General features: G+C 74.1%; 51 protein-coding genes and 4 pseudogenes (2 of these 55 cut by a window edge). 35 read left to right on the top strand and 20 right to left on the bottom strand.

From position 1 onward, the window contains the following. On the bottom strand, window positions 1–219 hold the beginning of the coding sequence (locus ACZ6D7_RS23295; RefSeq protein WP_469493768.1) for a helix-turn-helix transcriptional regulator. It extends 2,046 nt beyond the left edge of the window; only the first 219 of its 2,265 coding nucleotides appear in the window; its start codon is at window positions 217–219; its stop codon lies off the left edge, out of view. Between the two features lie 115 nt (window positions 220–334). On the opposite strand from ACZ6D7_RS23295, the gene ACZ6D7_RS23290 reads away from it, so the two are divergent. Then, window positions 335–1,021 (top strand): esterase/lipase family protein, encoded by a 687-nt coding sequence (locus tag ACZ6D7_RS23290; RefSeq protein ID WP_469493765.1) that lies wholly within the window; start codon window positions 335–337, stop codon window positions 1,019–1,021. Window positions 1,022–1,142: 121 nt separating this feature from the next. Next, window positions 1,143–1,820 carry a class I SAM-dependent methyltransferase gene (locus ACZ6D7_RS23285; RefSeq protein WP_469493762.1) on the top strand — a complete coding sequence of 226 codons (678 nt, stop codon included), beginning with the start codon at window positions 1,143–1,145 and terminating at the stop codon, window positions 1,818–1,820. Here the strand turns inward: ACZ6D7_RS23285 and ACZ6D7_RS23280 are convergent. Next, window positions 1,815–2,189 (bottom strand): fic family toxin-antitoxin system, toxin component, encoded by a 375-nt coding sequence (locus ACZ6D7_RS23280; RefSeq protein WP_469493759.1) that lies wholly within the window; start codon window positions 2,187–2,189, stop codon window positions 1,815–1,817. The two genes, ACZ6D7_RS23285 and ACZ6D7_RS23280, sit on opposite strands and share 6 nt — an antisense overlap. A gap of 4 nt (window positions 2,190–2,193) precedes the next feature. Then, window positions 2,194–2,478 carry a toxin-antitoxin system HicB family antitoxin gene (locus ACZ6D7_RS23275; protein ID WP_469493756.1) on the bottom strand — a complete coding sequence of 95 codons (285 nt, stop codon included), beginning with the start codon at window positions 2,476–2,478 and terminating at the stop codon, window positions 2,194–2,196. A 148-nt stretch (window positions 2,479–2,626) separates the two neighbouring features. Between ACZ6D7_RS23275 and ACZ6D7_RS23270 the strand changes: the two genes are divergently transcribed. The 9 genes from ACZ6D7_RS23270 to mug all read left to right on the top strand — a co-directional run bounded on the left by ACZ6D7_RS23270 (window position 2,627) and on the right by mug (window position 13,006). After that, window positions 2,627–3,460, top strand: a complete 834-nt coding sequence (locus ACZ6D7_RS23270; RefSeq protein WP_469493754.1) for an ABC transporter ATP-binding protein — start codon at window positions 2,627–2,629, stop codon at window positions 3,458–3,460. Between the two features lie 4 nt (window positions 3,461–3,464). Then, a complete protein-coding gene (locus ACZ6D7_RS23265) occupies window positions 3,465–6,032 on the top strand; it encodes an ABC transporter permease (RefSeq protein ID WP_469493751.1) in 2,568 nt (855 codons plus the stop codon). A gap of 46 nt (window positions 6,033–6,078) precedes the next feature. Further along, window positions 6,079–6,969 (top strand): LLM class F420-dependent oxidoreductase, encoded by an 891-nt coding sequence (locus tag ACZ6D7_RS23260; RefSeq protein WP_469493748.1) that lies wholly within the window; start codon window positions 6,079–6,081, stop codon window positions 6,967–6,969. Between the two features lie 103 nt (window positions 6,970–7,072). Next, window positions 7,073–7,498 carry a GNAT family N-acetyltransferase gene (locus ACZ6D7_RS23255; RefSeq protein ID WP_469493745.1) on the top strand — a complete coding sequence of 142 codons (426 nt, stop codon included), beginning with the start codon at window positions 7,073–7,075 and terminating at the stop codon, window positions 7,496–7,498. A 225-nt stretch (window positions 7,499–7,723) separates the two neighbouring features. Beyond that, window positions 7,724–9,058: a hemolysin family protein gene (locus tag ACZ6D7_RS23250; protein WP_469493740.1), complete on the top strand. Its 1,335-nt coding sequence runs from the start codon at window positions 7,724–7,726 to the stop codon at window positions 9,056–9,058. Then, window positions 9,055–10,068, top strand: a complete 1,014-nt coding sequence (locus tag ACZ6D7_RS23245) for a hemolysin family protein (RefSeq protein ID WP_469493737.1) — start codon at window positions 9,055–9,057, stop codon at window positions 10,066–10,068. Before ACZ6D7_RS23250 ends, ACZ6D7_RS23245 begins: the two co-directional genes overlap by 4 nt. Window positions 10,069–10,162: 94 nt before the next feature. Further along, window positions 10,163–10,954 carry an SGNH/GDSL hydrolase family protein gene (locus tag ACZ6D7_RS23240; protein WP_469493734.1) on the top strand — a complete coding sequence of 264 codons (792 nt, stop codon included), beginning with the start codon at window positions 10,163–10,165 and terminating at the stop codon, window positions 10,952–10,954. A gap of 58 nt (window positions 10,955–11,012) precedes the next feature. Then, complete coding sequence (gene purB / locus ACZ6D7_RS23235) at window positions 11,013–12,455, top strand: adenylosuccinate lyase (protein WP_469493731.1); 1,443 nt, start codon at window positions 11,013–11,015, stop codon at window positions 12,453–12,455. Continuing rightward, window positions 12,452–13,006, top strand: coding sequence for a G/U mismatch-specific DNA glycosylase (mug, locus tag ACZ6D7_RS23230; RefSeq protein ID WP_469494126.1), 555 nt, complete (start codon window positions 12,452–12,454; stop codon window positions 13,004–13,006). The genes purB and mug overlap by 4 nt, the downstream gene beginning before the upstream one ends. A gap of 6 nt (window positions 13,007–13,012) precedes the next feature. Here the strand turns inward: mug and ACZ6D7_RS23225 are convergent, their stop codons facing one another. The 3 genes from ACZ6D7_RS23225 to ACZ6D7_RS23215 form a co-directional block, all read right to left on the bottom strand. Beyond that, the gene (locus ACZ6D7_RS23225) at window positions 13,013–13,399 is read right to left on the bottom strand and encodes a hypothetical protein (protein ID WP_469493729.1); all 387 of its coding nucleotides are present in this window, start codon (window positions 13,397–13,399) and stop codon (window positions 13,013–13,015) included. A gap of 174 nt (window positions 13,400–13,573) precedes the next feature. Then, entirely contained in the window at window positions 13,574–14,299 is a 726-nt protein-coding gene (locus ACZ6D7_RS23220; protein ID WP_469493726.1) for an ABC transporter permease, read from the bottom strand. A 1-nt stretch (window position 14,300) separates the two neighbouring features. After that, on the bottom strand, window positions 14,301–15,221 hold the full coding sequence (locus ACZ6D7_RS23215) for an ABC transporter ATP-binding protein (RefSeq protein WP_469493724.1): 921 nt from the start codon (window positions 15,219–15,221) through the stop codon (window positions 14,301–14,303). A gap of 107 nt (window positions 15,222–15,328) precedes the next feature. On the opposite strand from ACZ6D7_RS23215, the gene ACZ6D7_RS23210 reads away from it, so the two are divergent. The 3 genes from ACZ6D7_RS23210 (at window position 15,329) to ACZ6D7_RS23200 (ending at window position 18,437) form a co-directional block, all read left to right on the top strand. Next, window positions 15,329–16,492 (top strand): sensor histidine kinase, encoded by a 1,164-nt coding sequence (locus tag ACZ6D7_RS23210; protein ID WP_469493721.1) that lies wholly within the window; start codon window positions 15,329–15,331, stop codon window positions 16,490–16,492. Window positions 16,493–16,506: 14 nt separating this feature from the next. After that, window positions 16,507–17,169: a response regulator gene (locus tag ACZ6D7_RS23205; protein WP_469493717.1), complete on the top strand. Its 663-nt coding sequence runs from the start codon at window positions 16,507–16,509 to the stop codon at window positions 17,167–17,169. A 95-nt stretch (window positions 17,170–17,264) separates the two neighbouring features. Then, a complete protein-coding gene (locus ACZ6D7_RS23200) occupies window positions 17,265–18,437 on the top strand; it encodes an ROK family protein (protein WP_469493714.1) in 1,173 nt (390 codons plus the stop codon). A 72-nt stretch (window positions 18,438–18,509) separates the two neighbouring features. Here ACZ6D7_RS23200 and ACZ6D7_RS23195 read toward each other — a convergent pair whose 3' ends face one another. After that, window positions 18,510–19,271 (bottom strand): GntR family transcriptional regulator, encoded by a 762-nt coding sequence (locus ACZ6D7_RS23195; protein WP_469493711.1) that lies wholly within the window; start codon window positions 19,269–19,271, stop codon window positions 18,510–18,512. 314 nt (window positions 19,272–19,585) lie between these two features. Between ACZ6D7_RS23195 and ACZ6D7_RS23190 the strand changes: the two genes are divergently transcribed. After that, complete coding sequence (locus ACZ6D7_RS23190) at window positions 19,586–20,416, top strand: alpha/beta fold hydrolase (protein ID WP_469493707.1); 831 nt, start codon at window positions 19,586–19,588, stop codon at window positions 20,414–20,416. A gap of 186 nt (window positions 20,417–20,602) precedes the next feature. On the opposite strand, the pseudogene ACZ6D7_RS23185 reads toward ACZ6D7_RS23190, so the two are convergent. Then, a pseudogene (locus ACZ6D7_RS23185) lies at window positions 20,603–21,388 on the bottom strand (DMT family transporter); the annotation flags it as partial. 47 nt (window positions 21,389–21,435) lie between these two features. Between ACZ6D7_RS23185 and pdxR the strand changes: the two are divergent. The 3 genes from pdxR to ACZ6D7_RS23170 all read left to right on the top strand — a co-directional run bounded on the left by pdxR (window position 21,436) and on the right by ACZ6D7_RS23170 (window position 26,278). Next, window positions 21,436–22,917 carry a MocR-like pyridoxine biosynthesis transcription factor PdxR gene (gene pdxR / locus ACZ6D7_RS23180; RefSeq protein WP_469493704.1) on the top strand — a complete coding sequence of 494 codons (1,482 nt, stop codon included), beginning with the start codon at window positions 21,436–21,438 and terminating at the stop codon, window positions 22,915–22,917. 123 nt (window positions 22,918–23,040) lie between these two features. Further along, window positions 23,041–24,615, top strand: a complete 1,575-nt coding sequence (locus ACZ6D7_RS23175) for an alkaline phosphatase D family protein (protein WP_469493701.1) — start codon at window positions 23,041–23,043, stop codon at window positions 24,613–24,615. A gap of 238 nt (window positions 24,616–24,853) precedes the next feature. Further along, the gene (locus ACZ6D7_RS23170) at window positions 24,854–26,278 is read left to right on the top strand and encodes a GNAT family N-acetyltransferase (RefSeq protein ID WP_469494123.1); all 1,425 of its coding nucleotides are present in this window, start codon (window positions 24,854–24,856) and stop codon (window positions 26,276–26,278) included. A gap of 65 nt (window positions 26,279–26,343) precedes the next feature. On the opposite strand, the gene ACZ6D7_RS23165 is transcribed toward ACZ6D7_RS23170, so the two are convergent. Continuing rightward, window positions 26,344–27,531, bottom strand: a complete 1,188-nt coding sequence (locus ACZ6D7_RS23165; RefSeq protein ID WP_469493697.1) for a trans-sulfuration enzyme family protein — start codon at window positions 27,529–27,531, stop codon at window positions 26,344–26,346. A 60-nt stretch (window positions 27,532–27,591) separates the two neighbouring features. Between ACZ6D7_RS23165 and ACZ6D7_RS23160 the strand changes: the two genes are divergently transcribed. After that, a complete protein-coding gene (locus ACZ6D7_RS23160; protein WP_469493694.1) occupies window positions 27,592–28,083 on the top strand; it encodes an Lrp/AsnC family transcriptional regulator in 492 nt (163 codons plus the stop codon). A 33-nt stretch (window positions 28,084–28,116) separates the two neighbouring features. Next, on the top strand, window positions 28,117–29,808 hold the full coding sequence (locus ACZ6D7_RS23155) for a DUF885 domain-containing protein (RefSeq protein ID WP_469493691.1): 1,692 nt from the start codon (window positions 28,117–28,119) through the stop codon (window positions 29,806–29,808). A 50-nt stretch (window positions 29,809–29,858) separates the two neighbouring features. On the opposite strand, the gene ACZ6D7_RS23150 is transcribed toward ACZ6D7_RS23155, so the two are convergent. Continuing rightward, window positions 29,859–30,338 carry a rhodanese-like domain-containing protein gene (locus ACZ6D7_RS23150; RefSeq protein WP_469493688.1) on the bottom strand — a complete coding sequence of 160 codons (480 nt, stop codon included), beginning with the start codon at window positions 30,336–30,338 and terminating at the stop codon, window positions 29,859–29,861. A 122-nt stretch (window positions 30,339–30,460) separates the two neighbouring features. Between ACZ6D7_RS23150 and ACZ6D7_RS23145 the strand changes: the two genes are divergently transcribed. Further along, complete coding sequence (locus ACZ6D7_RS23145) at window positions 30,461–30,907, top strand: Lrp/AsnC family transcriptional regulator (protein ID WP_469493684.1); 447 nt, start codon at window positions 30,461–30,463, stop codon at window positions 30,905–30,907. Between the two features lie 247 nt (window positions 30,908–31,154). Here ACZ6D7_RS23145 and ACZ6D7_RS23140 read toward each other — a convergent pair whose 3' ends face one another. Then, the gene (locus tag ACZ6D7_RS23140; RefSeq protein ID WP_469493681.1) at window positions 31,155–34,148 is read right to left on the bottom strand and encodes an AAA family ATPase; all 2,994 of its coding nucleotides are present in this window, start codon (window positions 34,146–34,148) and stop codon (window positions 31,155–31,157) included. Window positions 34,149–34,245: 97 nt separating this feature from the next. Further along, window positions 34,246–35,409, bottom strand: coding sequence for an exonuclease SbcCD subunit D (locus ACZ6D7_RS23135; RefSeq protein ID WP_469493678.1), 1,164 nt, complete (start codon window positions 35,407–35,409; stop codon window positions 34,246–34,248). A 328-nt stretch (window positions 35,410–35,737) separates the two neighbouring features. Here ACZ6D7_RS23135 and ACZ6D7_RS23130 point away from each other — a divergent pair, with 328 nt between their 5' ends. The 8 genes from ACZ6D7_RS23130 (at window position 35,738) to ACZ6D7_RS23095 (ending at window position 45,825) form a co-directional block, all read left to right on the top strand. Next, window positions 35,738–36,130 carry a hypothetical protein gene (locus ACZ6D7_RS23130; protein ID WP_469493675.1) on the top strand — a complete coding sequence of 131 codons (393 nt, stop codon included), beginning with the start codon at window positions 35,738–35,740 and terminating at the stop codon, window positions 36,128–36,130. 198 nt (window positions 36,131–36,328) lie between these two features. Continuing rightward, on the top strand, window positions 36,329–38,746 hold the full coding sequence (locus ACZ6D7_RS23125; RefSeq protein ID WP_469493672.1) for an nSTAND3 domain-containing NTPase: 2,418 nt from the start codon (window positions 36,329–36,331) through the stop codon (window positions 38,744–38,746). Window positions 38,747–38,824: 78 nt separating this feature from the next. Then, window positions 38,825–40,498: a hypothetical protein gene (locus ACZ6D7_RS23120; RefSeq protein WP_469493669.1), complete on the top strand. Its 1,674-nt coding sequence runs from the start codon at window positions 38,825–38,827 to the stop codon at window positions 40,496–40,498. Then, window positions 40,495–41,958 (top strand): serine/threonine protein phosphatase, encoded by a 1,464-nt coding sequence (locus tag ACZ6D7_RS23115; RefSeq protein ID WP_469493665.1) that lies wholly within the window; start codon window positions 40,495–40,497, stop codon window positions 41,956–41,958. Before ACZ6D7_RS23120 ends, ACZ6D7_RS23115 begins: the two co-directional genes overlap by 4 nt. Further along, window positions 41,955–43,271, top strand: a complete 1,317-nt coding sequence (locus ACZ6D7_RS23110) for a protein kinase domain-containing protein (protein WP_469493661.1) — start codon at window positions 41,955–41,957, stop codon at window positions 43,269–43,271. The genes ACZ6D7_RS23115 and ACZ6D7_RS23110 overlap by 4 nt, the downstream gene beginning before the upstream one ends. A 97-nt stretch (window positions 43,272–43,368) precedes the next feature. Next, window positions 43,369–44,076, top strand: coding sequence for a vWA domain-containing protein (locus tag ACZ6D7_RS23105; protein WP_469493659.1), 708 nt, complete (start codon window positions 43,369–43,371; stop codon window positions 44,074–44,076). After that, complete coding sequence (locus ACZ6D7_RS23100; RefSeq protein ID WP_469493656.1) at window positions 44,073–44,498, top strand: hypothetical protein; 426 nt, start codon at window positions 44,073–44,075, stop codon at window positions 44,496–44,498. The genes ACZ6D7_RS23105 and ACZ6D7_RS23100 overlap by 4 nt, the downstream gene beginning before the upstream one ends. Window positions 44,499–44,535: 37 nt before the next feature. Continuing rightward, the gene (locus tag ACZ6D7_RS23095; protein ID WP_469493654.1) at window positions 44,536–45,825 is read left to right on the top strand and encodes a zinc finger protein; all 1,290 of its coding nucleotides are present in this window, start codon (window positions 44,536–44,538) and stop codon (window positions 45,823–45,825) included. Window positions 45,826–45,880: 55 nt separating this feature from the next. Here ACZ6D7_RS23095 and ACZ6D7_RS23090 read toward each other — a convergent pair whose 3' ends face one another. Continuing rightward, entirely contained in the window at window positions 45,881–46,507 is a 627-nt protein-coding gene (locus ACZ6D7_RS23090; RefSeq protein WP_469493651.1) for a YigZ family protein, read from the bottom strand. Between the two features lie 209 nt (window positions 46,508–46,716). Here ACZ6D7_RS23090 and ACZ6D7_RS23085 point away from each other — a divergent pair. After that, window positions 46,717–47,197, top strand: a pseudogene (locus tag ACZ6D7_RS23085) (amino acid transporter); the annotation flags it as partial. A 13-nt stretch (window positions 47,198–47,210) separates the two neighbouring features. Here the strand turns inward: ACZ6D7_RS23085 and ACZ6D7_RS23080 are convergent. Beyond that, window positions 47,211–47,750, bottom strand: coding sequence for a SixA phosphatase family protein (locus ACZ6D7_RS23080; protein WP_469493648.1), 540 nt, complete (start codon window positions 47,748–47,750; stop codon window positions 47,211–47,213). Then, window positions 47,747–48,460 (bottom strand): hypothetical protein, encoded by a 714-nt coding sequence (locus ACZ6D7_RS23075; protein WP_469493645.1) that lies wholly within the window; start codon window positions 48,458–48,460, stop codon window positions 47,747–47,749. Before ACZ6D7_RS23075 ends, ACZ6D7_RS23080 begins: the two co-directional genes overlap by 4 nt. A gap of 113 nt (window positions 48,461–48,573) precedes the next feature. On the opposite strand from ACZ6D7_RS23075, the gene ACZ6D7_RS23070 reads away from it, so the two are divergent. Further along, window positions 48,574–48,981 carry a CoA-binding protein gene (locus ACZ6D7_RS23070; RefSeq protein ID WP_469493643.1) on the top strand — a complete coding sequence of 136 codons (408 nt, stop codon included), beginning with the start codon at window positions 48,574–48,576 and terminating at the stop codon, window positions 48,979–48,981. A 198-nt stretch (window positions 48,982–49,179) separates the two neighbouring features. Continuing rightward, window positions 49,180–49,641: pseudogene (locus ACZ6D7_RS23065) on the top strand (SUMF1/EgtB/PvdO family nonheme iron enzyme); the annotation flags it as partial. Window positions 49,642–49,692: 51 nt separating this feature from the next. Here ACZ6D7_RS23065 and ACZ6D7_RS23060 read toward each other — a convergent pair. Beyond that, window positions 49,693–50,052, bottom strand: a complete 360-nt coding sequence (locus tag ACZ6D7_RS23060) for an ArsR/SmtB family transcription factor (protein ID WP_469493640.1) — start codon at window positions 50,050–50,052, stop codon at window positions 49,693–49,695. A gap of 61 nt (window positions 50,053–50,113) precedes the next feature. Here ACZ6D7_RS23060 and ACZ6D7_RS23055 point away from each other — a divergent pair, with 61 nt between their 5' ends. Then, a complete protein-coding gene (locus tag ACZ6D7_RS23055) occupies window positions 50,114–51,178 on the top strand; it encodes a cation diffusion facilitator family transporter (RefSeq protein WP_469493637.1) in 1,065 nt (354 codons plus the stop codon). Between the two features lie 30 nt (window positions 51,179–51,208). On the opposite strand, the gene ACZ6D7_RS23050 is transcribed toward ACZ6D7_RS23055, so the two are convergent. After that, window positions 51,209–51,763, bottom strand: coding sequence for a YbaK/EbsC family protein (locus ACZ6D7_RS23050; protein ID WP_469493635.1), 555 nt, complete (start codon window positions 51,761–51,763; stop codon window positions 51,209–51,211). A gap of 43 nt (window positions 51,764–51,806) precedes the next feature. Beyond that, window positions 51,807–52,379, bottom strand: a complete 573-nt coding sequence (locus tag ACZ6D7_RS23045) for a helix-turn-helix domain-containing protein (RefSeq protein WP_469493632.1) — start codon at window positions 52,377–52,379, stop codon at window positions 51,807–51,809. Window positions 52,380–52,526: 147 nt separating this feature from the next. On the opposite strand from ACZ6D7_RS23045, the pseudogene ACZ6D7_RS23040 reads away from it, so the two are divergent. Next, window positions 52,527–53,385 (top strand): annotated as a pseudogene (locus ACZ6D7_RS23040) (EamA family transporter). 34 nt (window positions 53,386–53,419) lie between these two features. Here the strand turns inward: ACZ6D7_RS23040 and ACZ6D7_RS23035 are convergent. Then, the gene (locus tag ACZ6D7_RS23035) at window positions 53,420–54,412 is read right to left on the bottom strand and encodes an aldo/keto reductase (protein WP_469493630.1); all 993 of its coding nucleotides are present in this window, start codon (window positions 54,410–54,412) and stop codon (window positions 53,420–53,422) included. Window positions 54,413–54,422: 10 nt separating this feature from the next. Then, the gene (locus tag ACZ6D7_RS23030; RefSeq protein ID WP_469493627.1) at window positions 54,423–54,938 is read right to left on the bottom strand and encodes a hypothetical protein; all 516 of its coding nucleotides are present in this window, start codon (window positions 54,936–54,938) and stop codon (window positions 54,423–54,425) included. Window positions 54,939–55,008: 70 nt separating this feature from the next. Here ACZ6D7_RS23030 and ACZ6D7_RS23025 point away from each other — a divergent pair, with 70 nt between their 5' ends. Beyond that, window positions 55,009–55,339: the 5' portion of a YciI family protein gene (locus ACZ6D7_RS23025; protein WP_469493625.1), read on the top strand. It continues 218 nt past the right edge of the window; only the first 331 of its 549 coding nucleotides appear in the window; its start codon is at window positions 55,009–55,011; its stop codon lies off the right edge, out of view.

Below are 55,339 nucleotides of genomic sequence, written 5' to 3'. Positions count from 1 at the left end.
CAGTTCCGCGGGGTCGGTCGGCAGCGGGTCGAGGCCGGCCGCCTGGCGTTCGGTGAGGCGTCCGGCGAGTTCGGCGGCGGCGCGCGGATCGCCGTGCACGAGGCGCAGCACGCGCAGCCGTACTCCCTCGGGGAGTACGGAAACCGGACGCGGCCCCGCGGCCGTGAGCGGCGGTGGCGAAGTGCGGTCGAGGGGTGGGGGGTTCACCGGAGTCACCACCCAACTGACGTTACTGGCGAGTTTCTTGAACAGTAAAGACCGGCGATTTCACCGATGCGGCGCGCGTAGACCCGCCCGGACACTCCTGGCAACCCCACCTGTTTCAGGAGGCATCATGCAGGGCCGCATGCGTCGCATCACCACAGCCGCTTCGGCCGTGGTCTCTTCTCTCCTTCTGTCACTGTCGGTCTCCGCCCCCACGGCACACGCGGCGACCCACGACCCCATCGTCTTCGTCCACGGCATCAGCAGCTCGTCGAGCAGCTGGGACGAGTGGGTGGACGCCTTCGAGGCCGACGGCTACACGGCCGCCGAGCTGGACGCCTGGTCGTACAGCTGGTCCCAGTCGAACGTCACGACCGCCTCGAAGCTGGCCACCGAGATCAAGAACGTGCTGGCCCGCACCGGTGCGAGCAAGGTCGACGTGGTCGTCCACTCCATGGGCACGCTCAGCTCCCGCTACTACCTGAAGAACCTCGGCGGTACGGCGTACGTGGACGACTTCGTCTCCGTCGCCGGCACCAACCACGGGACCTCGACCGCCTCGCTGTGCAGCTGGTTGTATACGTCCTGCGCCGAGATGACGACCGGGAGTTCCTTCCTCACGGCGCTCAACTCCGGTGACGAGACGCCGGGCAGCGTGTCGTACGCGACCTACTGGTCGAACTGCGACGAGGCGATCAACCCGGACTCCTCGGCGCTGCTGAGCGGGGCAACGAACGTCGGCGTCGGGTGTGTCTCGCACACCGACATGAACAACGACCTGGGCATCTACGAGCAGGTGCGCGCCTTCGTCCAGTAGTGCGCGCGTTCGTCCATTCAGTGCGCGCGTTCGTCCAGTAGCGCGCGTGCGGACAGCGGGGGTGCGGCGGGACGGCACGGGGGAGAATCCGGGTAGGCCCGTTCCTGCCCGGGAGGTCGCCATGCCGATACGGTCCGCCGGCTCCGGCCGGGTGTCCGGTGATCCCGTCCACCACCCGTTGTTCGCCCGCTGCTACGCCCGGTTCAGCACCGCCGCGGAGACCCGCGGGGGCCTGTCCGCCGTACGGGACCGGCTGCTGGCCGGGATCTCCGGCCGAGTCATCGAGATCGGCGCGGGCAACGGGCTGAACTTCGCGCACTACCCGGCGGCCGTCTCCGAGGTCGTCGCGATCGAGCCGGAGGGCCGGCTGCGGCAGCTGGCCCGGGAGGCGGCCCTGCGCGCCGGGGTGCCCGTCGACGTCGTCCCGGGCGTCGCGGAGGCGCTGCCGGTCAAGAGCGAGGCCTTCGACGCGGCGGTGGTCTCGCTGGTGCTGTGCAGCGTGCGGGACGTGCCGCGGGCGCTCGGCGAGCTGCGGCGGGTGCTGCGGCCCGGGGGCGAGCTGCGGTTCCTGGAGCACGGGCCGGGCGGCGGCCGGGTGATGCGCCTCACCCAGCGCGCGCTGGACCGCACGGTGTGGCCCCCGCTCGTCGGCGGCTGTCACCTCACCCGCGACACGGTGTCCGCGCTGCGGGACGCCGGCTTCGAACTCGGGCCCTACCGGCGGCTGACGCTGCCCGAGAACGGGCCGAGGCTGCCGTACTCCTTCTGTGTGCTCGGCAGCGCCGTGCGGCCCTCATAGGCTCCAGCGGCGCAGTTCGCGTGCGATGTCGTGGACGGTCACCTCGCCGCTCTTGACCAATCGGGCCAGGTCTCGGACCTGTTCGGGCGAGGTGGCCATCTTCAGGCCGCTGGCGACGAGGTAGGCGTACGCGACGGCGCAGGCGAACAGCGCGTTCGACCGCTCCAGCGCCGGCACGTGGATGAGGAGTTGGAGCAGGGCGGCCGCGCGGGCGGGGGCGTCGTCGTAGACGGGGACGTCGAAGATCTCGGCCTGGTGGCGGGCGACCGCCGCGACCAGGGCGCCCCAGTCGGTGACCTGGGGGTCCCCGGGGGTCTTCTGTTCGGCGAGCATGAGGAGCCAGGCGAGGTCGATCCGGAGGTCGCTCAAGGGATCAGCGGCGACCTTCGCGCGCGCCGCCCTCGGACGTCTCGGCCGCGTGGGCCCCGTCACGTGCCCCGCCCTCGCGGTCCGCGCCGAACTCCTCCGCGAAGACGCCCTCGTACTGCTTCATGAAGTCGGCCGCGGCCTCCACGAAGGTGTGCCCGACTTCTCCGGCGTCCCGTCTGACCAGCTCCTCGATGTAGCGGTTGACGCTCATGCCGCGGGCCGTGGCCCGCTCCCGGGCGGCCTGGGCCGTGCCCTCGTCGACGCGTACGTTCAGCTGGGTCTTCGCCATACCTCGACGCTAGCGCCGGTTCGCTAGCAGCGGCAAGGGCGCACTGGAAGCGAAAAGTGATACCGGGTGTGGGCCGGGTCACACTACCCTCGGCCGGACAGAGTGGAAGAAACAAGCCGATCCAGTCCGCGTGAGCGAGGAGGCAGTCTTGTCCACACCTGCTGCGGGGCCCGCCCCCGGCCCGGCCTCGGCCGACGGCACCGCGGCCCGCGCCCGCGGGCTGACGAAGGCGTACGGCTCGGGCGAGACCGCGGTGCTCGCCCTGGACTCGGTGGACGTGGCCATCGCGCGCGGCCGGTTCACCGCGGTCATGGGGCCCTCGGGTTCCGGGAAGTCCACGCTGATGCACTGTCTGGCGGGTCTGGACACCGTCTCGGCCGGTGAGGTGTGGATCGGCGACACCGAGATCACCGGGCTGAAGGAGCGGGAGCTGACCCGGCTGCGGCGTGACCGGATCGGGTTCATGTTCCAGTCGTTCAACCTGATCCCGACGCTGAACGCGGCGGAGAACATCACGCTGCCGATGGACATCGCCGGGCAGAAGCCCGACCAGGAGTGGCTGGACCGGATCATCGGCACGCTGGGGCTGCGCGACCGGCTGAAGCACCGGCCGTCGCAGCTCTCCGGCGGCCAGCAGCAGCGGGTGGCCTGCGCCCGGGCACTCGCCTCCCGCCCCGAGCTGATCTTCGCCGACGAGCCGACCGGCAACCTGGACTCACGGGCCGGTCTGGAGGTGCTGGGCATCCTGCGCGAGGCCGTCGACACCCTGGGCCAGACGGTCGTCATGGTCACCCACGACCCGAACGCCGCCGCCCACTCCGACCTGGTGCTCTTCCTGGCGGACGGCCGGATAGTGGACGAGATGGCCGAGCCCACGGCACAGGCGGTGCTGGAACGGATGCGCCTGTTCTCCACGGGCGGCGCCCAGGTCCTCGGGGGCGGCACCGAGGCCACCCCCGCCACCTCCGCCGAGGAGGAGTGAGCAGGTGCTGAAGGCGACGCTCAGGAGTTTCCTCGCGCACAAGGGACGGCTGCTGCTGTCGGCCCTCGCCGTCGTGCTGTCCGTGGCGTTCGTCGCGGGCAGTCTGATCTTCTCGGACACGGTGACCCGTACCTTCGACCGGCTCTTCGCGTCCACGGCGGCGGACGTCACGATCGAGCCGAAGGACGACCTCGACGCCTCCGTGCCGACCGGCGCGGTGCAGACCCTGCCCGCCTCCCTCGCCGCCCGAGCGGCCCGCGTCCAGGGCGTCGAGTCGGCCCACCCGGACGTGGGCGTGGAGAACATCACGGTCGTCGACAGCGAGAACGAGTCCGTCGGACCGACCACCGGCGCGCCCACCATCGCCGTCGACTGGAACGTCACCGACCGCAGCCCGGTGAAGCTCACCTCCGGGCATGCCCCGCGCGGGGCCGGACAGGCGCTGCTGGACGCGGACACGGCAGACAAGAAGCACGTGGACATCGGCGACACGCTCACCGTGATGGCCCAGCCCGGCTCCTTCCGGGTCGAGGTGGTGGGCATCGCCACCTTCACCACCACCAACCCGGGCGCGGCGCTGGTCTACCTCGACCCGAAGGTCGCCGCGGCCGAGCTGCTGGGCTCCGCCGACCTGGCCACCAGCATCTCCGTCGACGCGGCACCGGGTGTGACCGACGCCGAGCTGAAGCGCCGGGTGACGGCCGCGCTCGGCTCCGGTCCGTACGACGTACGGACCGCCGACGAGCAGGCGAAGTCCTCGGCGGAGTCCCTGGGCGGGTTCCTCGACGTCATCAAGTACGTGATGCTCGGCTTCGCCGGGGTCGCGGTGCTGGTCGGCGTGTTCCTGATCGTCAACACCTTCTCGATGCTGATCGCCCAACGGACCCGCGAGCTGGGCCTGCTGCGCGCGCTGGGCGCCGACCGCCGTCAGGTACGGCGGTCCGTGCTCACCGAGGCGGTGCTGCTCGGGCTGGTCGGCTCGACGCTGGGCCTGGCGGCCGGCATCGGGCTCGCCGCCGGGCTGATCAAGCTGATGAGCGTGTTCGGCATGAACCTGAAGACCACGGAGATGGCCGTCGGCTGGGCGACCCCGGTGTCGGCGTACGTCGTCGGCGTCGGCGTCACCTTCGTGGCGGCCTACCTCCCGGCCCGGCGCGCCGGCTCCGTCTCGCCGATGGCGGCCCTCGCGGACGCCGATGTCGCCGGAGTGGGCCGGCCGCTGAAGGTGCGCGCGGTGATCGGCTCGGTCGTCGGGGCGCTCGGCGCGGCCGCGCTGGTGGGCTGTGTGGCCTCATCCGAGACGGCGTCCGCGGCCTCCCTGCTGGGGCTGGGTGTGGTCCTGACGCTGATCGCGACCGTCATCGCGGGCCCGCTGCTGGTCCGTCCCGTGATCCGGGTGCTGGGCGGGGCCTTCCCCGCCCTGTTCGGCCCGGTCGGGCGGATGAGCCAGCGCAACGCACTGCGCAACCCGCGCCGCACCGGCGCCACGGCGGCCGCGCTCATGGTCGGCCTGGCCCTGGTGGGCGGCATGTCGGTGGCGAGCGCCTCGATGTCCAAGTCCTTCGACCAGCAGATCGACGAGACGCTCGGCGCCGACTTCGTGATCCAGAACGCCAACTTCACCCCGTTCTCCCAGGAGGTCACCGACGCGGTGCGCGGCACCGACGGCGTCGGGCTCGTCGTACGCCAGCGGTTCGCGCCGGTCGCCGTACGGCTGCCGGACGGGGACCGGGTCGAGACGACGGCCGCCGGGTACGACGACCGGGTCGACGACGTCGCCCATGTCACCTACGCCCAGGGCGACACGGCGGCCGCGCTGGCCGACGGCGCCATCGGCATGGACGTCGACTTCGCCAGGGACCACGGCGTGCGCGTCGGCAGTGTGCTGCCCGTCGAGTTCCCCGGCGACCGCACGACCTCGCTGAAGGTGGGTGCGCTCACCGACCAGGACTCCGCCGACGGGTTCGGGATGCGGGGCGGGCTGTTCTTCGGGATCGCGACCGTCGAGAAGTACGTGCCGGGCGGCCAGGACTCCGCGCTGTACGTGAACGCGGCCCCCGGGACGAGCGCCGACCAGCTGCGGCCCCGGCTGGAGCGGACCCTCGACGCGTATCCGCAGGTGCAGGCTCGCGACCAGGCCGACTACAAGGAGCTGGTGCACGACCAGATCGCCGTCCTGCTGTACCTGGTGTACGCGCTGCTCGGGCTGGCGATCGTCATCGCGGTGCTCGGCGTGGTCAACACCCTGGCGCTGTCGGTGGTGGAGCGGACCCGGGAGATCGGGCTGCTGCGCGCCATCGGTCTGGGCCGTCGGCAGCTGCGCCGGATGATCCGGCTGGAGTCGGTGGTGATCGCGGTCTTCGGCGCGGTCCTGGGGCTCGCACTGGGCCTGGTGTGGGGTGTGTGCATACAGCAGGTACTGGCGCTCCAGGGCATGAAAGCGCTGGCCATCCCGTGGGGCACTGTGGTCGCGGTGGTGATCGGCTCGGGGCTCGTTGGAGTCGTGGCAGCGTTGCTCCCGGCGATGCGTGCATCCCGCATGAACGTGCTGGCGGCGATCGCCCACGAGTGATGGAATCGCGACGAATGCTCAAGTCGGTTGTTGCTGAGGAGAGTTCATGTCGCGTCCGTTCCGTTTCGGGGTCAACCTGGTCGAGCCCTCGCCCGCCGCCGAGTGGCGCGCCAAATGCCGCCGGGCCGAGGCGCTGGGTTACGACGTGCTGCTGGTCCCCGACCATCTGGGGATGCCCGCGCCGTTCCCCGCGCTGATCGCGGCCGCCGAGGCGACCGAGCGGCCCCGGCTCGGCACCTCCGTGCTCAACGCGGGGTTCTGGAACCCGGCGTTGCTCGCCCGGGAGGTGGCCACCACGGACGCGCTGACCGGCGGCCGGCTCGAACTCGGGCTCGGCACCGGGTACGTACGGGCGGAGCACGACGCGGCGGGGCTGCCGTGGGGGTCGCCGGGCGAGCGGGTGGACCGGCTGCGGCGGACGGTGGAGGAGCTGGACCGGCTGCTCGGCTCGGACGACTTCCGGCCGCGGCCGGTGCAGGAGCCGCGGGTGCCGGTCCTGATCGGCGCCAACGGCGACCGCATGCTGCGGCTGACCGCCGAGCACGCCGACATCGCCTCGTTCACCGGCCGGTACCTGGTGCCGGGGAGCACCTCGGGGCAGCTCGCCCCGATCTCGGCCGAGCGGTTGGACGAGCGGGTGGCGCGGTACCGGGAGCTGGCCCGGGGGCGCAAGGAGGAGGCGGAGCTGAACCTCCTCGTCCACTGGGTGATCGTCACCGACGACCGGGAGGCCGCCGTCCACGGCCTCATGGACCGGATCCCGGACCTCACCCTGAAGCAGGCGATGGAGCTGCCCATCCTGCTGGTGGGCACCGAGGAGGAGATCGTCGCGCAGGTGCTGGCGCAGCGGGAGCGGTACGGGTTCTCGTACCTGACCGTGCTGGAGCCGTTCATGGAGGCCTTCGCGCCGGTCGTGGCGGCGCTGCGGGGGCGTTGAGCGCGGCCGGCCCCGCCCGCCGTCTCCGGACGGGTCGGCTCACGGCGGCGTCCGGATGCTGGAATTGCGCGCCCGCGCGGGGCTCGCGTGATGGGATCGCCGCATGTCTGATCTGCGGATACGGGCCGCGACGCCCGAGGACCTGGACACCGTGCTGGCCTTCTGGAAGGCCGCCGCCGAGGGGACGAGCATCAGCGACGACCGGGCCGGTGTGGAGCGGCTGGTCGCGCGCGACCCGCAGGCGCTGCTCCTCGCCGAGCTGGAGGGCGAGCTGGTCGGCACGGTGATCGCCGGGTTCGACGGCTGGCGGTGTCATCTGTACCGGCTGGCGGTGCACCCTGAGCGCCGCCGTCGCGGCATCGGGTCGGCGCTGCTCGCCGCCGCCGAGGAGCGGTTCGTCCGGCTGGGCGGGCGCCGCGGGGACGCGATGGTGCTCACCCGCAACGAGAACGCCCATCATGCCTGGCGCGCGGCGGGGTACACGCCCGAGGAGCGGTGGCGGCGCTGGACGAAGCCGCTCACCGGCTGATCGCCGACCGGTGGCCGGCCGAGCACCGGCCGGCCACCGACGGGCCACCGACCGGCCATGACGCTTTGCCGATCCTTTACCATGAGGGGACCGTACGCTCCGTACGGTCCCCTCTCCACGTCATGAAAGGTGTGAGCGTCCGCCCATGGGCGAGCCTCCCAGTAGCCGTGCGCGACATCGCGCGATCCTCCCCGCCCTGCCCGATCATGGGACGGAGGTGACCCGATGACGGAAGTGCTCCTGCTGCTGGTGGCGATCCTGCTGTCGTTCGCCTGCGGTGCCTTCGTCGCCGCCGAGTTCTCGCTGACCACGGTCGAGCGCAGCGAACTGGAGCGGGCGGTGGAGCGCGGCGAGCGCGGCGCGGCCGGAGCCCTCAAGGCCGTACGCACCCTCACCTTCCAGCTCTCCGGCGCCCAGCTCGGCATCACCGTGACCAACCTGGTCGTCGGCATGCTGGCCGAGCCGTCGATCTCCCGGCTGATCGCCGGGCCGCTGGAGTCGCTGGGGCTGTCGAGCAGCGCGTCGAGTTCGGTGGCGCTGGTGCTGGGCACGGCCCTGTCGACGGTGTTCCTGATGGTCGTCGGCGAGCTGGTGCCCAAGAACTGGGCGATCTCCTCGCCGCTGAAGGTCGCCAAGGGAGTGGGCAACGCGCAGCGCGTGTTCAGCGCCGCGTTCCGGCCCTTCATCAGCCACCTCAACAACACAGCGAACCGCATCGTGCGCCGCCTCGGCGTGGAGCCCACCGAGGAGCTGGCCGCCGCGCGCGGCCCCCAGGAACTGGCGGCCCTGGCCCGGCACTCCGCCCGGGAGGGCGCCCTGGAGGCCGACACCGCCGAACTGTTCGTGCGCACCCTGAACCTGGCCGACCTGACCGCGGAGAACGTGATGACCCCGCGCGTCCAGGTCGTCGCCCTCGACGCCCAGGCGACCTGCGAGGACGTGGCGAACGCGACCCGCGCGACCGGGCTGTCCCGCTTCCCCGTCTACCGGGGCACCCTGGACGCGGTCGTCGGCACCGCGCACATCAAGGACGCGCTGGCGGTCGCCGCCGGGCGCCGCCCCCGGATGCCCGTCTCGGAGATCATGCGCGAGCCGCTGCTGGTCCCCGAGTCGCTGACCGTGGACCGGCTGCTCGACCGGCTGTCCGGCAAGCGCACCATGGCGGTCGTCATCGACGAGTACGGCGGTACGGCGGGCGTGGCCACGCTGGAGGACATCGTCGAGGAGGTCGTCGGCGAGGTCCGCGACGAGCACGACCCGCACGAGACGCCCGACCTGGCCCCCGCGGGCACGGACGACACCGGCCGCGCCCTGTTCTCGGCCGACGGCGCCGCCCGGATCGACCAGCTCGCGCGCGTGGGCCTCGCGGCGCCCGAGGGGCCGTACGAGACGCTCGCCGGTCTGGTCGCCACCGAGCTGGGCCGGATACCGGCCGCCGGCGACACCGTCGAGGTCGCCGGCTGGCGCATGGACGTGGTGGACGCGTCCGGCCGGCGGGCCGCGCGCGTGCTGATGCACGCGCCGCTGGACGGCAACCACGTGGAAGGGGCGGACCGATGACCGCGGTACAGCTGCTGATCGCACTGGCGACCCTGGTCGTCAACGCCTTCTTCGTCGGCGCGGAGTTCGCGCTGATCTCCGTACGCCGGGACCAGATCGAGCCGTACGCCGAGCGGGGCGACCGGCGCGCCAAGAGTGTGCTGTGGGGCCTCCAGCACGTGTCGGCGCTGATGGCGGCCGCACAGCTCGGCATCACGCTGTGCACGCTGGTCCTCGGTGTGGTCGCCGAGCCGGCGATCGCGCATCTGCTGGAGCCGGCGTTCCACGCGATGGGCGTGCCCGAGGGCGCGGGCCATGCGGTGTCCTTCGTGATCGCGCTGGCGGTCGCCACCTATCTGCACATGCTGCTCGGCGAGATGGTGCCGAAGAACATCGCGCTCGCCGAGCCGGTGCGCAGCGCGCTGCTGCTGGGTCCGCCGCTGGTCACCCTGGCCCGGGCGCTGCGCCCGGTGATCTTCGCGATCAACGCGTTCGCGAACGCCCTGCTGAAGCTGATGCGCGTCGAGACGAAGAACGAGGTCGCCGCGGCCTTCTCCGACGCCCAGCTGGCCCAGATCGTCAGGGACGCGGGCGAGGCGGGTCTCATCGACGACCGCGCGCAGGAGCGGCTGCACGACGCCCTGCAGCTGGGCCGCCGACCGGTGCGGGACGTCGTCCTGCCACTGGAGCGGGTCGTGTACGCGCGTGTGGGTGTCACTCCGGAGGAGCTGGAGCGACTGGCGGCCGAGTCCGGGTTCTCCCGCTTCCCGGTGGTGGACGAGGGGCGCCGGATCGTCGGCTATCTGCATGTGAAGGACGCGCTGGACGCCTCGCCGCGGGACGAGCCGTTCCGGCTGCGGGACATGCGGCCCATCGCGCGCGTGCGGGAAGCGACACCGCTGGACGACGTGCTGACCGCGATGCGGGGCAGCCGTACGCACCTGGCGGCCGTGCTGGGCTCGGACGGGCGGCTGGCCGGGGTGGTGACCATGGAGGACGTGCTGCGGGAGCTGTTCGGGCAGCGGGCGTAGGGCACCCGGGACGGCATCCGGGACCGCGTCCCGGACGGGGAGACCGGGGAGACCGACCGAAGGGTATGGGCCTCGGGCTACCATCTATGTCGCCATGCAGACGAATCCCACACACAGCAGCCTGGTCGCGGTCGGCGACTCCTTCACCGAGGGCATGTCGGACGTGCTGCCCGACGGCTCGTACCGGGGCTGGGCGGACCTCCTCGCCTCACGGATGGCCGCCCGGACCCCCGGCTTCCGGTACGCCAACCTGGCGGTGCGCGGCAAGCTGATCGGGCAGATCGTCGCGGAGCAGGTGGAGGTGGCGGCCGCGATGAACGCGGACGTGATCACCCTGGTCGGCGGTCTCAACGACACCCTGCGCCCCAAGTGCGACATGGTCCGGGTCACGGACCTGCTGACGGAGGCCGTGGAGCGCCTGGCCCCCGCCTGCAAGCAGCTGGTGCTCATGCGCAGCCCGGGGCGCCAGGGACCCGTCCTGGCGCGGTTCCGGCCGCGCATGGAGGAGCTGTTCGCCTGTGTCGACGACCTCGCCGCCCGGCACGGCGCGCTGGTCGTCGACCTGTACGGCGCCCCCTCGCTCGGAGATCCGCGCCTGTGGGACGTCGACCGGCTGCATCTGACGCCCGAGGGGCACCGCCGGGTCGCCGAGGCGGTCTGGCAGTCCCTCGGCTACGACCCCGAGGACACGGAGTGGCGCACGCCGATGCCGGCGAGCCCCCCGCCCGGCTGGACGGCCCGCCGCGTCGAGGACGCCCGCTTCGCCCGGCAGTACCTGCTCCCGTGGATCGGCCGCCGGCTGACCGGCCGCTCCTCCGGCGACGGCCGACCCGCCAAGCGACCGGAGCTGCTGCCGTACGAGGAGCCGGCCGAGGGGGTCTCGTAGCTTCCTCCGAACGGCCCCCGGCGTCGACCTGCACGATTCGCCAGTAGAATCCGGTCACGTGACTTCTGCGCCCGCCAAGCCCCGCATCCCCAACGTCCTCGCCGGACGCTACGCCTCCACCGAGCTCGCCACGCTCTGGTCCCCCGAGCAGAAGGTGAAGCTGGAGCGTCAGCTCTGGCTCGCCGTGCTGCGGGCCCAGAAGGACCTCGGGATCGAGGTGCCGGACGCGGCGATCGCCGACTACGAGCGTGTCCTGGACACCGTCGACCTGGCCTCCATCGCCGAGCGCGAGAAGGTCACCCGGCACGACGTGAAGGCGCGGATCGAGGAGTTCAACGACCTCGCCGGGCACGAGCAGGTCCACAAGGGCATGACGTCCCGGGACCTCACGGAGAACGTCGAACAGCTCCAGATCCGGCTCTCGCTGGAGCTGGTCCGCGACCGCACGGTGGCGGTGCTGGCGCGCCTGGGCAAGCTGGCCGGCGAGTACGGCGAGCTGGTCATGGCCGGCCGCTCGCACAACGTGGCCGCGCAGGCCACCACCCTCGGCAAGCGGTTCGCGACCGCCGCCGACGAGCTGCTCGTGGCGTACGGCCGGGTCGAGGAGCTGCTCGGCCGCTACCCGCTGCGGGGCATCAAGGGCCCGGTCGGCACGGCGCAGGACATGCTCGACCTGCTGGGCGGCGACGCGGACAAGCTGGCCTCCCTGGAGCAGCGGATCGCCGACCACCTGGGCTTCTCGCAGGCGTTCACCTCGGTGGGCCAGGTCTATCCGCGCTCGCTGGACTACGAGGTCGTCACCGCGCTGGTGCAGCTGGCGGCGGCGCCGTCCTCGCTGGCGAAGACGATCCGGCTGATGGCCGGGCACGAGCTGGTGACCGAGGGCTTCAAGCCGGGCCAGGTCGGTTCGTCCGCGATGCCGCACAAGATGAACACCCGCTCCTGCGAGCGCGTCAACGGCCTGATGGTCATCCTGCGCGGGTACGCGTCGATGACCGGCGAGCTGGCGGGCGACCAGTGGAACGAGGGTGACGTGTCCTGCTCGGTGGTGCGCCGGGTCGCGCTGCCGGACGCGTTCTTCGCCCTGGACGGCCTGCTGGAGACGTTCCTGACGGTGCTCGACGAGTTCGGTGCCTTCCCGGCCGTCGTCGCCCGTGAGCTGGACCGCTACCTGCCGTTCCTCGCCACCACCAAGGTGCTGATGGGCGCGGTGCGCGCGGGCGTGGGCCGTGAGGTGGCGCACGAGGCGATCAAGGAGAACGCGGTGGCCTCCGCGCTGGCGATGCGCGAGCAGGGCGCCGAGCGCAACGAGCTGCTGGACAAGCTGGCCGCCGACGAGCGTCTGCCGCTCGACCGGGCTCAGCTGGACGCGCTGATGGCCGACAAGCTGTCCTTCACGGGCGCCGCGTCCGCGCAGGTCGCCCTGGTCGTCGCCCGGATCGAGGAGATCGTGAAGCAGCGTCCGGAGGCCGCCGGCTACACCCCCGGAGCGATCCTCTGACACGCTCGCCCCGCTTCACCCAGGCGGAGCTGGAGGCCGCCCGCGACCGTCTCGTACCGGACGTCGTCGCGGGCGGTCTGCGTGTGCTGTTCTGCGGGATCAACCCGGGGCTGATGACGGCGGCCACCGGCCATCACTTCGCCCGCCCGGGCAACCGCTTCTGGCCGGTGCTGCACCTCTCCGGTTTCACGCCGAGGCTGCTGAAGCCGGAGGAACAGCGCGAACTGCTGTCGTACGGGCTCGGCATCACGAACGTGGTGGCGCGGGCGACCGCGCGGGCCGACGAGCTGGGCGCCGAGGAGTACCGGGAGGGCGGCCGGCTGCTGGCGGAGAAGGTGCGGGAGCTGCGGCCCGCCTGGCTGGCGGTGGTGGGGGTGACCGCCTACCGGGCCGCTTTCGAGGAGCGGAAGGCCGGGGTGGGTCCGCAGGAGCGCCTCATCGGGGACACGCGCGTGTGGGTGCTGCCGAACCCCAGCGGGCTGAACGCGCACTGGACGGCGGCGACGATGGCGGAGGAGTTCGGGCGGCTGCGGGTGGCGGCGCGGGGCTGACGCCGGTCAGGGCGGGTCGGTCTCCGTGACGAACGCGAGGAGTTCGAAGGGCAGTTCCTTGTCCCACTGGGAGATGCCCAGGGCGAGCCGGCGTGCCGTGCCGAGGTGCTGCCACAGGTGGACGTCCGGTACGTGCCGGCTGAGCCAGGCCCAGGGCCGGGGTATGTCCTCGCCGTCCATCGAGCGCTCCAGGATGCTCGCGAGGCTGATCGCGTGCGGCGGGCCCCAGCGGTCGGTGAGCCGCTCCGTCAGGCCGTCCCGGTCGGCCTCGTACTGTTCCTCCGTCTCCTCCCGCAGCGTGCCGTCGTCCTCCCAGAAGTCGCCGCTGGTCTGTAAGGCGGCGACGACATGGCCGGGGCCTTCCGGGCCCACGTCCGTCCTGCCGTGCTCCACGGGGAACTCCCGGGTGCACAGCAGGTCGACGGTGGCGAGGCAGCGCGCGATGTCATGCGTTCCAGTAAACCCGCCGCCACTGACAATTGGCGTGGTGTCGGACGCCCCCGGGGCGGGCACCCCGGCGCCGGCTCAGGCGTCCCCGCTCAGGCGTCCCCGCTCAGGCGTCCCCGCTCAGGCGTCCCGGCTCCGCAGGCGCCACGCGCCCGCGAGGAGCACGGCCGCCGTCCACGCCGCGGTCACCGCCAGTCCCGACCAGGGTCCCAGGGGCCCGTCGTGGGTCTCGTACAGCACCACCTGGCCGGCCCGGTCGGGAAGGTAGTCGGTGGCTCCGCCGGCGGTGTCGCCGATCACGAACGACACGACGAGGATGAACGGGATCAGCAGGGAGAGCGCGCCCACCCCGCTGCGCAGCAGGGCCGCGAGGCCGGCCGCGAGCAGCGCCATCAGCGTGAGGTAGATCCCGCAGCCCACGACCCCGCGTACCTGCTCGCCCGGGGTGAGGCCGTCCGCCGCGTCGCCGAGGCCCGCCCGGGCGACGACGAGGGCGGCGAGGGCGGTGACCAGCCCGACGGCCAGCACGGGCACGGCGATGGCGGTCAGCTTGGCCGCGAACCACCGGCCGCGGCGCGGCACCGCGGCGAGCGAGAGCCGCAGCGCGCCCGCGTGGAACTCCGTGGACACGGCCATGGCGCCGAAGGAGATCGCGGCGATCTGGCCCGGTGTGACACCGGAGAGGGCCATGAAGAGGGGGTCGAACTCGGGGTCGGAGGTCTCGGAGCCGCCCGCGAGCGCGGAGAACGCCGTCGTCGCCGCGAACAGCGCGAGCAGCGTCCCGAGGAGGGAGCGGAGGGTGCGGATCTTCAGCCACTCGGAGTGGAGAACGGGTACGAACGACATGTCAGGCCTCCTGCGGCTGTGCGGTGAACTCGGCTTCCGTGGCTGTCAGATCGAGATAGGCCTGCTCCAGCGTGGCCTCCTCCGAGGCCAGTTCGAGGACGGGCACGCCCGCGGCGGACACCAGGCGTCCGATGTCGTCCACGCGCGCGTGCTCCACGGTCCAGTGCCCCGCCTCGTGCTCCACGGCGTCGTGGCCGTCCCGCGCGAGGGCGTTCTTCAGCGCGGCGGGGTCCGTGGTGCGGATCCGGACGCGGGGCCGCACACGCGTGTGGATGAACTCCCGCATCGGGGTGTCTGCCAGGAGGCGTCCCCGGCCCAGGACCACGAGGTGGTCGGCGAAGGACGCGGTCTCGTTCATGAGGTGGCTGGAGACCAGGACCGTGCGCCCCTCCCCGGCGAGCCGGCGCAGCAGCTCCCGGATCCAGATGATGCCTTCGGGGTCGAGCCCGTTGGAGGGCTCGTCCAGCATGATCACCCCGGGGTCGCCGAGCAGGGCGGCCGCGATGCCGAGCCGCTGGCGCATGCCCAGCGAGTACGTCTTCACCCGGCGGCGCGCGACGGCGGCGAGGCCGGTCTCCGCCAGCACCTCGTCGACCCGGCGGTGCGCGATGCCGTTGCTCGTGGCCAGCGTCCGCAGATGGTCGCGGGCGGTGCGGGAGCCGTGCGCGGCCTGCGCGTCGAGCAGGGCGCCCACGTGCCGCAGGGGTTCGCGGAGGGTGGCGTAGGCACGGCCGCCGAGGGTCGCGGTGCCGGAGGTCGGCCGGTCGAGGCCGAGCACCAGCCGCATGGTGGTGGACTTCCCGGCGCCGTTGGGGCCGAGGAAACCGGTGACACGGCCGGGGAGGACGTCGAAGGTGAGGTCGTCCACGGCTCGCCGGGTGCCGTACTCCTTGGTGAGGTCGCGGACTTCGATGCTGGTCATGGCAGCAGCCTGGCGGCCGGCGCGCCGCCGTTCCTCCCCCGCGCGTGGAGATCGTCTCCCCCGTGCGGGGGAGGTCCGCTGTCAGTGTGAGCTGGCACGATGACCCCATGGTCCGCATGCTTCGTCCGTTCGTACGGGCGGTGACGTACACCCGGTGGCTGCACCTCTTCATGGCCTGCGTCTGGCCTGCCGTGTGGTACCTCATCGACAGCACCCGGATGTACCTGGCGGCCGTGCTGCTGGCCGTGGCCGGGCTCGTGCCCGCGATGCGGGTCGTGGAGGGCCTCCAGGCCCGGCTGCTGCTGACCGGGCAGCGGCACGACGGGCCGGACACGGAGATCGTGGTGACGCCGGCGGTCACCTGGGGCGACCGCGGCCGGACCGTCCTGTGGCTCCAGGTCCGGCTGTTCCTGGGCGGTGCGGTCTCCTTCCTCACCATCCATCTCCCCATGCTCACCGACGACCTGGTGCGCACGGCCCGGGGCGGCACTCCCGACCCCTCCACGTTCCTCCAGGTTCCGGGCCACCACTGGTGGTACGCCCTCCTCGCGCCCCTTCCCCTGGTCGCGCTGGCCGCCGTCGTGGTCGCCGCCGGGCAGCTGATCACCGTCGTCGCCCGGCACCTGCTGGGCCCCTCCCCCGCGGAGCGGCTCACAGCGCTGGAGGAGCGCACCGAGCAACTCCTGGAGCGGACGCGCATCGCCCGCGAACTGCACGACTCGATCGGCCACGCGCTGACCGTCGCGGTGGTGCAGGCGGGGGCCGCGCGGGCGGCGGGTGACCCCGCCTTCACGGACCGGGCCCTGGACGCCATCGAGGAGACCGGCCGAGCCGCCCTGGAAGACCTGGAACGCGTCCTCGGCATCCTGCGCGAGTCGGAGCGGCCCGTGAGCAGCCGGCCGACGCTGACGGACGCCGACCGGCTGCTGGAGTCCGCGCGCGCCTCCGGAGCCAAGGTCGAGGCCGAGGTGACGGGCCCTCTGGACACGGTGCCAGGGCCGGTCTCCCGCGAGGGCTACCGCATCCTCCAGGAGTCGCTCACGAACGTGCTGCGGCACGCGGGTGCCGTCCCCGTCCGGGTGCGGGTCGAGGTCGGCGACGGATCGCTCGGTCTGGAGGTCCGCAATCCGCTGACCGCCGACATACCCGGGCCCGGCCGGGGCAGCGGTCTGCGCGGGATACGCGAGCGCGCGGCGCTGCTCGGCGGGCACGCGCACACGGGACCGCACGAAGGGGACTGGCAGGTGCGGGTGGAGCTGCCGCTGCGCTGATCTACGCTGGCCGAATGCCGGTCACCGTACTGCTCGTCGACGACGAACCCCTGGTCCGCGCGGGGCTGCGGGCCGTGCTGGAGGCACAGCCCGACATCGAGGTCGTCGGGGAGGCGGCGGACGGGGCGGCGGTGATCCCGCTGGTGCGCCGGCTGCGTCCCGACGTGGTCGCCATGGACGTACGCATGCCGCTGATGGACGGGATCGAGGCCACGCGCGCGGTGCTGCGGACGGTGGACGGGCCGCCGAAGATCGTCGTCGTGACGACCTTCGAGAACGACGAGTACGTCTACGAGGCGCTGCGCGCGGGCGCGGACGGGTTCCTGCTGAAACGGGCCCGGCCCGCGGAGATCGTGCACGCGATTCGGCTGGTCGCGGAGGGCGAGTCGCTGCTGTTCCCGGCGTCGGTGCGACGGCTGGCGGCCGAGTACGGCGACAAGGGCGGCAACCGCGCGGCCCGGGACACGCTGGAGCGGGCCCGGCTGACCGAACGGGAGGCCGAGGTGCTGCGGCTGATGGCGCGCGGGCTGTCCAACGCGGAGATCGCGGCGCGGCTCGTCGTGGGCACGGAGACGGTCAAGTCGCATGTGAGCGCGGTGTTGGCGAAGCTCGGGGCACGGGACCGCACCCAGGCGGTGATCACGGCGTACGAGTCGGGATTCGTCGCGCCGGGCTGAGCCGTGCCGCCGCGGCTGTGGGATTCCGCACTCGCCGGGGTGCGCCGCGCCGAGTACGATCCGCCCAACACGCGCACAAGCTGGAAGGACGGACGTTGGGGCGGCTGACCGGCGGGGATCCCTCGCTGCTGCGAAGGATCAACTCCGCGGTGGTGCTGCACGCGCTGCGTGCCACGGACTGCGCGACGCTGACGGAGATCACCGGGGTGACGGGCCTGTCCCGGCCGACCGTCGAGGGCGTGGTCGAGGACCTGATAACGGCCGGACTCGTCGTCGAGAAGGCGGCCGACGAGAGTGTCGCCCGGCGGCAGGGGCGGCCCGCGCGGCGGTTCCGGTTCCGGGCCGAGGCGGGTCATCTGCTGGGCCTGGAGATCGGCCCGCACCGGGTGGCCGCGCTCCTCGCCGACCTGGACGGCCGGGTGCTCGGCGCGCAGGCCAAGGACGTCGCCGAGACGGCCCCGGCGGACGAGCGGCTGGAGCGGCTGCGCACGGCGGTCGCCGAGCTGCTGCGCCGGGCGGGCGTCCCGCGCAGCTCCCTGCGCGCCGTGGGGGTCGCCACCCCGGGCATCGTCGAGGCGGACGGGACCATACGGCTGGGCACGGCGCTGCCGGAGTGGACGGGGCTGCGTCTGGGCGAGCGGCTGAGCCGTTCCTTCAAGTGCCCGGTGCTGGTGGAGAACGACGCCAACGCGGCGGCCGTGGCCGAGCACTGGAAGGGCTGCGCCACCGAGTCCGACGACGTGGTGTTCGTGCTGGCCGGGCTGAGTCCGGGGGCCGGTTCGCTGATCGGCGGGCGGCTGCACCGGGGGTACGGCGGGGCGGCCGGGGAGATCGGCGCGCTGCACCTGCTGGGCCGGGAGGTGACCCCGGAGACGCTGCTGTCCACCACGGACGAGCCGCTGCACCCGCTGGACGAGCAGGCGGTCGCCGAGGTGTTCACCCAGGCCCGCGAGGGCGACCAGCGGGCGCGGGCGGCCGTGGACCGCTTCCTCCAGCGGCTCGTCCACGACGTGGCCGCGCTGGTGCTGGCCCTGGATCCGGAACTGGTCGTCGTCGGCGGCTGGGCGGCCGGGCTGGACGGCGTACTGGAGCCGCTGCGGCGGGAGTTGGCGCGGTACTGTCTGCGGCCGCCGAAGGTGGCGCTGTCGCTGCTCGGTGAGGCGGCGGTGGCGACGGGTGCGCTGCGGCTGGCCCTCGACCATGTCGAGGAGCAGTTGTTCGCGGTGGAGGGGACGGTGACGGGCCGCTCCGCGGTGGGCCACCCGTGAGACGCGTCGCGCCCCGGAGGGTTCCGGGGCGCGGTTCACGGCGTCGAGGTGGCCCGGTGGGCCGAGGGTCCGTCAGGACGCCCGGCGTTCCGGCCCGTGGTGTATCTCCACCCCGCCGGACGCGCCGAACGTCAGGCGGCACGTGTCAGCGCGATAGGTCGCCACCGAGAGCGCGGCCGTGCGGCCGCCCGCGAAGAAGCGGGTGGTGACGACGAGGACGGGCGCGCCGGGCAGCCGGTCGAGTTCCTTGGCGTCGTCCGCGCGGGCCGAGCCCAGCTCCACGGCGCGGTCCTGGCCGTCGAGTTCCAGGCGCTGGAGTTCACGCAGCACCGCACGCGCGCGTGCGGCCGGGGACGGGGCGTCGATCGCGGACAGGTCGGGCACCGAGGCGTGCGGCACGTAGAGCAGTTCGGCGGCGACCGGCTGACCGTGCGAGACCCGGGAGCGGCGCACGGTGTGCACGGTCTGCTCGCGCGCGATCTCCAGAGCGGTGGCGACGGCGGCGGGCGGGGCCGCGACCGTGCTGTCGACGGCCTGCCAGGCGTCGTCGCCCGCGCCCGGCCAGGCCTGCCGGCCGGTGCCGACGGCGACACCCATGCGGGGCGGCGCGACGGTCGTGCCGACACCGCGGCGGCGCTGGAGCCGGCCTTCCAGTTCGAGCTGCTCCAGGGCCTGACGGAGCGTGGCGCGGGCGACGCCGAAGCGGGCGGCCAGCTCACGCTCGTTCGGCAGGATCTCGCCGACCGTGAACTCGGAGTCGAGTGCCTCGCTGAGCACCGTCTTGAGATGCCAGTACTTCGGTTCCGGTACCGATTCCAGTTGCGTGGTCCCCACCCTGTCCTCCGCAATCGCCGTGGTCCGGCGGCGTTTTCGCGCCCTTGTTTATTAAAGGTTGTTGTACTTCTCTGCGACCATAGGACGGCCCCCACCCTTGGTCAAGACCAATCCTCGATCCCCGTGGCGGCCTGTGGGTGCATGGGAGGAGAGGTTTCACGGGGCGTTCGTAAAGGCCCGGTTCCGTGACGTCGCGGCAAACCTCCCGTCGCGAAAAGAGAAGGCCGGGTGACCCCATGGGGCTACCCGGCAGTAGCAATCGCTGACAAGCTGTTCCCGGCGTCCGTCCGCCAGTCCAGTCGAGGAGCTTTCGCATGTCCGCCACCGTCTCCTTCCCGGTGCCCACCCCCAGCGGCCCGCAGACCGTCACGGTCTCGTACGCGCGCGTGGGCACGGGTGAACCGCTGCTCCTGCTGCACGGCATCGGTCACCACCGGCAGGCCTGGGACCCGGTGGTGGACATCCTGGCCGCCGAGCGCGACGTGATCGCCGTGGACCTGCCCGGCTTCGGCGTCTCCCCGGCCCTCCCGGACGGGCTGACCTACGACCTGCCGACGACGACCGCCGTGTTCGGCGCGTTCTGCGAGGCGCTGGAGCTGGACCGCCCGCATGTGGCGGGCAATTCCCTGGGCGGCCTGCTCGCCCTGGAACTGGGCCGCGGGAAGCGCGTACGGTCCGTCACCGCGCTCTCCCCGGCCGGGTTCTGGTCCGAGGCCGAGCGGCGCTACGCCTTCGGCGTCCTGCTGACCATGCGGCAGATCTCCCGGCGGATGCCGCTGCCGCTGGTCGAGCGGCTGGCGCGCTCGGCGGCCGGCCGTACGGCCCTCACCAGCACCATCTACGCCCGCCCGGCCCGCCGTTCACCCGAGGCCGTGGTCGCCGAGACGCTGGCGCTGGCCCAGGCCACCGGGTTCGACCAGACCCTGCGGGCCGGCGGCTCCGTGCTGTTCACCGAGGACGTCCCGGGGATCCCGGTCACCGTCGGCTGGGGCACCCGGGACTGGCTGCTCGTGCGCCGCCAGGGCATCCGCGCCAAGCGGATCATCCCCCGCGCCCGCCTGGTACGGCTGCCCGGCTGCGGCCACTGCCCGATGAACGACGACCCGGCCCTCGTCGCCCGCGTCATCCTGGACGGAAGCCGCTGAGGGACTGCCGGGGGTGACTGCCGTGCGAGTGCGGCCAGGTGCCGTAGGCGAACCCCCCGGCACCGCCGAAGCCCCCTTGGCCCCGCCGCCTCTCCTGCCGCTCCTGCCTCCCGTCAGTGCCCCCCACACCACCCCCGCCCCCACCAGCGCGCTGCCCGTTGCCTGGGCGGGGCCGTAGGAGCCTGTGCCGACCAGGGGGGCCGTGCAGGCGGCGGCGACGGGGATCAGGCCGGAGAAGAGCGTGGCGCGTTCCGCGCCGATGCGTTGCATGCCCATGTACCAGCACACGAAGCCCACGACGGTGACCACCGCCGCCTGCCACAGCAGCGCGGCGGTCTCCGCCGCGTCCGGCCGCCGCAGCCACGCGCCGCCGTCGGCCAGCAGCCCCACCACGGCGGACTCGGCGGCGGCCAGGCCGCACACCGTGGCGGACAGCAGCCGCGGCCCCAGGGGCCGCAGGACGGGCACGGCGAGCACCGCGAAGCCGACCTCACCGGCCAGCGCGCACCCCGAGTAGGCGAGGCCCGCGCCGTCGGTCCGCCCCCACCCCTGCACCGTGAAGGCGCCCACCGCGACGAGCGACGCCCCGTACAGGACCGTGCGCCGGGGCCGCCGTCCCTCCAGCAGGGGGACCACGACCGCCACGACGATCGGCGCGCAGCCCACGAAGACCCCGGGCACCGCCGGTTCCGCGGAGCGTTCGGCGGCCAGGACGGCCAGGTTGAAGCCGACCATCCCGACCGCCGCGAGCAGCGCGAGCCGTACCCACTGGCGGGGTGTGAGCGCGCGCAGCCGGTCCGGGGCCCCGGCCCCGGCCAGCGGGACGAGGAGCAGACAGGCGAGGGCGTAGCGCAGAAACTGGCCGCCCGCGTACGGGTAGGCGCCGAGGACGCTGTTGGCGGTGAAGGACGCGCCGACGAGGACGCAGGCGAGTGCGGCGAGCAGGCACCCGCGTGTGGTGGTGGCGTTCATGACGACGACGCTAGGAACCGCGGCGGTCCGGTTTAAGGTCCACTTCCATGACGTCATCGGGGACCAATCCGGACGGGCGGGCCACTCCCTCCGCCGCGTGGGAGGTGCTGCTGCCGGCCGTCTCCGCGCCGGCCCGCGCGCGGGGGCGGGCGTTGCAGACCGCGCTGCGGGAGGCGGTGCGGTCGGGGCGGCTCGCGCCGGACACCCGGCTGCCGTCCAGCCGGGATCTCGCCGCCGACCTCGGGGTGTCACGCGGGCTGGTCACGGAGGCGTACGAGCAGCTGACGGCCGAGGGCTATCTGCGCAGCGGCCGGGGTGCCGGGACCTGGGTGGGCGGTGCGGTGCGGGCGGCACCGCCGCGCGCGCGTGACCTCGCCCCGCGTCCGCCGGGCGCGCGGGTCGACTTCGTGCCGGGCACCCCGGACCTGGCGCTGTTCCCGCGCGCCGCCTGGGCCGCCGCGCAGCGGGGCGTGCTGGCCGAGCTGCCCCACGCCGAGCTGGGCTATCCCGACCCGCGCGGGCTGCCCCGGCTGCGCACCGCGCTCGCCGGGCTGCTCGCCCGCCGCCGGGGTGTGGTCGCCGACCCGGAGCGGCTGGTGATCGTCTCCGGGGTCGCCCAGGCGACGGCGCTGCTCGGGCTCGCGCTCCGCGCGCGCGGGTGGGACACGGTCGGCGTCGAGGACCCGGGGAGCCCGCAGCACAGCGCGCTGTACGCGGCGGCGGGCGTCCGCGCCGTACCCCTGCCGCTCGACGGGGAGGGGCTGGCGACGGGGCCGTTGCGGGGGTCCGGGGTGCGGGCGCTGGTGGTGACTCCGGCGCACCAGTTCCCGACCGGGATCGCCTACTCGGCCCGGCGGCGCACCGAACTGCTGGACTGGGCGCGGTCGGTGGACGGGTTCGTGCTGGAGGACGACTACGACGGCGACTTCCGCTACGACCGGGCTCCGGTGGGCGCGCTCCAGGGCCTGGACCCGGAGCGGGTCGCCTACACGGGGTCGGTCAGCAAGTCGCTGGCGCCGGGGCTGCGGCTCGGCTGGCTGCTGGTCCCCGAGGCGCTGGCGGAGGAGGTCGTGGAGCGCAAGCGGACGACGGACCTCGGCCATCCCACGCTGGACCAGGCGCTGTTCGCGCGGTTCGTGGAACGCGGGGACTACGACCGTCAGCTGCGCCGCTGCCAGCGGGCGTACCGGGAGCGGCGGGACACGCTCGTGGACGCGCTGGAGGAGCACTTCCCGGGGTCGCGGGTGTCGGGGATCGCGGCGGGGCTGCACGTCATCGCGGAGCTTCCGGCACGGTACGGGCCACTGGAGGATTTCCTGGCGCGCACGGCGTCGGCCGGGGTGCGGGTGCGGGCGCTGACGGAGTACGCACACGCGCGTACCGGCGAGGGCGAGCACGACGGCGAGGACCACGGCGGGGGCGGGGGCGGATTGCGGCTGGTCCTCGGGTACGCGCACGTGCCGCCCGCGCGGATCCGGGACGGCGTACGGGTGATGGCCGAAGCGGCCCGCGCGGCCCGGGCGGGGTGACGCGCGGCGTACTCCCCCTGTGTCCGCGGGGAGTTGTTCACTTGTGGTTCGCGTGTGCGCCGTGGCGCACCAGTAGGTCTGACGGTGCACACCGGCCGGTTCTCGTCCCAGGAGGCCTCTCCCATGTCACACCGTCCGTTCCCCGGTCGCCGCAGCGTGCTGCGCGGCTCGCTGGCCGCGTCCGCGGCCCTGACCCTGCCCGCGGCCGTCGGCGCGGCTCCCGCCCTCGCCCTGTCCGGGCGGCCCGGGGCCGGCTGGGGCGTACAGACCGGGGACGTGACCACGGACTCCGGTCTGGTGTGGGTGCGCTCCGACCGTCCGGCCCGGATGATCGTCGAGGCCTCGGCGACGGAGTCGTTCCGCGGCGCCCGCCGCTTCCACGGTCCGCTGCTCGGCGCGGGCACCGACTTCACCGGCACGACCCGGCTGCACGGCCTGCCGGCGGGCGAGCAGATCCACTACCGCGTGCTGCTGGCCGACCCGGACGACCCGCGCCGCACCGGTGAGCCGGTGACCGGCACCTTCCGCACGGCGTCCCTCAAACGCCGTGACGGGGTGCGGTTCGTGTGGTCCGGCGACCTGGCCGGGCAGGGCTGGGGCATCAACCCGGAGCTGGGCGGCTACCACATCTACGACGCGATGGCCGGGCTCGACCCGGACTTCTTCCTGTGCAGCGGCGACAACATCTATGCCGACGGCCCGCTCACCGGGTCCGTCGCGCTGCCCGACGGGCGGACCTGGCGGAACATCACCACCGAGGAGAAGGCGAAGGTCGCCGAGACCCTCGCGGAGTTCCGCGGCAACTTCCGCTACAACCTGCTGGACGAGAACCTGAAGGCGTTCAACGCCCAGGTCCCCTCGATCATCCAGTGGGACGACCACGAGGTCACCAACAACTGGTTCCCGGGCGAGATCTTCGCGGACACCCGGTACACCGAGAAGAACATCGACGTCCTCGCGGCCCGCGCCCGGCAGGCGTTCTCGGAGTACTTCCCGATCTCCACGCTGCGCCGCCCCGACGGCCGGGTCTACCGGACGGTCCACCACGGTCCGCTGCTGGACGTGTTCGTCCTGGACATGCGCACCTACCGCGACGCGAACTCGCCGGACGACCAGAGCGTGAACCGGCAGGGCATCCTCGGCCGTGAGCAGCTGGAGTGGCTCAAGCGCGAGCTGGCGCGCTCCCGGGCGGTGTGGAAGGTGATCGCCGCCGACATGCCGATCGGCCTGGTCGTGCCGGACGGCACGGACGGTCCGCCGAACATCGAGGCGGTCGCGCAGGGCGACCCGGGCGCGCCGCTCGGCCGTGAGCTCCAGATCGCCGAGCTGCTGCGGTTCGTCAAGCACCGCCGGATCACCGGCACGGTGTGGCTGACGGCCGACGTCCACCACACCTCGGCCCAGCACTACGACCCGTCGCGGGCCGCGTTCAAGGACTTCGCGCCGTTCTGGGAGTTCGTCTCCGGGCCGCTCAACGCGGGCGCGTTCCCGGCGAACGCGCTGGACGGCACCTTCGGCCCGGACCGGGTCTTCGTCAAGGCGCCCACGACGGCCAACGTGTCCCCTGCGGGCGGCTACCAGTTCTTCGGCGAGGTCGACATCGACGGCCACAGCGGGGAGTTGACGGTCCGTCTGCGCGAACAGGACGGCACGGTGCTGTTCACCCAGGTGCTCCAGCCGGGGCGGGTCGGCCAGTAACTCCCGTTACCCTTTTGGGTGTACCGCGCATCGGCGTCATCCCCCGGTGCGCGGTGCCTCCGAGGGGGGCATGGCCGGCTCGCGGTGGACCGCAGTCGTGGAAGAATTAACAATACGGACATATGTATCCTTTACCCGTCAGTCACAAACCGTTCGTGATCACGCAACACCATTCCTCCACAGTGGCTGCATGACTCGAGACATGACTGATGTGACGCGCGCGAAACACGGGCGCCCCGTGCACCACTGGCGGCGGGACCTCGTGGAACTGGCCGCCCTCTTCACGGCCGTCGCGGTGGCCGACGTGGTGGCGAACCTGGTGGGGCACGGCCCCGACGGCCCCGAGCTGCTGGCGCTGTCCGCGGCCGCCCTGCTCGCCACGGCCGGCTTCCACACCTGGTGGTCACGCCGCCACGGGCACGCACCGCCGACGAGCGATACCGGTGCCCGGCCGCCCTCCCCCGAGGCGCAGGCCGGGCCGTCCGCACTTCCCGGCGGGGTCGCCACCGAGAGCACCCTGTGGCGGATGCGGACCACGGTGAAGGACGAACCCGGAGCGCTGGCCGCGCTGTGCACGGCGCTGGCCGGCCACCGGGTGGACATCCTCAGCCTCCAGACGCACCCGCTGGGCGAGGACACGGTGGACGAGTTCCTGCTGCGTGCCCCGGGCGCGCTCGGGGCCGCCGAGATCACCCGCGCCGTGGCGCTGGCCGGCGGGGCGAGCACCTGGATCGAGCGGGCCGACGCCCACGACCTGGTGGACGCCCCCACCCGGGTGCTGGGCCTGGCCACCCGTACCGCCCTGGACGCGGCCGAACTGCCGCTGGCCCTGCGCCAGTTGCTGGGCCGGTGCACGATCCGTTCGCTGCCCGCCGCACCGGCCGGCGGCGGCCGGGGGCCGGCCGGGGTGCCCGTGGAAGGCGTGCTGGAGGACACCGTGATGCGCCTGCGGGCGCCGGAAGGCGGAGTGATCACCGTGGAGCGGCCGTATCTGCCGTTCACCCCGACCGAGTTCGCACGCGCGCGTGCCCTGGTGGAGCTGGACGCCCGGCTCGGCCCCCGCGTCCCGCTCGGCCAGGACGTGCTGACGCTGCCCGAGGGCAACGACATCACCGTGCGCCGGGCCGACACCGGCGATCTGGAGGCGGCCAGGGAGATGCACGAGCGGTGCTCGCCGCGCACCCTCGGCATGCGCTACCACGGGCCCGTCGGGGACGCCGACCGCTACCTCAAGCACCTGCTCAGCCCCCGCTTCGGCCGCACCCTCGCCGTGCAGACGACGTCCGGCCGCATCGTCGGCCTCGGCCATCTGCTGTGGGACGGCGACGAGACGGAGGTCGCGCTGCTCGTCGAGGACCAGTGGCAGCGGCGCGGCATCGGCGCCGAACTCCTCGGCCGGCTGGTCGCGATGGCCGTCGAGGCGGGCTGCGAGAGCGTGTACGCCGTGACGCAGTCCTCCAACACCGGCATGGTCGCCGCCATGCGCGGCCTGGGGCTGCCGCTCGACTACCAGATCGAGGAGGGCACCCTCGTGATCACCGCCCGGCTGGAGCGGACGGCGGCGCGGGCCGAGTCCGGGGCGTCCGGGGCCCACGGAGCCCACGGGACCCACGAAGTCCACGGAGTTCGCGGCGTCCAGGGGGAACGGATCGCGCGCGACTGAGGCGCGCGGCCGTGACGGACGCAGAACGGCCGTGAGGGCCCGGCGGTGCGACCGCCGGGCCCTTCTCACACCCCGACGACCGCGCCGAGCGCCCCCGTCAGATCCCGCCAGAGGTCCTCGACGTCCTCCAGCCCCACCGACAGCCGCAGCAGCCGGTCGCTGACCCCTGCGCCCCGGCGCTCCTCGGCGTCCACGATGCGGTGGCTGATGGACGCCGGGTGCTGGATGAGGGTGTCGACGCTGCCGAGGCTCACCGCCGGGGTGATCAGCCGGACGCCCGCGATCACCTCGTGCGGGTCGCCGTACACCTCGAAGGCGACCATCGCGCCGCCGACGCGCGGATAGTGGACGCGGGCCACACGCGGATCGGCGGCCAGCCGCCGGGCCAGTTCGGCGGCGTTCGCGGAGGCGGCCCGGACCCGCACCGGGAGCGTGGCGAGACCGCGCAGCAGCAGATAGCCGGCGAGCGGGTGCAGCACCCCGCCGGTGGCGAACCGCACCTGCCGCAGCCGCCCGGCGAACTCCTCGTCGCAGGCCACCACGCCCGCCAGGACGTCCCCGTGCCCGCCGAGGTACTTGGTGGCGCTGTGCAGCACCAGCCGCGCCCCCGTCTCGGCGGGCCGCTGGAGCACCGGGGTGGCGAAGGTGTTGTCGACGAGCAGCGGCACGGAGCCGCAGGCGTGGGCGACGGCCCGCAGGTCGACCTCGGCGAGGGTCGGGTTCGCCGGGGACTCGACCAGCACCAGACCGGTGTCGGGGCGCAGCGCGTCCGTGATCCCGGCCGGGTCGGTCCAGGTGACCTCCGAGCCGAGCAGCCCGGCCGTCAGCAGGTGGTCGCTGCAGCCGTACAGGGGCCGTACCGCCACGACGTGCCTGAGGCCCGTCGAGGCGCGCGCCAGGAGGACCGCGCTCAGCGCCGCCATCCCGCTGGCGAAGGCGACCGCGCTCTCGGTGCCCTCCAGCCGGGCGAGGGCCGTCTCGAAGCGGGCGACCGTCGGGTTGCCCAGCCGGCCGTAGACGGGCGGCCCGTCCGGTGCGGCGCCGGTCGCGGCGAACGCGTCGATCCGGGCGGCCTCGGCGCGGCTGTCGTAGGAGGGGTAGGTGGTGGACAGGTCGATCGGCGGGGCGTGCAGGCCCTGCCGGGCCAGGTCGTCCCGTCCGGCGTGCACGGCCTCGGTGGCCAGTGCGCGGGACGGCGGGACGGACGGACGTACCTCGTCGTACGTGCGGGTGCTCGCTGCGGCTGAGTCCATGGACGGCAGAGTGAACACCGAGCGGGTCACATTAATCGAACACCGTGCTACGTTCGGCCGATGGCCGAATCTGTCGTACTGGACCCGGTGGACCTCCAGCTGCTGCGGCTGCTGCAGAACGACGCCCGGACGACCTACCGCGATCTGGCGGCGCAGGTCGGCGTCGCGCCGTCCACCTGTCTGGACCGCGTGACGCGGCTGCGCCGCTCGGGGGTGATCCTCGGGCATCAGCTGCGACTGGATCCGGCCAAGCTCGGGCGCGGCCTCCAGGCGCTGCTGTCGGTGCAGGTCAGGCCGCATCGGCGGGAGCTGGTGGGGCCGTTCGTGGAGCGGATCCGGGCGATGCCGGAGGCACTGTCCGTCTTCCATCTCACCGGGCCGGACGACTATCTGGTGCATGTCGCGGTCACGGGCATGGCGGATCTGCAACGGCTGGTGCTCGACGAGTTCACGGCCCGGCGCGAGGTGGCCCGGGTGGAGACCCGGCTGATCTTCCAGCAGTGGGAGTGCGGCCCGCTGCTGCCACCCGCGCCTTCCGGACAAACGCCGTGACGCGCGCCGTCGCGTCGTACGAGGATGGTGGGCATGTCACAGACCAACAGCCCGCTGCCCCGCGAGGTCGCCGACGCCTTCGTCGACGACCTCATCGCCCTCGACCCGGTGACCGGTACCTTCCTCGGCGTGCCGGAGAGTTCGAGCCGGCTGCCCGACTACTCGCCCGCGGGCCGGGAGGCGCTCGCGGTACTCGCGCGCAACACCCTGGCCGAGCTGGCCGAGGCCGAGCGGCGGCCCGGCGCGGAGAGTGACATCGAGCGCCGGTGCGCGCGCCTGCTGCGCGAGCGCCTCACCGCGGAACTCGCCGTGCACGACGCCGACGAGGGGCTGCGCTCGGTCGGCAACATGTCCACACCGGCGCACCATGTGCGTGAGGTGTTCACCGTGACGCCCACGCGGACCGACGCGGACTGGGCGGCGATCGCCGAGCGGCTACGCGCGGTGCCGGCGGCGCTGGCGGGCTACCGGGAGTCGCTGGCCCTCGGCCTGGAGCGCAAGCTCTACGCGGCGCCCCGCCCGACCGCCACCTTCGTCGGACAGCTCACCGAGTGGTCGGACACCGACGGCGCGGGCCGCGGCTGGTTCGAGGACTTCGTCGCCACGGGCCCGGACGCGCTGCGCGCCGAACTGGACGAGGCGGCCCGCGCGGCGACCGCCGCCGTGGTGGAGCTGCGGGACTGGGTGCGCGACGTGTACGCGCCGACCGTCCAGGACGCGCCGCAGACCGTCGGCCGGGAGCGGTACGCCCGCTGGTCGCGCTACTTCAACGGCACCGATCTCGACCTGGACGAGGCGTACGCGTACGGCTGGGCGGAGTACCACCGGCTGCTCGGCGAGATGCGCGCGGAGGCCGAGAAGGTCCTGCCGGGCGCGGCCACGCCCTGGACCGCGCTCGCGCACCTCGACGAGCACGGCCGGCACATCGAGGGCGTCGACGAGGTCCGCGACTGGCTCCAGGGCCTGATGGACCAGGCGATCGAGGCGCTCGACGGCACCCACTTCGAGCTCGCCGAGCGGGTCCGGAAGGTGGAGTCGCGGATCGCCCCGGCCGGCAGCGCGGCGGCCCCCTACTACACGCCCCCGTCGGAGGACTTCTCCCGGCCGGGCCGCACCTGGCTGCCGACCATGGGGCAGACCCGCTTCCCGGTCTACGACCTCGTCTCGACCTGGTACCACGAGGGCGTCCCCGGCCACCACCTCCAGCTCGCGCAGTGGGCGCACGTCGCCGGGAACCTCTCCCGCTACCAGGCCTCCGTCGGCATGGTCAGCGCCAACTGCGAGGGCTGGGCCCTGTACGCGGAGCGCCTGATGGACGAGCTGGGCTTCCTCACGGACCCGGAGCAGCGGCTCGGGTACCTGGACGCGCAGATGATGCGCGCGGCCCGGGTCATCGTCGACATCGGCATGCACCTCGAGCTGGAGATCCCGGCCGACTCGCCGTTCCACCCCGGCGAGCGCTGGACGCCGGAGCTGGCGCAGGAGTTCTTCGGCGCGCACAGCAGCCGGCCGGCGGACTTCGTGGAGAGCGAGCTGACCCGCTATCTGAGCATTCCCGGCCAGGCGATCGGCTACAAGCTCGGTGAGCGGGCCTGGCTGCAGGGCCGGGAGCGGGCCCGCGAGCGGCACGGCGACGCCTTCGACCTCAAGGCCTGGCACATGGCGGCCCTTTCGCAGGGCTCCCTGGGCCTGGACGACCTGGTGGACGAGCTGGCACAGCTCTAGCGGCACCCGGCCGGGAAAGCAGCCGCAGCCGGCCGCGTCCACGGGCGCGGTCAGCAGCCGCAGTCGGCCGCGTCGACAGGCGCGGTCAGCGGGTCGGCGGCGCGTCGCTCGCCGCCCTCCCAGGTCTCGTACGCGAAGCCCTCGCGCACCCAGTACTCGAAGCCGCCGAGCATCTCCTTGACCCGGTAGCCGAGTTCGGCCAGCGCGAGGGCGGCGCGGGTGGCGCCGTTGCAGCCGGGGCCCCAGCAGTACGTCACCACCGGCACGTCCTTGTCGAGGAGCGCCTCGGCCTGCTCGGGGATCTGCGCGGTGGGCAGGTGGACCGCGCCGGTGATGTGACCCTGGTCCCAGGACGCGGTGGAACGGGAGTCCAGGACGACGAAGCCCGGGTCGCCGCCGGCGGCGAGCGCCGCGGCCACGTCGGAGACATCGGCGTGGAAGACGAGGCTCGCGCGGAAGTACGCGGCGGCCTCGGCGGGGGCGGCGGGGGCCACGCGCAGGACGGGGTTCACGGTGGTCGTGGCGTTCATCGGGGGCCTTTCTCCGGTGGTGTCCGACACCCAGAAATCTATGGCCGGTGATCATCTTCCTGAAGGGGTGTTCCACGGCCCGGACCTTGCCCCGCCGGGGATTCCCCTGCTATCCCTCGGTCATGACCGTGTATTCCCCGGACGCCACCGACTGGCGCATCCTCGAGGTCCTCCAGCGCGAGGGCCGGGCCAGCTTCGCCGACCTGGCGCGGGCCGTGTCCATGTCGGCGAGCGCCGTGACCGAGCGGGTGCGCCGGCTGGAGGAGGCGGGCGTCATCCAGGGGTACGCGGCCGTGGTGGACCCCGAACGGCTGGGGCTGCCGATCCTGGCCTTCGTGCGGCTGCGCTACTCCAACGGCAACTACAAGCCGTTCCATGACCTCGTGGCCGTCACGCCCGAGATCCTGGAGGCGCACCACGTGACGGGAGACGACTGCTTCGTGATCAAGGTGGCCGCCCGTTCGATGCGCCACCTGGAGGAGGTGTCGGGCAAGATCGGCACGCTGGGCTCGGTCACCACGAGCGTCGTCTACTCCTCGCCCCTGCCCCGGCGCCCGCTGGGCCGCTAGGGGGTGTCTTGTGGATCTTGCCGAGGGTCGCGGGGCCGGGCACGCACTCCCCCAGAGGGGGGACCCCCAGCGGCGTTGTCGTCGGTTGCCGACTCCCCCACGCTCGGCTGCGCTCGCGCGGGGGGGGGGGGGGGGACCCCCATCGCGTCGACGCCCTCCTCCGCCATGCAGCTGCACGCACCAGACCCCGCTCGGCTCGGCCGAGAGGCACCGTTACCCGGAGCCGGCCTGATCCACAAGACACCCCCTAGCCCCGCTGGCGCACGGTGGACCCCGACCGTCCCTTCACGACCTCCAGCTGCGCGTGGATGCGGCGTCGCAGATCGGCGACATGGCTGACGATGCCGACGCTGCGGTCGCGTTCGCGCAGGGAGTCGAGGACGTCCAGGACCTCGTCCAGGGTCTGGTCGTCGAGGCTGCCGAACCCCTCGTCGATGAAGAGGGTGTCCAGCCGGACCCCGCCCGCCTCGTCGGTCACCACGTCGGCGAGCCCGAGCGCGAGGGCGAGCGAGGCGAAGAAGGTCTCGCCGCCCGACAGGGTCGCGGTGTCCCGCTCCCGCCCGGTCCAGGCGTCGACGACGTGCAGCCCGAGCCCGCTGCGGCCGCGTCCGGCCCGGTCGTCGGAGTGGACGAGGGTGTAGCGCCCGGACGACATCCGCTGGAGCCGTACGGTCGCGGCGGCCGCCACCTGTTCGAGCCGGGCCGCCAGGACGTACGCCTCCAGCCGCATCTTACGCTCGTTGTCGGCGGAGGTGCCCGCGGTGAGCCCGGCCAGGCGCGCCACCCGGTCGTACTCGTCGCGCAGCGGGGCGAGCCGCCGTACGCCGTCGGCCGCGCGCGCGGAGAGCTGGTCGAGTTCGGCGCAGCGGCGGGCCGCCGCGTCCTGCGCGGAGGCGGCCCGGCGCAGCCGTTCGGCGGCCTCGGCGGCGGTCCGCTCGGCCGAAGCGAGGTCGGCGGGCGGACGCTCGGCGGCGGCCACCGTGTCCGGTTCGGCGAGGACCGCGCGGACGGCGGCCTCCTCGGACTGCCAGGCGTCCAGGCGCCGTTGCAGGTCGCGGTGGGCGGTGTCGTCGAGGACGGCGTCGGCGGCGGCCTGCGGGGTGTCGAAGCCGGCCCGGAAGGCGGCCTCGTCGAGGCGTCCGTCGGCGGCCTTGAGGCGTGCGGCGCTCTCCTCGGCGGCCCGGGCCCCGTCGGCGGCCTCCGTGAGCAGCCTGACCTGCCGCTCCAGCTGCTCGGCCCGCGCGGCCACGCTGCGCGCCGCGCCCCTGGCCAGCGCCAGCTCCTCCTCCAGCCCGGCCCGTTCCCGGTCCAGCCGTTCACGGTGACCGACCCGGGAGGCGGCCCGGACGGCGGCGTCGCGCTGGGCCGCCGTACGCCGCTCGTGCTCCTGCTCGGCGCTGCGCAGTTCCTCGCGCGCGGAGTGCAGCGCGGAGGCCTCGCGACGAGCCCGCTCGTGGTCGCGCTCCAGCTCCTCGGTCTCGGCGGCGAGCGCCTCGGCCGGGGTGTCGCCGGCCTCGGCGAGCGCGGCGGCCAGCTCCCGCTGTACGTCGCTCAGCCGCCGCAGATCCCGGCCGTGCCGTTCCTCGGCGTCCTGGTGGGCGGCCAGGGCCCGCTCCTCGGCCTCGCGATCGACGTGCCCGGCGTCCTTGCGGGCCGGGGCGGGGTGCTCGGTCGCACCGCAGACGGCACACGGTTCCCCGTCGGTGAGGTGGGCGGCCAGCTCGGCGGCGATGCCGTCGAGGCGCTGTTCCTTGAGGTCCAGCCAGTGGGCGCGGGCGTCGAGCGCCCGCTGCTCCGAGGCGCGGGCCCGCTCCCGGGCGTCCTCGCCGTCGCGGGTGAGCCGGTCGCGCAGCCGGGCGGCCCGCAGCCGCCGCTGCGCGGGCTCGATCCGGACGGCCAGCTGCTCGGCGCGGGTGGCGGACTCCTGCGCGGACTCGATCCGGTCCTGGAGCGCGGCACGGGTCGCGTCCCAGCCCGCCAGCCAGCCCTCGCTCTCCGTCAGGACGTCCTCGTCGGCCCGCTCCTGCCGGTCGAGGTCCGCGCGCTCGGCGACCAGCGCGGCCAGCCGCCGCTCACCGCGCCGGGCGGACTCCAGCCCGCCCAGCTCCTCGGCGGCCCGGCGCGCGGCGGCGGCCAGCCCGGCGGCACCGTCCTGCGCGAACCGCTCCGGCAGGGCCGCACGCGCGCGTGCCTCGGCGCCGGCCGCCCGCCGGTGCTCGGTGTCGGCGGCCTCCCGCAGCTCCAGCGCCGGCGCCACGGCCTCCGCCTTGCGCCCGCGCTCCCACCGGGCCCGCGCTTCCTGGTACGCCCCGGCCCGCTCCTCCAGCCGCCGGGCGCGCTCCCGCGCCTCGGCGAACCGCCCCTGCAACCGGGCGAGTTCGCGTACGTCGTCCAGGGCACGCTCGGCCGCGGCCTGCGCGGAACCGGCGGCGAGGCGGCCGCACTCGGCGACCGTCAGCCGCTCGCGGGCGGTGCTGCGGGCGACGGCGGCCGCGTCCAGGACGGCCTCGGCCAGGCCCGGCTCGCCGGGGGTCAGCTCGTCGGGCAGCTCCATGGAGTCACCGGCGGCCTGCTGCATGCGGTGCGCGTCGGCGAGCAGCGCGGCGTCGCCGTCACGCACGCGTGCCTCGGCGGTGCGGCGGCGTTCGACGAGCCGTTTCTCGACCTCGGCGAAGCGCCGGGTGTCGAAGAGACGGCCCAGCAGCCGGCCGCGGGCCTCGGCGTCGGCGCGCAGGAAGCGCGCGAAGTCGCCCTGGGGCAGCAGCACGACCTGGCAGAACTGCTCCCGGCTCATGCCGAGCAGCTGGGTGATCTCCTCGCCGATCTCCTGGTGGGAGCGGCTGAGGTCCTTCCAGGCGCCGGCGGCCGGGTCGTACTCGCGCAGCCAGGTCTGGGCCTTGTCGACGGTGGTGCCCTGCCTCTTGCCCTTCTTGGGACGCTCGTGGGGCGGCTGGCGGGTGATCTCCAGCCGGCGTCCGGCGACAGTGAGGTCGAGGGTGACCTCGGTGCGGGTGCCGGGGGCGGCGTGGTCGCTGCGCAGGGTGAGGCCCTGGCCGTTCTGCCGGGCGCCCGGGACGGAGCCGTACAGCGCGTAGCAGACGGCGTCCAGGACGGAGGTCTTGCCCGCGCCGGTCGGGCCGTGCAGCAGGAAGAGCCCGGCGGCGGACAGATCGTCGAAGTCGACACGCTGGGAGTCGCCGAAGGGCCCGAAGGCGGTGAGATCGAGCCGGTGCAGCCTCATCGGGCGCCTCCCTCGTGATCGTCGGGGCGCGGCAGCATCCCCCCGTGCGGGCGCGGCATCACCGGGCGGCTCCCCCCGCCCTCGTCCGGGCGCCGCCTCACCGGGACGCCTCGCGTACCGTCTCGTCCACGCGGACCGCGTCGAAGGCGTCCCGCAGCACGCCGCGCTCGCGCGCGTCGGGACCGGCGCCGCGCACATGGGCCACGAAGTCCTCGGCGATCTCCTGGTCGTCGCGGCCGGCGAGGCGTCGGGCGTACGACACGTCGGGGTCGCCCGGGGCCCGCTCGGGGGCGAAGACCAGGCTGAGGGTGTGCGGGAAGCGGTCGGTGAGCCGGGCCATGGGGTCGGCCGGGCGGACGGCGTCGGTGAGCGTCGCCTCGACCCACGCGTCCTCGTGCCGCGCGAGGGCGGGATCGGCCAGCAGCTCCTCCAGGGTGCCCCGGATCCGGGCGAGCGCGCGCGGCACCGGGCAGTCGATCCGCTCGGCGCTCAGCGAGCCGTCGCCCGCCAGGTCGACCAGCCACATCGTCTTGCGGTGCTCGGTCTCGGAGAAGGAGTACGGCAGCGGGGAGCCGGAGTAGCGGACGCGCTCGGTGATGGTCTGGGAGCCGTGGAGATGGCCGAGCGCCACGTAGTCGACGCCGTCGAAGACCCCGGCGGGCACGGCGGCGACCCCGCCGACGGTGATGTCGCGCTCGCTGTCGCTGGGCTCGCCGCCGGTGACGAAGGCATGGGCGAGGACGACGGAACGGGTGCCCGGCGCACGGGTCGCGAGGTCGGCGCGGACCCGGTCCATGGCGGCGGCGAGCACGCTCTCGTGACCGGCCCGTTCCACCCTGAACTCGTCCTTCACCAGGGCGGGTTCGAGATACGGCAGTCCGTAGAAGGCGACGTCGCCGTGGGCGTCGGCGAGCACCACGGGCGTCCCGGCCGCCGCCGGGTCGGTGCGCAGATGGATGCCGGCGCGGTCGATGAGCCCCGCTCCGACGCCGAGCCGGCGGGCGGAGTCGTGGTTCCCGGAGATCATCACCGTGGGCACGCCGAGGGCGGCGAGCCGGTGCAGTGCGTCGTCGAACAGCTCGACCGCGGCGAGCGGCGGCACGGCACGGTCGTACACGTCGCCCGAGACGAGCACGGCGTCGACCTCGCGCTCGCGCACGGTCGTGACGAGCCGGGCGATGAACTCGGCCTGGGCGCCGAGCATGCTCACCCGGTGGAAGGCCCGGCCCAGGTGCCAGTCGGAGGTGTGCAGCAGTCTCAAGAAAACGCTCCGGCCCGCATGTCTCCCCCGCCTACGCCCTCGGAGCCGACACCGGCCGGTCCGGGCTCTCCGTCACCACGCACCACGCTAACGCCTGCCGGCCCGTGCTCCCGCACCGGCCACAGTCTGCCATCGCCGCCGGCGGCTCCGGCCGGTATGCCCCGTTCACTCCGGTTCCCCTTTCGGGACACACCGGTTGATCGGTCTCGACCGGACAGGACCGGAACAGGTTCGGCGACTTTCGGACAATGTGAGAAGAAGCGCTCCGTCGTGCGCGGGTGCGCTCCTACATTGGCCCCCTGTTTTGCGTGGAGCACGGGGGAACAGCATGGATCCGGTGACGGCCGTGGCAGCGGCAGGCGTGGCGCTCGTGGTCAAGGGAGCGCTCGAATCGGCGGGCCAGGAGGCCGGCCGCTCGGGCTGGAACGGCGGAGCGCGGCTCGTCGAGCGCATCCGCGCGCGGTTCCGCGGCAACGCGGACGCCGAAGGGGCGCTGGACCGGGTCACCGGCGCGCCCGACGACGAGGACGCCCAGCAGGCACTGGAGCGGCAGCTCGCCGCCCACATGCTGCTCGACTCGGGCTTCGAGACCGAGATCCGGCGGCTGGTCGACGAGGCCGTGGCGACCCGGGGCGGCGCACAGATCAGCGCGGCGCTGATCAAGAACGCCCAGGTGTTCAACGGCAAGGTCGAAGTGCAGGGCGACTGGAAGACGTCGTAGGACATCGCCCGTCCGCCGGGGCACGGGAGGGACGTGTGCCCTCGTCCCGTCGCCGTCCGTGCGCCGCCCGTGCGCCGGGCGCGGGCCGGGGCCGCGAGTGCCCCGTGGTCCGGCGCGGCGCCACGCGCGGGCGCGCGCTCCGGCGCGGCCCGCCGTCTCCCACCTGACCGCACCACAACCCGAAGCCGAAGGCCCAGCATGAGTGAGGACACCTCCGCCGAGAGCACCCGGGCAGCCGGCGTCCGCGCCGGGGCCCGCCCCGGGGCCCGCTCGGACGAGCCGCCCCGGGAGAAGGACGACGCCCGGCGCGACACCGGCAAGGACCGGACGCCACCTGAGTCCAAGGACGACCGCACGACCGCCGACGAACCGCGCACCCCCGCCGAGGAGCGGGACGGCCCGATCAGCGAGAAGGACGCCCTGCGGTCCCTCACGGAGGCCGGCGCCCACGGCGACGCCGAGCGCTCCGAGGCGCTGCGCGCGGGCGCCATCGCCGACGAGATCGCCCGGCGGCTGAACGCCGACGCCTCCGGCACCCGGATCGGCACCCTCGCGCTCTTCAACGAGACCGTCAGCTTCGGCGGCGGCCTCCACACCGGCGCCGGGCGCGGCACGGAACGGCGGCCGGGCGGGGCGTCCCTGCTCGCACTGGACACGACCGAGGTCGCCGACCACACCGACCTGTACGTCCAGCCCGAAGGGTACGAGGACGCCGTCGAGGTGCTGCGCGAGCGGCGGCTGCTGGTGCTCACCGGGCCGCCCGGCAGCGGCCGGACGGCCGCCGCCGTCAACCTGCTCGAGGAGGCCCTCGCCATCGACGGCGGCGGAGGCGGCGGCTGCCACCGGCTCCTGGTGCCCTCGCAGGTACTGGAGCCGGGCTGGGAACCGCCGGTGAAACACTCCGGGTACCTGGCGGTTCTCGAGGACGGACCGGCGGGCGTCCGGCGGTTCACCACCGTGTCGGGGAGCGGCGGCGATCTCGGGCCGGCCCAGTGGGCCGCCGTGGCCGCCGCGCTGCGCGACGCCGGCAGCCTCCTCGTCCTGACCGGCGGTCACGACCTGGAGGTCCTCGCGGCCGGGCCGGGCGGCGACCACCTCGCCCATCACCCGCTCACCCCCCTGGACCCGGTGGCCGTCGTCGAGCGGCGGGTCCTCGGCCACGGCGGCGGCGCCGACGCGTACGCCGATCTGCACGCCCTGCTGGAACGCACCGGTGCGGCGGCCGCCCTGCGCGAGCAGCCCGCCGCGCGGCACGCGGCCCGGCTGGCCTCCGTCATCAGCGCGCACGGCGACATCGCGGCCGAGGTGGCCCGGCTGCGCGACCCCAGCGAACAGGTACGGGCCTGGTTCGACCGGTACCGCGAGCCGGAGCCGGTGGCCTTCGCGCTCGCGGCGGCCGTCCTGGAGGGCAGCGGCTATCTCACCGTCGCCGACGCGGCCGTCGCCCTGCGCGCGGCCCTGACCGAGCCCGCGGCCGCCCCGCCGGACCTGCGGTTCGGGGATCTCCTCGGCCATGAACAGCAGTGGATCCGGCTCGAACTGCCAGACACGGACAGCCTCCTGGCCGGTCCGCCCCGGGTGTACTTCCGCAACGCGCTGCTCGGACAGGTCATCCTCGCCTACGCCTGGACCGTGCTCGACGGACGCCGCGGCGCCGTGCTCGACTGGCTGCGCCGGCTGCTGACCCACCCCGACCTCGAGGTGCGCGCCCGTGCCTCGGTGGCCGCCGGTGTGCTGGTCCTGGCCGACCCGCAGCACGCCGTGCACCGCTTCCTCGCCTCCTGGGCGGGCAGCACCTCCTGGCCGCTGCGGCAGGCCGCCGCCACCGCGCTCGGCGTGGCGGGCAGCCGCCCGGAGACCGCGGACCCGGTGTGGGAGCTGCTGCACCACTGGGCGCGCGGCGACGCCTCCGCGCAGCAGCGCCGGCTCGCCGGTACGGCGGCGAACGCGGTCGGCGGACTGCTCGGCCGCAGCGCGCCCGACCGGGCCGTCGCCGTGCTGCGCGCGGCGCTGGACCGGGGCGACGACTGGGGCACGCTGCCGTCGGTGGCCTGGGGCGGCGTCCACCTCCTGCACCAGGGGGAGGTGGTGACGCTGCTGGACGCCTACCTGGAGTGGTCCGAGCCGCAGGACCTGTCCCCCATGGTCGTCAAGACCCTGTCCGCGTTCGTGTTCGCCGTCTCCCGGCCCTACGAGCAGCCTCTCGTGACGGCGGACGACGACGGAGGCGACGACGCGGACGGGGGCAGGGGCGAAGGCAGGGGCAGAGGCGGAGGCAGGGGCGGAGGCGGAAAGCGGGTGCCGGGCGTGCCCGTGCTGCTGACGGAACTGCCCCGCCACCACGACCGGCTCGCCGAGCTCTGGGCGCGCGCCCTCGCCCGCAAGCCCGTGCAGGACACCGCGCTGGAGGCCCTGCACGCGTGGATCGACGACCACGCCGACGACAGCCCCGGCGCCCTCGACGCGATCGGCCGGCTGCTGACAGCGGTCGCCCGCCGGCCCGGACGCCACCGCGAACGCCTGGAGTGGTGGCTGGAGAAATGGGCCCGCGACCGCGACCGCCCCTCGGCGAACGCGGCCCGGCTGCTCCGCGAGTTCGACCGCGGCGGCCGGTGACACCGGCCACCGGCCACCAGCCCCACATCCCGTCAGCCACCGGAACTCACCCACAGCAACGGAAGGAAAGGGGGAGACATGGAGGAACAGACCTACGACCCGATCCTGAGCAGCGACGACGTCCCCAAGTGGCGGCTCACCAATCCGCTGCGGCCACCGGCTCCCGGCCGTGCCCTCGTCCTGGTCCGCGACAGCGGTCCCTCGCTGACGATCCGCAGCGGCGAGGAGATCCCCTCGTCGCGCTTCGGCGCGTACCGCAGTGTGTTCACCGTCGACATGACCGAGCACCGGCTCGTCCTCGACATCGATGTGCCCAGCCGGGACCACACCTTCTCCTTCCGCAGCCGGGTCGACCTGGTGTGCCGGGTCGCCGACCCGGCCAAGGTGGTCGAGCGCGGGATCCGCGACATGAGCGGCGCGCTGTACGGCTACCTGCGCAAGACGCTGCGCACGGTCGCCCGGGACTACGACATCGCCGAGTTCCACGCGGCGGAGATCGCGCTGAACTCCGCCCTGACCGCGTTCGGCGGGGACGACGCCGTCCGGCTGCGCAACATCCAGATCGAACTCCTCGTCGACGAGGAGGAGACGGCGGCCAGCGGACGGGAGTTCCGCAACGTCGTACGGGAGACCCGGCTGGACGGCATGCGGCGACGGCGGCACGTGGACATGATCCGGGAGGAGGGCGTCGACGGGCTGATCGCCGAGATCATGGAGAAGGAGGGCCCGCGCGCGGCGCTCGCCTGGATCGAGAAGGGCGAGGCGGAGAAGCGGGAGGTCCGGCGCGAGGTCATGCGCATGGTCCTGGAACGCGGCGACGTCGACCGCGAGCCCTTCGAGCAGGCCGAGCTGGAGCGAGCGGTGCTGGAGGAGGTGCTGCGCGACGGGGACGGTCTGTTCGAGACCGCCACCCGGCGCGGCCGGCTCCGCGGCAGCCTGGCCCGCGCGCTGGAACCCGGCACCGGCGAGGACGACCGCGAGCCCCTCAGGGGCGAGGTGGTGCGGGACCGGTACGACGAGGAGGGCGACCGCGGCGCCCGCTCGCCCGAGCGGGGGTCCGGGGAGGCGCGGGGTGGGCCGCGCAGCCGCGTCTCGGGTGGGCGGCCCGCCCGGCCCACCGGCCCGGCCCGGCCCGAAGGCCCGCCCGACGACGAGCCGCTGCCGGACGACCGCCCCTCCACCACGGCGGGCGGCCGCGCCGGCGAGGCCGACGAACGCCGATCCGACCGGTCTGCGGACCGGGAGGGTGGTTGGGGCGGGGACCGGGGCGACCGGTACACCGACCGGACCGACCGGGGCGGACCGGACCGGGACGGCCGGTACGCCGACCGGATCGAGCCGTACGCCGACCGGACCGAGCCGTACGCCGACCGGACCGATGCGTACACCGACCGAGCCGAGCCGTACCCCGACCGGCACGCCCCGTACGCCGACCGGGACGGCCGGTACGCCGACCGGGGCGGGGACAGGGACGGCCGGTACGCCGACCGGGTCGAGCCCTACGCCGACCGGGCCGAGCGGTCGTCGGCGGCCGGTGGCACCGAGAGCCGGACCTCGGACCACCCCCGCCGGACGGACGGCGGCACCGGCGGCACCGGCGACAGCGCGCCGTCGGACGGCCGCACCGACCGCACGGGCGGCGCCGCGCCGGTGGGCGGCTCCGCCGACGACTCCGCGCCCCGGGTGAGCCGGGTCCGCGGTACAGCCAAGCGCCCCCGCGGGGGCGGCTCGCACGACGGGGAGCGCCGATGACCGACTACGACTCCTCCGCGCCGTATCCGACGCCGCTCGGCGCGCCGGCCGCGCCGCACGCGTACCCCGGGCGCCCGGGGCACCCCGATCGCCCCGGGTACCCGCCGGCCGCGCCCACCGCGCCGACGCACGAACCCGCGCATCCCCACCGACCCCCGTCACCACCCCCGCCATCACCCCCGCCACCCCCGTCGTCACCCCCACCGCACCCCGCCACCCGTGTCGCGGATCTCCCAGCCCCGTCCGGTCCCGCCGCCGAACAGACCACGCGCCGGCGCCCGTCCCAACGCATCTGGTGCGAGCACCACCACGGGCTGCTGGCCCTGTCCGTGTGGACCGAACGGGTCCCGGACCGGGGCGAGGACGCGGAGCCGTTCGTCGCCCACCACATGGACAGCGGCCACGGGCTGCTCGCCGTCTTCGACGGGTCCGGCGGCTCCGGGGCCGCGCCGGTGTGGCAGGCGGCCGACGGCACCCAGCGCACCAGCGCCTGGGTCGGGGCACGGGTGGCCCGGCTGGCCACCGACTGCTGGTTCCGCGAGGTGGCGACGGAGGGCGAGACGGCGGGGCCGAGCAGCCTGCGCGAGTACCTCCAGTACTTCCTGGCCGCCGCCCCGCAGCGGCGCAGCAAGATCGGCGGCACCATGCGCCGCCAGCTGCCCACCACGCTCGCCGGGGTGCACTACCGCGTGCTGCCCACGGAGGGCGATCCGCGCCTTGAGCTCCAGCCGCTGTGGGCCGGGGACTCCCGCGCCTACGTCCTCGGTCCGCAGAACGGGCTCCAGGTACTCACCCGCGACCACACCCGGGAGAGCGACGCGCTGGAGCTGCTGCGCTCCGACCCGCCGATGACCAACCTGGTGTGCGCGGACCGGGACTTCACGATCGACAGCCAGCGGCTGACGTTCCCGCTGCCGTGCGTGCTGGTGACCGCGACCGACGGGTTCTTCGGCTATGTGCACACCCCGGCCGACTTCGAGACGCTGCTGCTGCGCACCCTGCACGGCGCGGCGAACGCCGACGAGTGGGCCGACCGCATCCGCCGTGAGGTGCAGGGCTACACGGCCGACGACGCCTCGCTCGCCCTGGTGGCGCTCGGACACCACGGCTTCGACGAACTGAAGGCCCAGTTCACCGCCCGGCTGGAGGAGGTGACCGACCGCTACGTCCGCTCCCGGCCGCGCGGCCTGGACCGCCTCTCGGCCGGAACCGGGCCCGGACCGTCGGCATCGGGCTCGGCATCATCGGGCCCGGCCTCGGCTCCGCCCGCGGCTCCCGCCTCGGCTCCCGCCTCGGCTCCCACCTCGGCTCCCGCCTCGGCTTCGGCTTCGGCTTCGGCGCCGACGGAGGATCCCGCCACCCTCCCGGCCCGGGTGCGCGCCTGGCAGGACGCGACCTGGCACATGTACCGGGCCGGATACGAGACCCATCTGCCCCTGGCACCCGAGGAGCGCGCATGAAGCAGGGCGATGTCATCGGGGGCTACCGCATCACCACCGACCCGACCAACGCCAACGGCGGGAAATGCGTGTGGGCGTTCGCCGAGAAGGACGGGGCGCAGTTCTTCGTCAAACGGTTCCTGGAGCCCAAGCGCCCCCGCGACGACGACACGCGGGACACCCCGAGCCTGCGGATCCGCCGGCAGCTGGCCCGGGAGTTCGAGGAGCGGCACCGCACGATCATGAAACGGCTGCGTCCGGACGCGCGCGGCGGCGGCAACCTGGTGCTCGCCACCGACTTCTTCCACGAGGGCAGCACGTACTACAAGGTCACCGAGCGGATCGACACCTCCAGCCTGGAGAAGCCGCAGTCCCTGGAGCCCCGGCAGAAGATGGTGCTGCTGAAGACCCTCGGCAACAGCCTCCAGCAGCTGCACGACATCGACGTCGTGCACGGCGACCTCAAGCCCCTGAACGTGCTGGTGCAGCGGCGGGACGGCTCGCCCTTCCACACGGCGAAGCTGATCGACTTCGACGACTCCTATGTCTCCGGGAAGCCGCCCGAGCCCGACGACATCGCGGGCGACTCGGTGTACGGCGCGCCCGAGTGGCGGCGCTACATGCAGCGCGACGGCTCGGCCGGGCCGGAGCATCTGACCTGCGCGGTGGACATGTTCGCGCTCGGTCTGATGACCCATCTGTATCTGACGGGCGATCTGCCGCACCACGACAAGCGGTACGGCTCGCCCGCCGACGCCGTCAACGCGGGTGAGCGGCTGGATCTGGACACCCGGCTGTCGGACTCCATGATCGGGCTGCTGCGCGCCATGACCGCACGGGCCCCCGGCAGCCGTCCGAAGGTGGCGACCTTCCTCAAGACGCTCGCGGACCCGGCGGTGTGCGCCCTCCAGCACCGGCGTCCCGGCACCGCCACGACCACCACACGCACTCCGACCACCCCGACCGCCACGACCGCCACGACCGCCACGACCGCCACGACCGCGCCCACCGGCCCGTCGGGTGCGACGAAACCATCCGCCTCCGACCGGCGCCCCAGCCGTATCAAGACCAACCCCAGATCGACGGGCCGCCCGGGCGGCGGCGGTACGGCGCCCCGGCCGCCCGCGCCCCGGACGGAACCGGCACCTGCCCCGACCCCGGCCGCGGCAGCCCCGCCACCGCCACCGCCCGCCACGGAAGAGCCGGCCACCCCGCCGTCCCGGCCCGCCGCCGTGCCGGCGCCGTCCGAACCGGCCGCCCCCACGCCACGCCCCTCCCGTGTCCGCATCAACCTCGGCGACCGGGACCGGGACCGGGGGCGCGGCTCCTCGTGACCCCGGCGCCCAGCCGCCGCCCGTAGCCGTACCCGTACCCGCACCCCCGCCCGTACCCGTACCCGTACCCGTACCCGTACCACCCAGGAGACTCCGGATGAGCGACATCGAGCAGTACCAGGGGAATCTGCAGTACGCCGTCGACATCGTGCTGTGCGTCGACGCGACCGGCAGCATGTTCCCCGTCCTCGACAACGTGAAGAACAGCGCCCTGCAGTTCCACGACCGGCTGAACGACGTGATGGCCAAGAAGGGCAAGGCGATCAGCCAGCTGCGGCTGAAGGCCATCGCCTTCCGCGACTTCGGCGACGACGCCTCCAACGCCGTCCAGCAGACCGACTTCCTCCATCTCCCGTCGCAGTCACGGGACTTCGAGGACTTCGTGCGCGGCATCGACGCCACGGGCGGCGGTGACATCCCCGAGTCCGGGCTGGAGGCCCTGGCCCTGGCGATCAACTCCCCGTGGGAGACGGGTCTGGACCGCCGGCGCCATGTCATCGTGATGTTCACCGACGCCCCGGCCCACCCGCTGGGCACGGTCGGCGTCTCCGCGCCGACCTACCCGGCGGGCATCCCGCGCAGCCTCGACGAGCTGTTCGAGCAGTGGGGGTACGCGCGCAGCCAGACCTCCGTGATGGAGCAGTCGGCGAAGCGGCTGGTGCTGTTCGCGCCGGACCAGGCGCCCTGGTCGGACCCGATCGCCGAGGAGTGGGACCTCACCCTCCACTTCGCTTCCAAGGCGGGCGAGGGGCTGGAGGAGTTCGAGATGGACGAGATCATCGAGACGATCGCGAACAGCCTGTGAGGCTCGACTGGCCGGAGTTCCAGCTGGAGGCCCGGACGGACGGCCATGTCTGGTTCACCTGGCCCCGCTACGGTCAGGTCAAGTCCCATATGGCCTCCTGCGCCCAGCTGCGGCTCCTTCCGCAGGGCGCGGACGGTCTGTCCCAGTGGGTCTTCCATCTGCGGTTCCCGCAGGGGCCGACACCCGGGCTCCTCGTGGTCCGGGTCGACGTCCCGGCGGAGCGGCTCCCGGAGGCGGAGGAGTTCACGGACCTGCTGCGGCGGCGCTTCGACATCCCGGAGCATCTGGACGACCCCGCCGAGGAGGCCGCGTTCCAGCGGGTGCCGCTCGACGCGCCGCCGTGGATCGCCACACCGGCGGGAGCGGCCTCGGAGGAACTGTTCGCGACCGTGATGGCCCGGGTCAACGGCGCCCCGGGCTGACCGCGCGACCCCACGGAGACGAGAAGGAGGGCGGGCTGTGGCGCCGTCGGCCAACTGGCGTTGCTCGGACTGCGACACGTACAACGTTCCCGCGGACGCGGCCTGTTCGGTGTGCGGCGGGACCCGGCGGGGCGCCGCGCCCCGCGCGGCCGCGCCGAAGTCAGCTCCGAAGTCCGCACCGAAGTCCGCACCGAAGTCCGCTCCGAAGCCGGGCGCGAAACCGGCGGCGGGCGGCTCCGGCAGTTCCGGCGGCGCGCGTCCGGCGGCCAAGCGGCCCGGCGCCGGCCGTCCGCCAGCGGACTGGCGCTGCTCGAAGTGCGACACCAACAACGCGCGTACGGACCTCTCCTGCATCGTCTGCGGCACCGCGTGGCGGACGGCGACGGCCAAGAAGGGCACGTCGGGGGGCACGTCCGGGGGCACGTCGAAGGGACCGTCCAAGAGCGCCGCCAAGGCCACGTGGAAACCGTCGCCGTCCGGTGGCGCCGCTGCCGGTACGGGTACGAGTGCGGGCGCGGGGGCCGGCGCCGCGAAGAAGGCCGCGCCCCGCAGGCCCACGCCGAAGCGGACACCGCCCGGCGCCGCCGCCACGCCGCCGTCGGCCCCGAGAGCGTCGGGTCCCGGCGCGCCGGGGATGCCCGGCGGCTTCGGCACGGGGATCGGCGCCCCGCGCGCGGGCGGCACGGGGCACCGGCCGGGCACCGCGTCCGGGCCGGGACGTACGGGCGCCACGCCGCGCCGGGAGGAGGCGGTGTTCTACCCGTCCGCCCCCACCATCGGCTACCGGCCGACCGCCCCGCACACACCGGCCCCCGCGCCCCCGCCCGCGACGCCCGGCTACTCCTCCCGGCCCGTGCCGCCCCGCTCCACGCCCGCCAGGACGCGGAAGACACCGGGGTGCGTGAGCGGCTGCCTGGGGTTCATCGTGGTGTCCTTCCTGCTCTCGCTGGTGGCCCGCGGCTGCGAGGGCCTGTCCGGCGACGGCGCCTCCGGTACGGAAGGCGACACCCGGGTCGCCGCGACCTGCCCCGCGCGCATCGCGGGGCGGCTGCCCGACGGCGACGGCGCCGAGCTGGTGAAGGCGTTCAGCACGTCGAACAAGCAGATCACCCTGTGCCGTACGGAGTCGGGTTCGCTGTACTACTACGGCGAGTTCAGCGACGGCCGGGAGAAGGGCATCGCCATGCCGGCCGAGCAGACCTCGGACGGCTTCGTGGCGCGCAACCAGGAGTACCGCTACGAGATCCACGGCGACCTCGTGACCATCTACGAGTCGGGCACACAGATCGGCGAGGAGGATCTCACCCCGGAGCCCTCACCCACCTGAGCCGACGGGGCCGACGGGGCCGACGGGAGCCGGCCTCAGCGACGCGCCGGGTCCGTCACGCGTCCCCGTACGCCTCCCCGCCCAGCTCGAACCCCGCCGTCCCGGCCGTCACGTCCGCGAGCCAGGCCCGGAAGGCGTCCACGTCGGCGTCGGGCAGGCCGATCTCGATCGTGACCGCCTCGCCGTAGCGGACGTCGCGCACCTCGCGGCCGGTGGCGCGCAGATCGTTCTGGACCTTGCCGGCCCGCTGGTGGTCGACGGTCACCGTGGCCAGCCGGAAGCGGCGGCGGGTGAGCGTGCCCAGGCTGTCGAGGGCCTCGCCGACCGCTCCGCCGTAGGCGCGGATCAGGCCGCCGGCGCCGAGCTTGACGCCGCCGTAGTAGCGGGTGACGACGGCGACGACGTACCGCATGTCACGGCGCAGCAGCATCTGGAGCATCGGGACGCCCGCGGTGCCGCCGGGTTCGCCGTCGTCGCTGGCCCGCTGGACCGAGGCGTCGGCGCCGATGACGTACGCCCAGCAGTTGTGGGTGGCGTCGGCGTGCTCCTTGCGGACGGCGGCGACGAAGTCCTGGGCCTCCTGTTCGGTGCCCGCCGGGGCGAGGGCACACAGGAATCGGGAGCGGTTGACCTCGGTCTCGTGCACACCCGCGCGGGCCACTGTGCGGTACTCGTCCTGCATCCGGTCAGCCTATGCGGTGGGGCGGGCGGTGCCGTGCGGGGCAGTCAGGGTCCGATGAAGGAGCAGAGCGCGGGTGCGCGGTCCTCGCCGTGGCGGACCTGGCTGCTGGAGGGGCTGAGCGAGCAGACCGCCCGGCATCCCGGCCCGCATGCCACGCCGCGTCCGGTCAGGAGGGCCACCGCTGGTGGCGGGTGATGTGCCTGACCGGTGTCACCCTCGACGCGACGGCGGCCCGGTTCGTCGACGAGGCGGCCGGGCACGGTCCGCTCCAGCTGATCCCTCACGAGCCGCAGGAGCACAGCACGCGCGCGTACCGGGCCAAGGAGGGGGAACAGCGCGCGCACACCCCGATCCCCGGCGGCGGTCCGGTGCTGTTCCTGGAGGTGTTCGTGCGGGACTCCTCCGACTTCGCGGCGGACATCGCGGTGCACGGCGACGAGAAGCACGGCGTTCGGCGGCTGCGCGCGGCCGGTCCCACGGTGCCCAACACCGTGGCGGCGGTGCTGCTGGCGCTGCGCGACCGCACGGGCGAGGTGCCGCACGCCTACTTCAGCTGGACGGAGGGCAATCCGGTGAACCAGTTCTCCGGTTCCTGGTGTTCGGCGCCGCGAGGTCGCCCCGGTCACCCGTGAGGTGCGCCGCCGGGCGGAGCCGGACCCGGAGCGGCGGCCCCGGATCCACGTGGGCTGATCCGGATACCGGGTCAGCCGCCCTTGTGGCCCCGGGGCACGGTCATCGAGGTCAGCAGGGTGGTGCCCGGGGCCAGCGAGCGCCAGTCGGGCCCGTACCAGGCGAGCACGGCGATCGCGGACGTCGGGAACTTCAGCCGCACCTCGTCCAGGGCGTCGTCGAGCGCGTCCCCGGCCAGCTCCAGGACCAGCTCCCACAGGCCGGGGTTGTGTCCGACGAGCAGCAGCGTCTCGACCTCGGCGGGCGTCTCCCGTACGACGTCGAGCAGTTCGGGTACGTCGGCCGCGTACACCTTCGGCTCGTACCGCACCGGGGGCGGGGTGTCCCACTGCGCGGAGGCCAGCTGCCAGGTCTGCCGGGCGCGGACGGCGGTGGAGCAGACGGCCAGATCGGGCACACAGCCGGCCTCGGCGAGCGCGCGGCCTGCGGCGGGGGCGTCGCGGCGGCCGCGCGCGGCGAGCGGCCGCTCGTGGTCGGGGACGCCCTCGGGCCAGTCGGACTTGGCGTGCCGCAGGACCACCAGCCGGCGCGGCGGCCCGGTCGGCGCGCTCACGCGGCGGCTCCCACGTCGCGGGTCAGCTCCAGGCCGAGCAGCCGGTCGGCGTAGGCGTAGGTCTCGAAGCGGGCGCCGTCGGGCAGTTCGGGCCCGGCCTCCGCCACCGACCGCAGTGCGCGCAGCACCTCGGGCACGTCCAGATCGTCCTCCCAGGCCGTCCGCAGCCGCTTGCGCACCCCGTCGGGCACCGGCCGCGAGGGCCGCCGCGCCCAGTCGGCGACGGCCTTCCGCCAGCTTACGAGGGTGTCGTGGGCCTCGCCCAGCGCGGCGGCGTCGAGCCGGACGGGTTCCGTGCGGGGCCGGGTGAGGAGGGCGAGGCGCAGTACGGTGGGGTCGGCGGGTGCCTCGCCCGTCACGGGGCCCACGGCGACTCGTACGCCGTCGGGGGTGGGGGTGTCCTCGCCCGCCACGTGCAGGACCTGTCTCTCCGTCGGCCGGGCGCCGGGCTCCGGGCCCTCCTCCAGAGGGCGGATGCCGAGCGCGGCGGCGCCCGCCCGGAGCGCGGCCCGGTCGCCCTCGCCGGTCAGCAGGGCCCGCACGGGCGTGCTGTCGAGTTCCAGGGCGCGCACGAGCAGATCGGCGACGAGCAGGACACGGAGCGCGCCGGCGCCGTGCCCCGAGACATGCGCCTCGATCCGGGTGGGACCGCGGCGGACGGGGGCGGCGACGACGGGTTCGCCGGTTCGGGCGTCGATGATGCGCAGCACGTCCCGAGCCTAGGCCGACGACCGGCCCGGCGCGCGAGGGCGGCCGGAATCAGAGCCCGCCGCGGGGTGTTGTGGGGGAGACAGCAGCTGTCCGATGACGGAGGAGGCCGCCGGTGTACGGCGACGAGGCGACGATTCGCAGGATCCTCACCGAGGTGGGGGACACATGGGCCGTGGTGGGCCTGTCGACGAACCGCTCCCGCGCGGCCTATGGGGTCGCCCAGGTCCTCCAGCGCCACGGGAAGCGGGTCGTGCCCGTGCACCCGAAGGCGGAGACGGTCCACGGTGAGCAGGGGTACGCCTCGCTCGCGGACATCCCGTTCGAGGTGGACGTGGTCGACGTGTTCGTCAACGGCGACCTCGCGGGCGCCGTCGCGGACGAGGCGGTCGCCAAGGGCGCCAAGGCGGTGTGGTTCCAGCTGGACGTCGTCGACGAGGCGGCGTACGAGCGGACGCGCGCGGCGGGGCTGGAGATGGTGATGGACCGCTGCCCGGCGATCGAGATCCCGCTGCTGGACTGACGCACAGCCTCCTCGGACAAGCTGGTCGCCCCGTCCCGTGCCCGAGGAAGAAGCCGGAAGCACCGATGCCCGAGTCGCCGCCTCCCTCCCGCCCCCTGTTGCACGCCCTCGGCCGGGACTCCGCGTCCGCTGCCGGTGCCCTCGCCTTCGCCCTCGCTCTTGCCCTCACCCTCACCTTCGCGGCGGGCCGCCGACGGCATGGTGGACCTGCCCGGCGGTGAGTTCCTGATGGGCGCGCGGGACGCGGAGGGGTTCCCGGCCGACCGGGTGGGGCCGGTCCGGGCGGTGCGGGTCGCGCCGTTCCTGATCGACGCCTGTGCGGTGACCAACGCCCGGTTCGCGGCGTTCGTCGAGGACACCGGGCATGTGACGGACGCGGAGCGGCTCGGATGGTCGTACGTCTTCGCCGGTTTCCTGCCGGGCGCGCTGCGCCGCGACGCGCCGCGGCCCGAGCGGACGCCGTGGTGGTGCGCGGTCTCCGGTGCCGCCTGGAACCGACCCGAGGGGCCGGGGAGCGGGCTCGGCGACCGCGCGGACCGTCCGGTGGTGCATGTCTCCTGGCACGACGCGGCCCGCTACGCGGCCTGGGCGGGCGGACGGCTGCCCACCGAGGCCGAGTGGGAGTACGCGGCGCGCGGCGGCCTTCGCCGAGCAGTACCTCGGGACGGCGGAGCGGTACTGAGCCGACCACGCCGGCGGGGCCGGTCCGGCTCAGTCGTGCACGGGCTTGTCCCCGAGCCGGTGGTCGGCCACGTTCAGCGCCTCGTCCACCACGCGGCGCAGATGGCCGTCGGAGAGCGAGTAGATGACCCGGCGGCCCTCCTTGCGGGTGTTCACCAGCCCGGCCAGCCGCAGCCGCGCCAGATGCTGGCTGACCGCGGGCCGGGCCGCGCCGCACCCCTCCGTCAGCGTCGTCACGTCCGCCTCGCCCGACATCAGGGCGTGCAGCAGCGTGAGCCGGGTGCGGTCGCCGAGCAGGGCGAGCAGCTCGGCGGCGAGGGCGAACTGCTCCTCGCCCGGGGTGCGCGGGTGCGCATGGTGCGCAGGTGATAGGTGCATGCGTGCGCTCATACGCACATAATGGCGGGGAGGACGGGTAGAAGTCCAGTTCCCCGCACCGAAAGGGACCGACGTGAGCGAGCAGCACGACCACGCCCATGGCTCCGCGGCGCACCATCACGCCCACGAGCACCCGCACGACCACTCCCCCACGGGCCTCGGCCACCGCCTGCGCCACCTCCTCACGCCCCACTCCCACGAGACCGCCGACAAGCTCGACTCCGCGCTGGAGTCCTCGGCCCGGGGCATGCGGGCGCTCTGGGTCTCGCTGGCGGTGCTGGGCGTGACGGCGCTCGCGCAGGCGGTCGTGGTGGCGCTGTCCGGGTCGGTGGCGCTGCTCGGTGACACCGTGCACAACGCGGCCGACGCGCTGACCGCCGTACCGCTCGGCATCGCCTTCGTGCTGGGCCGGCGGGCGGCGACGAGGCGCTTCACCTACGGCTACGGGCGGGCGGAGGACCTGGCGGGGATCGCGATCGTGCTGACCATCGCCGCCTCGGCCGCCTTCGCGGGCTGGACGGCCGTCGAACGGCTGCTGCATCCGCGCCCGGTCGCGTACGTCCCGGCGGTGGCCGTCGCCGCGCTGGTCGGCTTCGCCGGCAACGAGTGGGTGGCCCGCTATCGCATCCGGGTCGGCCGGGAGATCGGCTCGGCGGCGCTGGTGGCCGACGGGCTGCACGCGCGCACGGACGGCTTCACCTCCCTCGCGGTGCTGCTGGGCGCGGGCGGCTCGGCCCTCGGCTGGCAACTCGCCGACCCGGTGGTGGGGTTGGCGATCACCGCGGCGATCGCGCTGGTGCTGCGGGACGCGGCGCGCGAGGTGTTCCGGCGGGTGATGGACGCCGTCGACCCGGCCCTGGTCGACCGGGCGGAGCGGGCGCTGCGGGAGGTGGCGGGGGTGCGCGCGGTGGGCGAGCTGCGGCTGCGCTGGATCGGGCACCGGCTGCGGGCCGAGGTCGCGGTGGTGGTGGACGGCGAGGCGACGGTACGGCAGGCCCACGCGATCGCGGTGGAGGCCGAACACGCGCTGCTGCACGCCGTGCCGCGTCTCACCGCCGCGCTGGTGCACGCCGACCCGGCGCCGGTGCCGGGCGAGGCGGACCCGCATCTGCGGCTGGCCCACCACGCCACGGCGTGACGCCCCGGCCCTCCCGGGCCACCGCGTCCGTCAGACGCCCAGTCCCTCCAGGACCACCGCGCCCGGGAGTTCGGCGAACGCCTTGCCCGGGACGAGCAGTTTGCCGCGCCGGCGGCCGCTGCCCACCAGGACGTACGGCAGGTCGACGACGGCGGAGTCCACCAACACCGGCCAGGCGGCGGGCAGTCCGACGGGGGTGATGCCGCCGTACTCCATGCCGGTCTCCCCCACCGCCGTGTCCATCGCGGCGAACGAGGCCTTGCGGGCGCCCAGTTGACGGCGTACGACACCGTTGACGTCGACCCGGGTGGTGGACAGGACGACACACGCGGCCAGGGAGGTCTCGCCACCGCGCTTGCCGGCCACGACGACGCAGTTCGCGGACCGCTCCAGCAGCTCGCGCCCGTAGTGCTCCACGAAGACCGCGGTGTCGGCCCACTGCGGATCGGTGTCGACGTACACGATCTGCTCGGCGGGCACGGCGCCGCTCCAGTGGCGTACGGCGTCGGCGACCGGGCCGGTCAGCTCGTCGAGGCAGTCGGGGGCGGGCCGGGCGTGGTCGAAGTGTCCGAGGGGAGCGTCCATGGCGGCACGCTAACAGCAGCTCCGCGGCCGTCGGCCGGGTGTCTCAGCGCACGAGCGGCACCGACACGGTCAGCACCAGCTCCGCCGGGACCTCGCCCCGGTTGCCGTAGCTGTGGGCGGCGTCGGCCTCGAAGGTGACGCTCGCGCCGGCCGGGACGGTGTAGTCCGTGCCGTCGACGGTGAGGGTCAGCTCACCGGCCGTGACATGGGCGATCTCGACGGTGCCGGCCGGGTGCGGATCGGAGCCGCTGCTCTCGCCGGGCATCAGCCGCCAGTCCCACATCTCCAGCGGGCCGGGGGCCTCCGTGCCGGCGAGGAGGCGGCTGTAGCTGCCCGCGTCGGTGTGCCACAGCCGGACCACCTGGTCGGCCGGGACGATCCGGACCTTCGGGCCCTGTTCGTAGTCGAGCAGGGTGGTGACACTGACGCCGAGCGCGTCGCCGATCTTGACGACGGTGCCGATGCTGGGGTTGGTGCGGGCCTGCTCGATCTGGATGAGCATGCCGCGGCTGACCCCGGCGCGGGCGGCGAGCGTGTCGAGCGTGAAGCCGCGTTCGGTGCGCCAGCGCTTGACGTTGCGCGCCAGGGACTGGGTCAGCAGGTCGAGGTCCGACACGTTCCGTCCACTCCGGGTGATCTCTCGATGATCTCTGGATGATCTCTGGGGAGCCCAGCGGTCCAATATTCTGGATGACAGGGTTCACTTCTTTGAACTACGGTGTGGTGCACCCGATCGTGCACCGAACTGTACTGCGAGGACCCCGTGACAGCACTCTTCGCCCTGGCCACCAGCCTCCTGTGGGGTCTGGCCGATTTCGGCGGCGGGCTGCTGACGCGCCGGGCGCCCGCACTGACGGTGGTCGTGGTCTCGCAGTCGATCGCGGCGGCGGTGCTCGGCGCGATCGTGCTGGCCACGGGCGCCTGGAGCGAGGCCGGACCCCGGCTCTGGTTCGCGGTCGCGGCCGGTCTCGTCGGCCCGGTCGCCCTGCTCGCGTTCTACCAGGCGCTGGCGCTCGGCCCCATGGGCGTGGTCTCCCCGCTGGCCACCCTCAGCGTGGCCGTACCGGTCTCGGCCGGCCTCTTCCTCGGCGAGCGCCCCGGGCTGCTCCAGGTGGCGGGCATCGCCGTCGCGGTGGCCGGCGTCGTCCTGGCGGGCGGCCCCCAGCTGCGGGGCGCCGCGGTGCAGCGCCGGGCCATTGTGCTGACCCTGGTCGCGGCGCTCGGCTTCGGCACGGTGTTCGTGCTGATCACCGAGGCGTCGACGACCGTCACCGGCCTGTTCCTCGCGCTGTTCGTGCAGCGCGTGACCAACGTGGCGGCGGGCGCCGCCGCGCTGTACGTCAGCGTCCGGCGCGGCTCTCCGGCGCTTCCCGAGGGTGGCCTCACCCTCGCCGCGCTGCCGGCGTACGCCTTCGTCGGACTGGCCGACGTCGCCGCCAACGGCACCTACGCGGATCGCCGCCCAGCACGGCCCGGTCACGGTGGCCGCCGTGCTCGCCTCCCTCTACCCGGTGGTGACGGCGCTCGCGGCCCGCGGCTTCCTGCGCGAGCGGCTGCGGGCGGTCCAGGCCGCGGGGGCGGGGCTGGCACTGGTGGGGACGCTGTTGCTGGCCACGGGCTGAGGCCGCACCGCGCCGCCCCGGCGCCACCGGCGCGTCACCACCGGTCGTGGACCTGTGGACGGATCAGCTCGTCGTAGATCTCCCGCACGGCCCGGTGGGTGTCCCGGTCCAGCGGCGGGAGCGCGGCCGCGGCGGCGTTCGCATGGGCCTGCCCTGCGTCGCGGGCGCCCGGGATGACGACGCTCACCGCCTCCTGGTCGATGATCCAGCGCAGCGCGAACTGGGCCGGTGTTGCCCCCTCCGGCACCAGCGGCCGCAGCCGCTCCACCGCCTCGAGCCCGGTCGCGTAGTCCACGCCGGAGAAGGTCTCGCCGACGTCGAAGGACTCGCCGCGCCGGTTGTAGGTGCGGTGGTCGTCCGTGCCGAAGACGGTCGCGGCCGTGTACCGACCCGAGAGCAGTCCGCTGGCCAGCGGCACGCGGGCGACGACACCGACCCCCGCCGCGGCCGCGGAGGGCAGCACCCGCTCCAGCGGCTTCATCCGGAACGCGTTCAGGACGAGCTGGACGGTGGCGAGGTGCGGCCGGCGCAGGGCGCTCAGGGCCTGCTCGCAGGTACGGACGCTGACCCCGTACGCCGCGACGCTCCCGTCCTCCACCAGCGCGTCGAGGGCGTCGAACACCTCGTCGCTGTCGTACACCTCCCCCGGCGGGCAGTGCAGTTGCACCAAGTCGAGCCGCTCGACCCCGAGGTTGCGGCGCGAACGGTCGGTCCACGCACGGAAGTTGGCCGCATGGTAGTTCTCGGGCACCTGGGCGGCCCGCCGCCCCATCTTCGTCGCCACGGTCGGCGCGGCGAGACCGGCCCGCGCGCAAGACCGCAGAAACTCCCCGATGACCTGCTCGCTGCGCCCGTCCCCGTACTCGTCGGCGGTGTCGACGAAGGTCACCCCCGCCTCGAGCGCGCCGCGCAGCGTCCGCAGGGCGTCCCCCTCGTCCACCCGCCCCCAGTCCCCGCCGAGTTGCCAGGCCCCCAGCCCGACGACCCCTACCTGCCTGCCCGTTCGCCCCAGCGTCCTGTTCTCCATGATCGTGACCCTAGGGGCCCGGGGGCCCGGCCCGCCGGGGATATCCGGCCGGGGCCGGCACCGGTTCAGGGCCGGCGGGGCGCCACCGCGCGCCGTAGTCGGGGCCCTCGGGGAGGTAGCGACCGCCCGGCCGCTCGCGGGGGCACCACTCGGGGACCATGCGGCGGGCGTCGGACGGGGGTCGGCGGGACGGGACGAGGAGGGTCTGCAGTGCGTCGTAGCGGGGGTCGACACCGCCGTTTCCCGGGTGGGTGTCGATGCCGGCCTCACCGGACTCGTAACGGGCGTTCCAGGCGCAGAAGATGACCCACTGTTCCTGTTCCCGCTCCAGGGCCACGGGGTCGGCGGGCCACACCAGGTACTCCTCGGCGGCGCCCGTGCCGTCGTCGGCGTACTCGAAGTAGTGGGGCAGGCCGCCGATGGCAGCCAGGCCCGACCGAGGCGTGCCGTCGTACCACCCGTTCTCCACGTGCACCGGCTCGCATCCCGCCTCCGACGGCCGTGCCCGCTCGTCCGGTTCACTCATGGGCCCATGATGCTGGGCGCCTGTGAATTTGAGGTTGCGGTGTGATCCCCGGCTCGGTGGAGACTGGGGCATGGAGTTCTTCTGCTACCACCGGGACCGGCCCGACGCCGTGGCGCTGCGCGACGAGCTGTTGGAGGAGCACTGGTCCTACATGGACCGGTACGCGGCCGAGATGATCGCCCGTGGCCCGACGCTCACCGGCGACCGGGAAACCCCCACGGGCAGCGTGCACATCGTCGACCTGCCGGATCCCTCCGCCGCCCGCGCGTTCGCCTTCGACGAGCCCGGACACCAGGCCGGCGTCTACCGGGACGTGCTGCTGCGCCGGTGGCGCAACACGCTGGGCCGCACCATGTGGGAGTTCCCCGGCGGCCCGGTCGAGGGCGACCGCTTCCTGGTGC

The sequence above is a fragment of the Streptomyces sp. NPDC041784 genome (assembly GCF_055591025.1).
Note: the sequence above shows the minus strand (reverse complement) of the source record. Positions and strands in the feature narration are given on the sequence as shown.

What these genes read in the sequence shown, in the direction of transcription:
- ACZ6D7_RS23290 (WP_469493765.1), top strand. Translation starts at nt 335, where the DNA reads ATGCAGGGCCGCATGCGTCGCATCACCACAGCCGCTTCGGCCGTGGTC.
- ACZ6D7_RS23285 (WP_469493762.1), top strand. Translation starts at nt 1,143, where the DNA reads ATGCCGATACGGTCCGCCGGCTCCGGCCGGGTGTCCGGTGATCCCGTC.
- ACZ6D7_RS23275 (WP_469493756.1), bottom strand. Translation starts at nt 2,478, where the DNA reads ATGGCGAAGACCCAGCTGAACGTACGCGTCGACGAGGGCACGGCCCAG.
- ACZ6D7_RS23260 (WP_469493748.1), top strand. Translation starts at nt 6,079, where the DNA reads ATGTCGCGTCCGTTCCGTTTCGGGGTCAACCTGGTCGAGCCCTCGCCC.
- ACZ6D7_RS23255 (WP_469493745.1), top strand. Translation starts at nt 7,073, where the DNA reads ATGTCTGATCTGCGGATACGGGCCGCGACGCCCGAGGACCTGGACACC.
- ACZ6D7_RS23250 (WP_469493740.1), top strand. Translation starts at nt 7,724, where the DNA reads ATGACGGAAGTGCTCCTGCTGCTGGTGGCGATCCTGCTGTCGTTCGCC.
- ACZ6D7_RS23245 (WP_469493737.1), top strand. Translation starts at nt 9,055, where the DNA reads ATGACCGCGGTACAGCTGCTGATCGCACTGGCGACCCTGGTCGTCAAC.
- ACZ6D7_RS23240 (WP_469493734.1), top strand. Translation starts at nt 10,163, where the DNA reads ATGCAGACGAATCCCACACACAGCAGCCTGGTCGCGGTCGGCGACTCC.
- ACZ6D7_RS23220 (WP_469493726.1), bottom strand. Translation starts at nt 14,299, where the DNA reads ATGTCGTTCGTACCCGTTCTCCACTCCGAGTGGCTGAAGATCCGCACC.
- ACZ6D7_RS23215 (WP_469493724.1), bottom strand. Translation starts at nt 15,221, where the DNA reads ATGACCAGCATCGAAGTCCGCGACCTCACCAAGGAGTACGGCACCCGG.
- ACZ6D7_RS23210 (WP_469493721.1), top strand. Translation starts at nt 15,329, where the DNA reads ATGGTCCGCATGCTTCGTCCGTTCGTACGGGCGGTGACGTACACCCGG.
- ACZ6D7_RS23205 (WP_469493717.1), top strand. Translation starts at nt 16,507, where the DNA reads ATGCCGGTCACCGTACTGCTCGTCGACGACGAACCCCTGGTCCGCGCG.
- ACZ6D7_RS23190 (WP_469493707.1), top strand. Translation starts at nt 19,586, where the DNA reads ATGTCCGCCACCGTCTCCTTCCCGGTGCCCACCCCCAGCGGCCCGCAG.
- pdxR (WP_469493704.1), top strand. Translation starts at nt 21,436, where the DNA reads ATGACGTCATCGGGGACCAATCCGGACGGGCGGGCCACTCCCTCCGCC.
- ACZ6D7_RS23175 (WP_469493701.1), top strand. Translation starts at nt 23,041, where the DNA reads ATGTCACACCGTCCGTTCCCCGGTCGCCGCAGCGTGCTGCGCGGCTCG.
- ACZ6D7_RS23165 (WP_469493697.1), bottom strand. Translation starts at nt 27,531, where the DNA reads ATGGACTCAGCCGCAGCGAGCACCCGCACGTACGACGAGGTACGTCCG.
- ACZ6D7_RS23160 (WP_469493694.1), top strand. Translation starts at nt 27,592, where the DNA reads ATGGCCGAATCTGTCGTACTGGACCCGGTGGACCTCCAGCTGCTGCGG.
- ACZ6D7_RS23155 (WP_469493691.1), top strand. Translation starts at nt 28,117, where the DNA reads ATGTCACAGACCAACAGCCCGCTGCCCCGCGAGGTCGCCGACGCCTTC.
- ACZ6D7_RS23150 (WP_469493688.1), bottom strand. Translation starts at nt 30,338, where the DNA reads ATGAACGCCACGACCACCGTGAACCCCGTCCTGCGCGTGGCCCCCGCC.
- ACZ6D7_RS23145 (WP_469493684.1), top strand. Translation starts at nt 30,461, where the DNA reads ATGACCGTGTATTCCCCGGACGCCACCGACTGGCGCATCCTCGAGGTC.
- ACZ6D7_RS23140 (WP_469493681.1), bottom strand. Translation starts at nt 34,148, where the DNA reads ATGAGGCTGCACCGGCTCGATCTCACCGCCTTCGGGCCCTTCGGCGAC.
- ACZ6D7_RS23130 (WP_469493675.1), top strand. Translation starts at nt 35,738, where the DNA reads ATGGATCCGGTGACGGCCGTGGCAGCGGCAGGCGTGGCGCTCGTGGTC.
- ACZ6D7_RS23125 (WP_469493672.1), top strand. Translation starts at nt 36,329, where the DNA reads ATGAGTGAGGACACCTCCGCCGAGAGCACCCGGGCAGCCGGCGTCCGC.
- ACZ6D7_RS23120 (WP_469493669.1), top strand. Translation starts at nt 38,825, where the DNA reads ATGGAGGAACAGACCTACGACCCGATCCTGAGCAGCGACGACGTCCCC.
- ACZ6D7_RS23115 (WP_469493665.1), top strand. Translation starts at nt 40,495, where the DNA reads ATGACCGACTACGACTCCTCCGCGCCGTATCCGACGCCGCTCGGCGCG.
- ACZ6D7_RS23110 (WP_469493661.1), top strand. Translation starts at nt 41,955, where the DNA reads ATGAAGCAGGGCGATGTCATCGGGGGCTACCGCATCACCACCGACCCG.
- ACZ6D7_RS23105 (WP_469493659.1), top strand. Translation starts at nt 43,369, where the DNA reads ATGAGCGACATCGAGCAGTACCAGGGGAATCTGCAGTACGCCGTCGAC.
- ACZ6D7_RS23090 (WP_469493651.1), bottom strand. Translation starts at nt 46,507, where the DNA reads ATGCAGGACGAGTACCGCACAGTGGCCCGCGCGGGTGTGCACGAGACC.
- ACZ6D7_RS23060 (WP_469493640.1), bottom strand. Translation starts at nt 50,052, where the DNA reads ATGAGCGCACGCATGCACCTATCACCTGCGCACCATGCGCACCCGCGC.
- ACZ6D7_RS23050 (WP_469493635.1), bottom strand. Translation starts at nt 51,763, where the DNA reads ATGGACGCTCCCCTCGGACACTTCGACCACGCCCGGCCCGCCCCCGAC.
- ACZ6D7_RS23035 (WP_469493630.1), bottom strand. Translation starts at nt 54,412, where the DNA reads ATGGAGAACAGGACGCTGGGGCGAACGGGCAGGCAGGTAGGGGTCGTC.
- ACZ6D7_RS23030 (WP_469493627.1), bottom strand. Translation starts at nt 54,938, where the DNA reads ATGAGTGAACCGGACGAGCGGGCACGGCCGTCGGAGGCGGGATGCGAG.